We start from the raw sequence: 55,514 nt of genomic DNA on the forward strand, positions 1-55,514 counted from the left end.
CATCCCCCCCCCGCGCCCGGGGACCTCCTCCGGCACCGGCGGCCCCGATGCCCTGAGCCCTCGTGGCTACGAAGCGCCGAGGATCTTGATCGCGAAGATCAGCGAATCGCCCTTCTGGATTCCGGCCGCGGGCTGCCCCTCGGGGTAGCCGTCGGCGGAGCTCATCGCGACCGCGACGGTGGAGCCCACCTTCTGCCCGGAAATGGCCTTCTGGAACCCGGGAACCACGCCGTTGAGCGGGAATTCGGCCGGGGTGCCGCGCTCGTAGCTGCTGTCGAACACCGATCCGTCCCGCCCGTTGACGCCCATGTAGCACACCGAGACTGTCGCGGTGTCCGCGACGACCGGCCCTTCGCCAGCCTGCAGCGTGTGCACCTGGGTCTCGGCCACGCTGAACGGGCCGTCGACCTTCACGGCCGGCGCGGCCGTATCGGTGGATCCGGTGACCGCGGCGCTGCCGGTGGCCCCCGAGACCGTCCATTCGGCCGTGCCGGTGTCCTGCGGCGTCGCCGTGGGGCAGTTGTTGGCCGCGGGAGCCGGGGCGGTGACCGAGGAGGTGGCCACCTCGGCGACGGAGGGACTGCTCAACGACGGCGAGGCCGACGAGGTGTCGGTGTCGGATCCGCAGGCGGCGAGCGCCACGGCGAAGGATGCGGCACAGGCCGCGAGCGCGATTGAGGTAGGCACACGAGAATTCACGGTCGTCAGGCTACCGTCGCGCCATCCGGCCGGGGCCGGTCACCTCAGTCAGGCATCGAAATCAGGTGAACGGAAGGAAATCTCCGTTGATCCAGACGCCCCAGTGCCCACCCGCGGGCAACTGCGCCCACACCATCGGCTGGCCCTGCCAGGATTCGGCGGGCTTCTTCGGCGCCCCCGGTGGCGGAAGCGGATCGGCGCTCGCCGTGGCCGCGCCGAGGCCGACGGCCATGCCGGCGATCGCGGCGGTCGCGACAGCAGCCTTGATCAACATCATGATGGGGCACCTCGGCATTCCAGACTGAACTGCGGACACGTGCCAGCGTATCGAACCGAAGCTGATCTAACGAACGCCCCCGCCGGCCCGGGCTCAACGCAGTCGATCTCCACCCACCCACACCCCTCGCACATCGGCCGGACCGGACAGCGCGAACACCTTGGCCAGGGCGTCATCGGGCCCGGCGGCATGGGCCAGCACCACGTCGAGGGTGGTCCCCGGCGGCGGGCTGATCCAGGCGGCGTCGAACTGTTTGCCCACCGACAGGTCACCGATCTCGGCGTCCATCTCCAGCGCCGCGGCGCCGGCCCCGGTGGCCAGGTAGAGCATGTGCGCCGCGGTGAGGGCCGCGCCGTCGGCGCCGAGCAGCGCCTGCATGAAGGAGGCCTGCAGACCTTCGCGCAGCAACGAGAAACCGGTGCCCGCACCCACATCGGTGCCCAGCGCGACCCGCACACCGCGGTCGACGTGCCTGCGCAACGGGAACAACCCGCTGCCCAGCGCGCTGTTCGAGGACGGGCAGTGCGCCACGCCTGCGCCGGCGGCGGCGAGCTGGTCGAGTTCGGCGTCGGCCGGGTGCACGTTGTGGGCCAGCACGCTGCGCCGACCGAGCAGCCGGTGCCTGCCGTAGGTGTCGACGTAGGAGTCGCACTCCGGGAACAGCCCGCGCACCGTCTCGACCTCGGCGGTGTTCTCGTTGACGTGCGAGGTGAACAGCGCACCGTCGACGTCGCGCAGCAGCGCCGCACACGACTCCAGCATCTCGGAACTGGTCGACAGCGAGAACCGGGGGGTGACGGCATAGCGCAGCCGGTCCTTGCGGTGCCAGCGTCCGGCCAGCGCCAGCCCGTCGGCGTGCGCCTGCTCGGGGGTGGTCAGCAATTCGGGCCGCAGCAGCCGGTCGCTGACCACCAACCCGCCGCAGATCCGCATCCCGCTCGCGGCGGCCTGCTCGAACAGGCAGTCCACCGCGGGTGCGAAATGTGCGCCGAACACCAGCGCGGTGGTGGTGCCGGCCCGGATCAGGCCGTCGATGAATTCGGTGGCCACGACGCGCGCGTAATCGGCGTCGGCCATCCGGGCTTCCTCGGGCAGTGCGCAGCGGTCCAGCCAGTCCAGCAGCGGCATGCCCAGCGCGCCGATCACCCGCAGCTGCGGGAAGTGGACGTGGGTGTCGACCAGGCCGGGCAGCAGCACGCCCTGGGTCAGATCGACCACCTCGGCGTGCGGATACCCGCCGCGGACGGCGGCGAACGGCCCGCGGTCGGCGATCACCCCGTCGGCGACCGCGATTCCGGCGTCGGCCTCGGTGCGCAGCGTCCCGCCGTCGAACGGCGAGGTGGGCGTGTCCAAAACGGTTGCGCGGTAGATCTTCATCGGGTCGCCTCAGCCGGGTCGGCGCTCGTCTCGGTCGTCGCGGGCCGCTCGCGCTGGAACCGCAGCAGCAGATCGGCGGCCACGCTCACCGCGATGGTCGCCGGCTCCTTCCCGGTGAGCTCGGGCAGCCCGATCGGGGTGCCGATCCGGGACAGCGCCGCCGCATCGTGCCCCTCGGCTGTGAGCCGTTTGACGAACCGCTGCCATTTCGCCTCGGACCCGATCAACCCGATCGAGCCGAGGTGCCCACAGCGCAGCGCCGCGTCGCAGAGGGCGGCGTCCTCGGCGTGGTCATGGGTCATCAGCAGCACGTGGCAGCCCGCGGGAAGCTCGCCGAGTACCAGCTCGGGCACCACGGCGTGATGGGTGTGCACCCGGGCCTCGGCGTGGGCGATCAACGGGGCCAACCGATCCGGCTCGACATGATCGGCACGCGAATCGACCAGATGCAGTTCGATGTCGTGGCGGGCCAGGATCCGGGCCAGTTCGGCGCCGACGTGCCCGATCCCGAAGATCGCCACGGCCGGGACCGTGGGCAGCGGCTCGAACAGCACACTGACCTCGCCGCCGCAGCACTGCACACCGTGCCGGGCGGGCGCCCGCTCGGTCAGCCCCCAGGTCCGGGTGGCCGGTTCCCGGCTGCCCGCGGCCAGCAGCTCACGCGCCGCGACCACCGCCGACTGCTCGAGGTTGCCGCCGCCGATGGTGCCCCAGCAGTCACCGGCGGTCACCACCATCTTCGCCCCGGCCTCCCGGGGGGCGTGCCCGCGCACGGTCAGCAGGGTCACCAGCACGCCGGGTTCTCGCCGCTCGCGCAGCCGCTCCAGCACGGTCATCCAGTGCATGTCAGGTGCCTCCCGCGATCGACACCGCCGGGGTCGCGCCGGTCGACGGGGCACCGGCGGCGCGGGCCCGTTGGACGGCCCAGAACACCTGCTCGGGGGTGGACGGGCAGCCGAGGTCGACGCAGTGCCCGGTCGGGCCGAACGCCGCGACGGCCTCCCGCAGCGCCTCACGCACGCTGAAGGCCAACATCAGGGGCGGCTCGCCGACCGCTTTCGACCCGTACACCACACCATCCTCGTGCGCCTTCTCCAGCAGCGTCACGTTGAACACCTCGGGCATCTCCGAGAAGCTGGGCAGCTTGTAGGTGCTGGCCGCCTGGGTGGCCAACCGGCCGCGGGTCGGGCGGTCGCTGCTGTCCCAGCGCAGATCCTCCAGCGTCAGCCAGCCGACCCCCTGGACGAATCCGCCCTCCACCTGGCCGAGATCGACCAGCGGGGACAGGCTGTCGCCGACATCGTGCACGATGTCGACCCGGCGCAGCCGGTAGGCGCCGGTGAACCCGTCGACCTCGACCTCGCTGGCTGCGACTCCGTAGGCGAAATACTTGAACGGCGCCCCCTGCATGGTCTTGGCGTTCCAGTGCAGTCCCTCGGTGCGGTAGAAACCGGCCGCCCAAAGCTGCACCCGCCGGTAATAGGCCAGGTGCACCAGTTCGGCGAAGGTCAGTTCGCGCTCGGCGGATCCCAGCCCGAGCACCCGGCCGTCGATGAACCGGACATCGGACGGGTGCACCCCGAGCTCGCCGCCGGCTACCTCGGCCAGCCGGCCCTTGATCTGCTCGCAGGCGTTCTTCACCGCGCCGCCGTTGAGGTCGGCACCCGAACTGGCCGCGGTGGCCGAGGTGTTGGGCACCTTGTCGGTGCGGGTCGGTGCGAGCCGCACGATCGACAGCGGCACCCCCAGCGCCGTCGCCGCGACCTGCAGCATCTTGGTGTGCAGGCCCTGACCCATCTCGGTGCCGCCATGATTGATCAGCACCGAGCCGTCCTTGTACACGTGCACCAGCGCACCGGCCTGGTTGAAGGCGGTGAGGTTGAACGAGATACCGAATTTGACCGGCGTCATGGCCAGCGCGCGTTTGGCGTGCTCGTGGGTGGCGTTGAACCCTTCGATCTCCACCAGCCGCCGGTCCACATCACCGGACTCGAGGAGCTGATCCCAGGCCCGCACGATGCGTTCGGGGTGACGCACCTCCTGGCCGTAGGGGGTGGTCTGGCCGGCCGAATAGAAGTTGCGCCTGCGCAGTTCGCGGGAGCTGAGGCCGAGCGCGGGCGCGCACCGCCCCAGGATGTTCTCCATCACCAACATGCCCTGCGGCCCGCCGAACCCGCGGAACGCCGTCTGCGAGGTCTTGTTGGTCTTCGAGATGCGACCGCTCACTTCGATGTTCGGAATCCAGTAGGCATTGTCGATATGGCACAGCGCGCGGGCCTGCACCGGCTCGGACAGGTCAAGGCTCCAGCCGCCGTCCGCGGTGAGCGTCGCGGTCAGGGCCTGGATGGTGCCGTCCGCGGCGAAACCGGCTTTCCACACCGCGTGGAACCCGTGCCGCTTGCCCGTGATGGTGATGTCCTGGGTTCGGTTGAACCGCACCCGAACCGGACGGCCCGTGACGACGGCGCCCAGCGCGGCGATCGCCGCGTAGCCGTGCGGCTGCATCTCCTTACCGCCGAATCCGCCGCCCATCCGCAGACATTGGACCGTCACCTCGTGATTGGCCCGGCCCAGCACATGCGACACGATGTCCTGGGTCTCGCTGGGATGCTGCGTCGAGGACTGGACGAAGACCTGCCCGCCCTCGTCGATGGTCGCCAGCGCCGCATTGGTCTCCAGGTAGAAATGTTCCTGGCCGGCGAACTCGAATTCGCCTTCGAAGACGTGCGCGCAGCCGCCGAATGCGGCCTGCGGATCGCCTCGGCGCACGGTGGGCCGCGCGCCCTGGAAACTCTCGGCGGCGATGGCCTCCTCGATGGTGATCAGCGAGGGCAGCGGCTCGTACTCGACGGCGACCCTGGCGGCGCCGATCCGGGCGGCTTCGAGGGTGTCGGCCAGCACCCAGCACACCGGGTGGCCGAAATACATGACCTCGGTGGGGAACAGCGGCTCATCGTGTTTGACGCCGGCATCGTTGACCCCGGGCACGTCGGCGGCGGTCAGCACGTACACCACGCCGGGGCTCGCGAGCGCGGGGGCCGGGTCCAGCGCGCGCACCATGGCGTGCGCGTGCGGCGCCTGCACCGGATAGGCATGCAGCACACCGGGATACCGGCTGACCAGATCGTCGGTGTAGAGCGCCAGCCCGGTGACGTGCAGATCGGCGCTCTCGTGCCGGGTCTGCAGACCCACGACCGGTTGTGCGGGACGGGAACTGAGTTCACTCATGACGACATCGCCTCCTGCAGTCCGGATTCGGCGTGGAACTTGAGCAGCGACTGTCCGAGCATCGCGGTGCGGAACGCCGCGCTGGCCCGGTGATCGTCGATCGGGGTGCCCTCGTGGCCGAGGACGGCCGCGGCCTCGGCCACGGTGTCCGCGGTCCACGGGCGCCCGCGCAGGGCCGCTTCGGTGGCCGTGGCCCGGATCGGGGTGGCTGCCACCCCGCCCAGCCCGATGGTCACCCGGTCGACGACCCCGGACCTGACCTCCACCGCGATCGCGACCGCGACGCTGGAGATGTCGTCGAAGCGGCGTTTGGCGATCTTGTGGAACGCGACGGCCGGCGCAAGCGGCAGCGGAATGCGCACCGCCCGGATCAGTTCGGCCGGACGGCGCACGCTCTGCCGGTAGCCGGTGAAGTACTCGGCCAGTGGCACCTCGCGTTCACCGTCCGGGCCGGCCAGCACCAGCGATGCCTCCAGGGCCAGCAGTGCCGGGGGAGCATCGCCGATCGGGGAGCCGGTGCCCAGGTTGCCGCCCAGGGTGGCGCCGTTGCGGATCAGCCGGGACGCGAACTGCGGCCAGAGCTGGTCCAGCAGCGGGATGCGGCCCTCGAGCAGGCGCTCGGCCTCCGACAGGGTGAGCGCCGCGCCGATCTCGATCCGCTCGGCGCCGACGTCGATGGTGCGCAGTTCGGGCAGCCGGTCGACGGCCACCAGCAGCGGCGCCCGGGTCCCGCGCAGGTTGACCTCGACGCCAAGATCGGTGGACCCGGCGACCACGGTCGCCTCCGGTCGTTCGGCCAGCAGTGCCACCGCGTCGGCGAGGGCGGCGGGCCGGATGAATTCGGTGTCGCCGACCCGCATGTGGGTGCTCGACGGTGCCGGTGCCGGTGCGCCGCAACGCCGGGCCAGCGCATCCTCGGGCGGCGGTGCCCCGAGCGCGTAGGCGGCATCGCGGATCGGCCGGTATCCGGTGCAGCGGCACAGATTGCCGCTGAGCGCATGCAGGTCGAAGCCGTTCGGGCCGTGCTCGTGGTCGGTGCCGGCGTGCCCGTTGCCGCGCGGATCGGCCGCGACGTCGGCGCTGCGGTCCGGGCGGTAGTACTCTGCGGCCATCGAGCAGATGAAACCTGGTGTGCAGTAGCCACATTGGGAACCGCCGCGATGGGCCATCTCGTATTGCACGGGGTGCAGCGCACCCGGCGCGCCGAGCCCCTCGGCGGTCACCACCTCCTGGCCGTCCAGCGCGAGCACCGGTACCAGGCAGGCGTTCAGCGCGGTCCAGCGGGTGCGGTCGGCGCCGTCGGGGCGGGCCACCAGGACCGAGCAGGCGCCGCACTCGCCTTCCGCGCATCCCTCTTTGGCGCCGGTCAAGCCCTGGTCGCGCAGCCAGTCCAGCGCGCTGACGTACGGCGCGACGTCGACCACCTGGTGTTTCTCACCGTTGACGGTAATCCTGGGTGTGGTCATCGGTCGGTTCCTTCCCTGCTGGCGACGGTACCCGCGCGGGCCAGAAGTGTCCTGTGCGCGCGCAGCGCCGATTGCGTGAGTTCGGTTTCGTCGGCGGTGACCACGCGGTCGCGTTCGACGATCGGCCGGCCGCCGACCAGCAGCAGTTCCAGTGGCGGCGCCGCGCCAAGGACGAGCGCCGCGACCGGGTCGGCGATATCGGCGTGCGCGAGCCCGTCGATCCGCCAGACCGCGATATCGGCCTGCTTGCCCGGCTCCAGCGAGCCGATCTGGTCGTCCCACCCGAGTAGCCGGGAACCGCCGATGGTGGCGAGCTCAAGGGCATCGCGAACGGCCAATGCCGCTGGGCCGCCGCGGGCCCTGGCGAACAGCAGGGCGTGGCGGGCCTCCTCGATCAGCGAGCAGGCCTCGTTGCTGGCCGCGCCGTCCACCCCCAGGCCGACCGGTACTCCGGCGGCGCGCAGGTCGGCGGTGCGCGCGATACCGGCGCCGAGGCGCGCATTCGACGACGGGCAGTGCGCGACACCGGTGCCTGCCGCGCCCAGGGTGGCGATCGCCGGATCGTCGAAGTGGATTCCGTGGGCGAGCCAGACGTCATCGCCCAGCCAGCCCAGGGTTTCCAGGTAGTCCACCGGGCTGCGGCCGAACCGCTCCCGGCAGAACTCGTCTTCGTCGAGGGTTTCGGCCAGATGAGTGTGCAGCCGAACCCCCTTGTCGCGGGCCAGGTTTGCGGACTGCTTCAGCAGCTCTCCGGTCACCGAGAAGGGTGAACAGGGCGCCAGCCCGATCCGCAGCATGGAGTCGGGCCCCGGGTCGTGGTGGGCGTCGACGGCGGCGGCGCAGGCCACCAGGATGGTGTCGAGGTCCTCGACCACGTGATCGGGGGGCAGGCCGCCGTCGCGCCGGCCCAGGTCCATCGATCCTCGGGTCGGCATGAACCGCAGGCCGATTCGGCTGGCCGCGTCGATCTCGGCGCCCAGCACGTCGCCGCCGTCGGCCGGGAAGACGTAGTGGTGGTCGGTGGAGGTGGTGCAGCCGGTCCGGGCCAGCCAGGCCAGGCCGGCCGCGGCGGCCGCGCCGACGATGTCCTCGTCGATGCCGCCCCACACCGGGTACAGCGTGGTCAGCCAACCGAACAGCCCGTCGTCGGCGGCCAGCCCCCTGGTCACCCACTGGTAGAGGTGATGATGGGTGTTGACCAGGCCGGGGGTGATCAGGCAGCCGCCGAGACCGAGCCGGGTGCCGTCCAGATCCGGGGGAGCCGAGCCCGCGCCGACCGCGGCGATCCGGCCGTTCTCGATGACGACGTGTCCGGTGGGGTGCTCGGTGCGCGCGCTGTCCATGGTCACCACGGCGGCGCCGTCGAGGATGAGACGTTCAGGTGCCACGGTAGGTCCCGTATCCAAAGGGGTTGAGCAGCAACGGAACGTGATAGTGCTGCGCGGCGTCGGCGATGGTGAACACCACGATCACCTCGGGATAGAAGCAGTCGCGGCCGTCGGCGGCGAAGTAGCTGCCGGTCCGGAAACGCAACGTGTAGTCGCCTGCGTCGAGCCGCTGCGGTCCGATCGAGCCGATCCGGCCGTCGGCGTCGGTCACGCCGTCGCCGATCCGCTCACCGTCGTGTTCGAGCACCACCTCGACGCCCTCGGCGGCCCGGCCCAGGCTGGTGTCCAGGATGTGCGTACTCAGGGTGCCCATTCACACCACCTCCCTCAGCCGGCGCAGCGCGATCTCCCGCAGTTGGGTGACCGTCTCGGCCCGCTCGATATCGTCGTCATTACCCAGCCGGCGGTGCAGCTCGGCCAGGATCTCAGTGGAGCTGCGGCCGGCCGCGCGGATCAGGAACACCCGGTCGAATCGCTTCTCGTACTCCCGGTTTCCCGCGGCCAGCGCGGTCATCACGGCCTCGTCGTCGCGGTCGACCCGGCCCTGTTCCCTGGCCGAGAACTCGGCGTCGTGCCCGGCCCCGGCCCGCTCCCCGATCCGGGGGTGGCGGTCCAGGGCCGCCGACAACTCGTCGTCGGACAACTCGGCCGCGGACCGCTCGGCGTTGTCGACCAGTGCGGCGAAGTCGGCGTAGGGCCGCCCGTCGGCCACCTCGGTGGCCCAGCGGGGCACATTCAGGCAGGTCAACAGCCGCTGCGACGCGTCGGTCCTGGACAGCGCGTTGAATGCGTGGACGGTCATGCGTCGAGATGGCGGGTACGGGTGCGCGACGAGTGGATCGGGTTGGCGTCGGCCACCAGGCGGTCGAACCGGTGCCCGGCGATCTTGGCGATCTCGATCAGCGCGGCCGCATGCTCCTGGGTGGGGGAGTTGTTGAGCCGGTCCCAGCCGTGCCGCAGCAGCTGGTCGATGTTCTCGTGATCGCGCACCGCCAGGATCAGGGTGAAGCCGAACTGCTCACGGTAGGCCTCGGTGAGCTCGGCCAGCTCCTCGCGTTCCTGCTCGGCCAGCCGGGACAGTCCGAGCGCGGACTGGTCGGACTGCGATGCGGCGCCCTCGTCGCCGGTGGCCACCGACATCGCCCCGAGATCGGGGTAGGCGCTGATCAGCTGCGCCTGTTCCGGCTCGGTCGCGGTGAACAGCGCCTCCTGGAACGATCGGCGCAGATCGTGGGTGTCGCTGAACGGGCGCCGGGCGTAGGCCCGTTCGACCATCCAGTCCGGTCCCTGGAACAGGTTGGCGAAGGTCCGCACGAACTCGTCCTTGGACATCTCGTTGACGTTGGCCAGCCGCACCAGATTGGCGCCGGGGGTGCCTGCCACGGCCGGGCCCCGGCCCCGGCCGATGTGGTGGAACACCAGGTTGAGCACGATCGCGGTGATGCTGCCCAGGGTGATCCCGCTGCCCAGGATGATCTGCGCCCACTCCGGCACCGCCTTGGCCACATCGGGCTGGGCGGTGACGTACATGGCCAGGCCCACGCTGGTGGCGACGATCACCACGTTGCGGTGGTCGTGGAAATCCACCCGGCTCAGGGTCTGGAAGCCGACCACGGCCACCGTGGCGAACATCGCCAGCGCGGCCCCGCCGAGCACCGGGTGCGGAATCCCGGCGACCACCGCGGCCGCCTTCGGCAGCAGGCCGAGGATGATCATGATGACGCCGGCGGCGGCCACCACGTACCGGCTCTTCACCCTGGTCAACCGCACCAGCCCGACGTTCTCGGCGAAGCAGGTGTAGGGGAACGAGTTCAGCACCCCGCCGATCGTGGTGGCCAGACCGTCGGCGCGCAGCGCCCGCGCGATGTCATCCCGGACGATGCGCTTGTGCACGATCTCACCGGTCGCGAACACATCGCCGGTGGTCTCGACGGCGGTGATGAGCATGACGACGATCATCGAAATGATCGCTGCCGCGGCGAATTTGGGCCATCCGAAGTAGAACGGCGTGGTCACGCCGAACCAGGACGAGCTCGCCACGTCGACGAAGTGCGCGTCGCCGAGGAACCAGGCCACCCCGGTGCCGACGACCAGACCGATCAGCACCGCGACGGTGGCCATGAACCCCTTGAACACCCGCTGGATCAGCACGATCAGCGCCAGGGTGCCCAGGGCGTAGGCCATGTTCGTGCCGCTGGTCGGGTCCAGCGACGGGCCGGCCCCGCCGACCGCGTCGGCCGCCGCCACGGGAAGCAGGGCGATACCGATGATGGTGATGACCGACCCGGTCACCACGGGCGGGAAGAACCGGATCAGCCGGGAGAAGAACGGCGCGATCAGGAAGGTGAACAGACCGGCGACGATGACGGATCCGTAGATCACCAGCAGCCCGTCGGTGCCGCCGCCCGCGGCGGTTCCGATCGCGATCATCGGAGACACCGCGGTGAACGTCACGCCCTGCAGCAGCGGCAGGCGCACCCCGACCTTCCAGAAGCCCACCGATTGGATGATCGAGGCGATGCCGCAGGTGAACAGGTCGGCGTTGATGAGGTGGATGAGTTGCTCGGTGGTCAGCCCGATCGAGTTCGCCAACAGGATGGGCACGATCACCGCGCCGGCATAGAAGGCCAGCACATGCTGGAACCCGTACACCGCGAGCTTGGGCGGCGAGAGCACCTCGTCGACGGGATGTTTTGTGGTAGGGGGTTTTTCGGCGGTCGCGGAAGCGGATTTGTTCACCGGAGTGCCTTTCCTCAGCAGAAGCCCGGGGTGTGCAGCCATGCCTGGCCGGCGTCGGAACCGTCGTCGCGAAGCACCGACGCCTCGATCAGGCCGTAGGGCCGGTCGGCGGCGATGAACACCTCGTTGTTGTTCTCGACGCCGAACGGCGAGAGGTCGACGGCGAAGTGGTGTTTGTTGGGCGCCGAGAATTTGATCTCGGCCACCTCGGCGCGCGATTCGAGCACCGCCTCACCCATCCGGTACAGCGTCTGCTGCAGCGCGTCGGAGTGGGTACTCGCGAAGACCTCGAGCATGGTGCGCAGGATGGCGTCGTAGGTCTTGTTCCAGTCACCGATCTCGGTGTGTTCGTAGCGCCACCGCGCGGTCAGCGAGGTGGCCATGATCCGGTCGTCGGTCTCCTGCAGCGTCGTGTACTTGTCTTTGAGGAAGCCCTTGAACGCCGACCCGGTCGACTTGAGGATCACCAGGTCCTGTACGCCCGCAACCACCCAGGCCCGGCGTTCGCCCGCGGTGTCGTCGGTGGTGACGACGGCGGTCCGGATCTCGGGGCCGCGCCTCATGAACGAGTGGTCGTGCCCGGTGCCGTCGACTTCGATTCGCTCCCAGGCGTATTCCTCGATCGCGATCCGTGCCGCGTTGGCCTTGGGGGCGGTGTCGAGGAAGTGTGCGCCCAGGGTCAGCCCGAACTGTTCGGGTGAACTGATGCCCTTCTCCTTGGCGAAGGCGAAGGCGGTGTTCTTCTGGGTGTCGGTGGGCAGCACGTCACCTTGGTCGCCGCTCATGTGCGCCTCGGTAAAGTCGCCGCGCAGCGAGGTCGAGACGTTCAGATCGCGGATCTCGTGGCGGGCGGTGTCGCGGTAGATGCGCACGACGCGGTTCTCCGCCTTGCCGTATTGATTGGGTCCGAGGGCGATTCCCATGTCCTGCTCCCTTACCGGGTCTCAATGATTTTCACATTGCGGAAAGTGGTGTCCGTCACACGAAATGATATGCACCCGGCTGGATGTGGTCAAGGTTTGCGGCGTTGTCGGTTCGTCCGGAATATCGGGGCGCGGCGCGATGCCGCAGCGAAGCGTTGCGGGTGGCCATGCGGAACCGCCCAGTTTCGGCCATCACCGCTGGCAGCAGGTCCGCTGACTGGCGGTACCGAGGCGGTTCCGTCGATGGCGGACGGGCGGTCCCGGCGGCGGGTCCGGCCGGATGTTGCGCGGCGGCCCCAGTTGTCCGGCGCGGCCCGGATCGGGGTGGCCACGCCACGGCGTGGTTGTGACGGTGGGCACAGGAAGGTGCCTCGCGGTCAGCGGTCGGGGGCGTCCCCGAACTGGGTGGACAGTTCCTTGGCGATCCGGATGAGCATCGGGACGATGTGGTCGGCGGAGTCGATGGTCACCCGCGCCGCCGGTCCCGAGACGGAGATCGCCGTCGGGGTCGGGGCGTCGGGGACCGGGACGGCGAAGCAGCGCACGCCGATCTCCTGCTCACCCTCGTCGAGGGCGTACCCGCGGTGCCGGCTCACGTTGAGGTCGGCGAGCAGGGCATCGGGGTCGGTCAGGGTGAACTTGGTCTGGGCCGGCATGCCGGCCCGCGCGATCACGTTCCGGACGGCGTCGTCGGGCAACTGCATCAGCAGGGCCTTGCCCACGCCTGTGCAGTGCGTGTAGACCCGCCGGCCCACTTCGGTGAACATCCGCATCGAATGCTCGGACGGGACCTGATAGGTGTAGACCGCCATGGTGTCGTCGAGCAGGGCCATGTTCGCCGTCTCCCCGGTGGTCTTCACCACGTCGGCCAGATAGGGCCGCGACCATGCCCCGAGCAGGCGGGTGGCGCTGTCGCCGAGCCGGATCAGCTTGGGGCCCAGCGAATACTGCCGCGACGGCAACTGGCGCACGTACCCGCGGTTGACCAGGGTCCGGACCAACCGGTGGATGGTCGGTACCGGAAGGCCGGATGCTTCGGAGAGTTGGCTGAGCCCGATCGAGCCACCGGCGGCGGCCATGACTTCGAGCAGGTCGAATGCGCGCTCGACCGACTGCACGCCGCCGCTCGAGGCCTCTGTGCGTGCCATCGTTTGCCAACCCTTCGACTCGACGCCGCTGACACCGCCATAGTAATCCACAAAGTGGAATTAATTATTCGTAGATCGAAGTTCAGTCGGGGTCGCCCCCACCTCAGCGCGGCGGCCAGTTCTTGAACGTCTTGCGGCGCGGCGCGGCGTAGGTGCGGATCTTGGAGGTGCTCAGCCCTAACCGGACCAGTGATTCCGCGATGGTGACCGCGGCGGCGACACCGTCGACGACGGGCGCGCCGGTGCGTCTGCGGATGTTCGCGTCCAGCCCGGCCATCCCCCCGCAGCCGAGCACGATGACCTCGGCTTTGTCCTGGACGACGGCATGTTCGGCCTGTTCGGCGATGGCGGCTACCGCGCGCTCGGGATCCTCCTCGAGTTCCAGGACGGCCAGCCCGCTGGCCCGCACCGAGGCGCACCGGGCGTCGAGGCCGGCGAGCCGCAGCCGGTCTTCGATCATCGGCACCGCCCGGTCCAAGGTGGTGACCACCGAGTATTTGTGCCCGAGAAACATCGCGGTGCTGGCACCGGCCTCGGTGATGTCGACCACCGGCACGTCCAGAAGTTCCTGCAGCCCCTCCCGGCCGTGTTCGCCGTAACCGGCCTGGACGACCGCGTCGAACGGGTCGGGATAGGACCGTACGGTTTCCATGACGGCGATCGCGGCGAGGTAGCTTTCGTAGTTGCCCTCCACCGAGTCGGCACCGAACAGCGGTGTCAGCGGGATGATTTCGGTGCCGGGCGACGCCGCGGCAGCGGCCTGACGCCCGATCGACTCGGTCATCGACTCGGTGGTGTTGACGTTCACGACAAGAATGCGCACGTACCGGCCCTTCGCTGTGACGTGTCGGATGGATATGCGGTCAATGCACGCTGGGGACAGCGATCGGCTCACCCGAGACATCCTCGAACGTCTGGCTGCGGTCGGCCACCATGAGGTAGATGGCCGCACCGATGCCGGCGCCGAAGAACCAGGAGAACGGGGCGGCCGCGTGCAGCGCGGGAATGAAGGCGATCAGCAGGGAGATTATCGCGGCGGGGGTGAAGGCGGCGATGGCGCGCGGGTTGAATCCGTTGCGGTAGAAGTAGACTCCGGCGGAATCCTCGGTGTAGAGGGCCGGAACGTCGATCTTGGTCCGGCGCAGCAACCAGTAGTCGGCGATGATGACGCCGAACAGGGGGCCGAGCAGGGCGCCGAGGCCGCCCAGGAAGTACACGATCACCGCCGGGCTGTTGTACAGATTCCAGGGCAGGATGACCAGGCCGATGACGGCGCTGACCACGCCGGCGCGGGCGAAGTTGAGCCTGCGCGGGAACAGATTGGTCAGCGCGTAGATCGGTGCGACGAAGTTGGCCATCAGGTTGACCGCGATCGTGAGCACCAGCAGGGCCAGGGAGGCGACGATCAACAGGAACGTGTTCGGGATCGCGTGGACGATATCGGCCGGGCTTTCGATGACGACGCCGTCGATCCTGAACTGCGCCCCGGCCATCACGATGACGAACACCCCGAAGAACAGCATGTTGATCGGGATGCCCCAGAAGTTGCCCGCGACGATGGATCTGCGGGTCTTGGAGGCCCGGGTGAAATCGCAGAAGTTCAGCACGAACGTCGCGTAGATCGACACCCAGAGTGCACCGCCGGCGAAGATCTCCCGCCACATGGCGCCCCCGGTGAGCGGCGCGTCGTTCGACCAGGCGATCGCGCCGCCGGCCTTGACGAAGATCCACACCGCCAGCGCGGCCATGGTGGTCAGGATGATCGGTCCGGCGACGGCTTCATATTTCCGGATCATGTCCAACCCGTGCTGGACGATGTAGGTCTGCACGATCCACAGAACCCCGAAGGTCAACCAGCCGAGGGTGGACAGCCCAAGGATCGAATTGTGGTCCCACCGGTCCAGTCCGGGGATCAGCGCGATCAGCAACACCCGCAGTACCAGCGAGGCCAGGTAGGTCTGGATCCCGAACCAGACGATGGCAACCCCGCCGCGGATCATCCCTGGGATCTGAGCGCCACGGACCCCGAACGAGATCCGGCACATCACCGGAAACGGAACGCCCGTCTTGTGTCCCATGAAGCCGGAGAAGGTCAGCAGTCCGAACAGCAGGGCCGCGCCGACGCCGAGCGCGAGCAGGATCTGCCAGCCACCCAACCCGAGGGCGAACAGCCCCAGCGCGAACCCGTAATTGCCCAGGCTGTGCACGTCATTGGCCCACAGCGTGAAGATGTTGTAGCCGCTCCAGCGGCGTCCGGCTGACTTGGTCGGGGCGAGGTCCTGGTTGTAGAGCCGCTCGCTGATCCCGGGCAGACCCGGCACAGCCCTGCGTGCGCTTGACTGGGTGTGTGGCTGTTCTGATATCGCCATCAGGCGCTCCTCGCTACCGGGAAATCCGACCTGGCGTCAGCGGAGCCGAAGACTGGCTCCCGCTGGCATCAAATTCCGTAATGTGAAATTTGACTATCGATATGCGAAATTCTGCCGTGTGGCTCGCGTCACGTCAAGAGTCTGCTCCGATTTGGCGACGACGCATGGGGGAGGTGCCCCGGAACGGGCGGGTCTGATCGCACTCGACGGGGCGTCAACCCTTGACATCGGACCTGCCCGCACGCTTGACTATCTTCACCAAATGAAATTATGATTCCACAATACGAAAAGCTAGACGTGCTGTTCGATACGGACGACGAGGAGTGGGATATGGCCGAGCTGTTCTGCAACGGGGGAGCGATGAGAGGTGGGAACCTCCACCAGAATGTGTCCGCCCATCGTTTCCTCGGCGCGGTCCGCACCGCACCGATGTACCGGTTCTTCTCGGTACGCGACGAGTTCCCCGCGCTGTTGCTCACAGCTACCGGTGGTGCATCGATCGAGGGCGAGCTCTATGACGTTCCGATGGAGAGCATCCGCACCGAGTTTCTGCCGGAAGAGCCCGACGAGCTCGAGCTCACCGTGATCGAACTCGACGATGGCCGTTCGGTTCTCGCGGTCGGGCTCCGGCCCGGCCTGGTGGAGACCAGGGCCGACCAACTCACCGAGATCACCGAGCACGGCGGGTGGCGCCGGTACCGCGGGTTGCCCGACCCCGATACCGCCTCAGCATCCTGACAGATCCAAACCGAAGAAGCGAGAGAACACCGATGGATACCTCTTCCTACACCGTCAACTGCTCGATCCTGCTGACCGACCTGCCGCTGCTGGAGCGCCCGCAGGCGGCGCGTGACGCCGGGTTCGACGCCGTCGAATTCTGGTGGCCGTTCGACACGTCCACACCGCGCGACAGCGACGTGGACGCGTTCGCCACGGCGATCGAGAACGCCGGCGTGCAATTGACCGGCCTCAATTTCGCGGCGGGGGACATGCCCGGCGGGGACCGCGGGCTGCTGTCCGACCCGGCGCAGGTTTCGGCGTTCCGCGACAGCGTCGAGGTCGCGGTCGGCATCGCCGAACGGCTGGGCACCAAGGGGTTCAACGCGCTCTACGGCAACCGGATCGAGGGCGTCGATCCGAAGGCCCAGGATGACATCGCGACCGAGAACCTGGCCCATGCCGGCAAGGCCGCGGATCGCATCGGTGCCGTGGTGCTCATCGAGCCGGTCAGCGGCACACCGGCATACCCGCTCAAACTCGCTTCCGACGCGATCGCGGTGATGGACCGTGTTCAGTCCGATCACGGTGTCGACTCGCTGCGGCTGCTGGCCGATCTGTATCACCTCGCGGTCAACGGCGACGATGTCGCCGCCGCGATCGATGCCTACGCTCCACGCATCGGCCATGTCCAGATCGCCGACGCGCCGGGCCGTGGCGAACCCGGCACCGGAACCCTCGACATCGACGGGTACCTGCGCCAACTCGCCGGGCACGGCTACCGCGGGTACGTCGGCCTGGAATACAAGGCCACCCGCGGCGACACGTTCGACTGGCTGCCCCGCGAGCGGCGCGCATCCCGCGCCGGCATCTGACCCTGACCACACTGGACCGAATCGAGGAGATTCATGAGCACCATCGCATTCATCGGACTCGGAATCATGGGCAGCCCCATGGCCGTTCATCTCGCCAAGGCGGGCCACCAGGTGGTCGGCTACAACCGTTCGCCGGAGAAGACCGCCGCCCTGGTGGAAGCCGGCGGCACCGCGGCGGACTCGATCGCCAAGGCTGTCGCCGGCGCGGACGTCATCGCGGTCATGGTCCCGGACTCACCCGACGTCCAGGCCGTGCTGACCGGTGAGAACGGCGTGTTCGAACACGCTCCGGCCGGAGCGCTGATCATCGACTTCTCCAGCATCCGGCCCGATGTCACCACCGAACTCGCCGCGCGCGCCGCCGAACGCGGGTTCCGGCTCATCGACGCACCGGTATCGGGCGGCGAAGCCGGCGCCGTCAACGCCGCACTGTCGATCATGGTCGGCGGCTCGGCGGAGGACTTCGCGGCGGCCAAGCCGATCCTCGATGTGGTCGGGAAAACGATCGTCCACGTGGGTCCGAGCGGCTCGGGGCAGACGGTCAAGGCCGCCAATCAGCTGATCGTCGCCGGCAACATCGAACTGCTCGCCGAGGCCATCGTGTTCCTCGAGGCCTACGGAGTGGACACCACGGCCGCGGTGGAGGTCCTTGGTGGCGGCCTCGCCGGATCGGCCGTGCTCAACCAGAAGGCACAGAAGATGCTGGACCGTTCCTTCGACCCGGGTTTCCGTATCGAACTGCACCACAAGGATCTCGGCATCGTCACCGCCGCGGCCCGCGAAGCCGGTGTGGTGACTCCGCTGGGTGCCGTCGTCGCCCAGCTCATGGCCTCGGCCCGGGCCAACGGCGACGCCGGCCTCGACCACTCGGCGCTGTTCCGCGGAGTCGGGCGGCTGTCGGGTCGTCCGACCGAGTGACCTTTATCCACTTTTATTGAAAGAGAACCGATTATGCCTCGTATGCGCGCCGTGGATGCGGCAGTGATGATTCTGGAGCTCGAAGGCGCCACGCAGGCCTTCGGTCTCCCCGGAGCGGCGATCAACCCGTTCTATTCCGCGATGCGTGACCATGGCGGAATCAAGCACGTGCTGGCCCGTCACGTCGAGGGCGCCTCGCACATGGCTGAGGGCTACACCCGGGCCAAGGCCGGCAACATCGGGGTGTGCATCGGCACCTCCGGGCCGGCCGGAACCGATATGATCACGGGCCTGTATTCGGCGATGGCGGACTCGATTCCGATCCTGGCGATCACCGGACAGGCCCCGGTCGCGCGGCTGCACAAGGAGGACTTCCAGGCCGTCGACATCTCCGCGATCGCCGAACCGGTCACCAAGATGGCGATGACCGTGCTCGAACCGGCCCAGGTCCCTGGTGCCTTCGCCCAGGCCTTCCACCTGATGCGGTCCGGCCGGCCCGGACCGGTGCTGCTCGACCTGCCCATCGACGTCCAGCTGGCCGAGATCGATTTCGACCCCGACACCTATCAGCCGCTGCCCGTGTATAAGCCGGCCGCGACCCGGGCGCAGGCCGAGAAGGCGCTCGACATGCTGGCGGCGGCCGAGCGGCCGCTGATCGTCGCGGGCGGCGGCATCATCAACGCCGACGCCGCCGACCTGCTGGTCGAGCTGGCCGAACTGCTGGACGTGCCGGTGGTGCCGACGCTGATGGGCTGGGGCGTGATTCCCGATGACCACCGGCTCACCGCGGGCATGGTGGGGTTGCAGACCGCGCACCGCTACGGCAACGCGACGCTGCTCGCCTCGGACTTCGTCCTGGGTATCGGGAACCGGTGGGCCAACCGGCACACCGGTGGGCTCGACACCTACTGCAGGGGACGCACATTCGTGCACGTCGATATCGAGCCCACCCAGATCGGCCGGGTCTTCGCGCCCGACTACGGCATCGTCTCGGATGCCAAGGCCGCGCTCGAGCGGTTCGTCGCCGTGGCCCGCGAACGCAAGGGCGACGGGGCTCTGCCGGACCGGTCGGCATGGGTGGACGAGTGCCTGGTCCGCAGGCGCACCATGCAACGCAAGACCCACTTCGACGAGACTCCGGTGAAACCGCAGCGGGTGTACGAGGAGATGAACCGGGTCTTCGATCGCGAAACCCGCTACGTCAGCACGATCGGGCTCTCCCAGATCGCCGGCGGCCAATTCCTGCACGTGTACAAGCCGCGGAACTGGATCAACTGCGGCCAGGCCGGGCCGCTGGGCTGGACCATCCCGGCCACGCTCGGCGTGGTCACCGCGGACCCGCAGGCCACCGTGGTCGCACTGTCGGGCGACTACGACTTCCAGTTCATGATCGAAGAACTCGCGGTCGGTGCCCAGTTCAACCTGCCCTACGTCCACGTCGTGGTGAACAACTCCTACCTCGGCCTGATCCGGCAGGCGCAGCGCGCATTCGACATGGACTACTGCGTCCAGCTCGGCTTCGACAACATCAACTCCGAGGAGAGCGGCCTGCACGACACCGTGCCCGCCATGCCCAAGGGCTACGGTGTCGACCATGTCAAGGTGGCTGAGGGGCTGGGCTGCAAGGCGATCCGGGTGACCGAACCGGGTGAGATCGCAGGAGCGCTCGAGCGCGCCCGCACCATGGCCCGCGAGCACAAGGTGCCGGTCATCGTCGAGGTGTTCCTGGAGCGGGTGACCAACATCGCGATGGGGACCGAGATCGACAATGTCACCGAGTTCGAGGCGCTCGCCGAGACCCGCGAGCATGCCCCGACGGCCCTCCTGCTGCTGGACTAGGCCATCGTGCCGCGGGTACTCGCGGCACCGGACAAATTACGGTCGGGTTCATCACCACCAGCCGATAAGGAGAATCATGAGCACCGATTTCACCGCGCTATCCGATCTCGCCTCGCGGGCCCTCGGCGGCAGCGTGTCCGCTGCCAATGACGAACTGTTCGCCCAACGGGAGAACCTGATCAAACCCGGAGCCCCGTTCTTCGACCCGCACGAGTTCGGGCACAAGGGCAAGGTCTACGACGGCTGGGAAACCCGCAGGCGCCGCGACGACGGTCACGACTACGCCATCGTGCGGCTCGGCGCCGCCGGGATCATCCACGGAATCATCGTCGACACAGCCTATTTCAAGGGTAACTATCCGCCGTTCATCTCGATCGAGGCCGCCTCGATCGAGGGCTATCCCTCCATCGAAGAGGTCATGAAGGCGGACTGGCAGACGATCGTGGAGAGAGCGCCTGCGTCGGGCGATACCGCCAACGCCTACCCGGTGGCCGACCGCCACCGCTGGACCCATGTGCGGCTGTCGATCTACCCGGACGGCGGGGTGGCCCGACTGCGGGTGCACGGCGAGGTGGTCCCCGATCCGCGGTTCCTCGACGGCACCGTGGACCTGCTGGCCGCCGAAAACGGTGGGCGGCTGGTGGATTGCTCGGATGCGTTCTATGCCTCGCCGGCCAACATCATCCTGCCCGGCCGGGCCAGAAACATGGGGGAGGGCTGGGAGAACGCGCGCCGGCGTGGCGGCGGTAACGACTACGCGGTGTTCGTCCTGGCCGCGGCCGGGCGGCCCCGGCACGTCGAGATCGACACCAGCTACTACGTCGGCAACGCCGCCGGCTGGGTGCGCCTGAGCACGATCGACGCCAGGAACGCCGACATCGACGACGCCGCCGCCTGGACCGAGTTGCTGGCCCGCACCCCCGCGCAACCCGATACCCGGCACCGGTTCGTGCTGGATTCCCCGAGTGCGGCAACCCATCTGCGGCTGGACGTCTACCCGGACGGGGGCCTGTCCCGGCTGCGGTTGTTCGGTGAGCTAGATGACCGGGCCCGCGCCGACGCCCGCCGCACGTGGTGGGATGCCCTTCCTGCCGGCCACCAGGCGCTCATCGCCGATCAGGCTCCCGCGGCCTCCGGACGGTGAATCCGATGCCGGACATGTTGGATCTGGTTTTCCGGGCGCCGCGGGTGATCACCGCGGCCGGTGAGGTGGCCCGCAGCATCGGGGTGCGCGACGGGCGGATCGTCGTCATCGAACCCGTCGACGCCGACCTGGATGCCGAGCAGGTGATCGATCTCGGCGAGGACGAGGTGCTGATTCCCGGCCTGGTCGACACCCACGTACACGTCAACGAGCCGGGGCGGACCGAGTGGGAGGGATTCGCCAGCGCGACCCGTGCGGCCGCGTCCGGCGGCGTCACCACGATCGTCGACATGCCGCTCAACAGCATCCCGCCGACGGTGAATGTCGATGCGCTGGCGGTCAAGCGCGAGGCCGCGGCCGGCCAGGCCTATGTGGACGTCGGGTTCTGGGGTGGCGCGGTCCCGGGTAACGTCCCGGATCTGCGGGCGCTGCACGATGCGGGTGTGTTCGGATTCAAATGCTTTCTGCTGCACTCCGGGGTGGATGAGTTCCCACCGCTGGATCCGGACGGACTGGAGTTGGCGCTCAAGGAGATCGCCTCGTTCGGCGCGATGATGATCGTGCACGCCGAGGATGCGCACGCGATCGACCGGGCGGCCTCACCGCGGGGCGACAACTACGCCGATTTCCTGTCGTCGCGTCCCCGCGGCGCCGAGAACCTGGCGATCGCCGAGGTCATCGAGCTGTCGCGGTGGACGGGGTGCCGGGTGCACATCCTGCATCTGTCCAGTTCCGATGCGCTGCCGATGATCGCGTCCGCTCGCCGCGACGGCGTCAAACTCACCGCCGAGACCTGTCCGCACTATCTCTCGTTCGTCTCCGAGGAGATCCCCGCCGGCGCGACCCAGTTCAAATGCTGCCCACCGATCCGCGAGGCGGGTAACCGGGAACTGTTGTGGCAGGGCCTCGTCGACGGTGTCATCGACTGTGTCGTGACCGATCACTCGCCGTGCACGGCCGACCTCAAGCGCTTCGACATCGGCGACTTCGGGGTCGCGTGGGGCGGCATCGCCTCGCTGCAGGTGTCGCTGCCCGCCGTGTGGTCGGAGGCCAAGCTTCGCGGTCACAGCCTGGGCGATGTGGTCCGCTGGATGGCGGAGAATCCGGCCCGTCAGGTCGGGCTGAACACCAAGGGGCACATCGCCCTTGGGTATGCGGCCGATTTCGCGGTGTTCGCGCCCGACGATGCGTTCATCGTCGATGTGAACCGGCTGCAGCACAAGAACCCGGTCTCGGCCTATGACCGCAGGCCCCTTGCCGGGGTGGTGCGCAGTACCTGGCTGGCTGGCAAGCGGATCGACCTCGATGAGGAGCCGCGCGGGCGGTTGCTCAGCAGGGGGATGGCGTAGCGCTCACGCCGGCCGCAGGAGCGCGACGAGGAAGTCGGAGTCCTCGGTGAACGGTCGCAGATCCCAGGTGGCCAGCAGGAGATCACGGGCGAACCCGGCATGCGCGGTGTCGTCGAGGAACTGGCCGAATTCGTAATCGCGGCCTGCGCCGAAGCCGATCACCGCGCGGCCGTCGGCGGCGAGGTGGGCCCGCAACCGGCTCAGTACCTGCACGCGAGTGCTCGGGGCGAGGAATGTCATGACGTTGCCCGCCGACAGGATCACGTCGAACTTCTCGGTGATGCCGCGCGCGGGCAGGTCGAGTTCGGCGAGATCACCGACGAGCCAGCGCGGCCCCGGATGGTCCTGCTCGGCCGCCTTGATGAGCTCGGGGTCGACGTCGACCCCGACGACGTGGTGACCGGCGGCGGCCAGATACCCGCCGAGCCGGCCGGGACCGCAGCCGGCGTCGAGAATCCGGGCGCCGCGAGGCACCATCGCATCCACCAGGCGAGCCTCGCCGTGCAGGTCCTCACCGGCGCGCGCGAGGGACCGGAAGCGTTCGATGTACCAGTGCGAATGTCCGGGATCGGCCGCGACTTTCTGCATCCAGATGCTCTGCTCAACCATGCCGACATTGTCGCAAGCGGCCCGGTCGGCCTCGTCCCACCCTCAATTTATGCCAGAAGGGGGGCCTTGCGGCAAGGCCCCCGAGGTGCTGCACAATCTTGCGGCCATCACCTACGACGGACGGGGAGTGTTGTGACCGACGGGCCGAAACCCTATGAGATACACGAGTCGGGTGCGTTCCTGCACGGCACCAAGGCCGACCTTGCGGTGGGTGATCTGTTGGTGCCGGGACGAGATTCGAACTTCGAGGCCGGACGCATCTCCAATCACGTCTACATGACCCAGACCCTCGACGCCGCGACGTGGGGTGCCGAGATGGCGAAGGGGGAGGGCCCGGGCCGCATCTACATCGTGGAGCCGCAGGGCCCGGTGGAAGACGATCCGAACGTCACGGACAAGAAGCTGCCGGGAAATCCGACCCGGTCGTATCGCAGCAAGCAGCCGGTCAGGATCATCGGCGAGATCACCGACTGGGTCGGGCACACCCCCGAACAACTCCAGGCCATGCGGGACAACCTGGCCGAGCTGCGGCGCCGTGGGCTCGCGGTCATATACGACTAGATGCATTGTGCCGAAAGGATTCTCGGCAATAGCAGCCGCACCGATGAGTTTCTCGGGCCGGCCCGGTCTACCGGGGTGGACCCGGTAGACGGAAGGCGGGGGCTATGACATCGAGGACATCACACAGCGGTTATCTGCCGATCAACGGACTGAACCTCCATTACGAGGTGTACGGCGGGCTCGACGCGCAGAAGCCGCCGTTGCAGCTGATCCCCGGCGCGTTCATGGGCACCGACTCGGGGGAGTCGGGCGTACTGGCGCCGGTGGTGAGTGCGTTTCTCGACGGCCTCGCACCGCCGGCTCCGGATTTGTTTTAACGTCCCACGCGGATCACGTACGAATCACAATTCACACTAGTCACATGCATAACATTCGTCGCATAAGCCACAGAATTCATATCTATCACTTGCACCGCATAGGAATCGATATTCACTGAATTAGTCAGTTGTCACACGGCTGCGGGCGAGCTCTTAGAACAAGGGCGATCTCACGCCGTCGGCTGCGTGCACTCGGCATAGCGCCTTGACCAGCAGGTATGTCACAGTCACGCGACCACCAATGGCCTCATTGGCAACATAATGCACATAACTATTAAATAAACTCAAAGAAGATAGTTAGACTCTCTAGCACGGCTATTTTACTTTCGCCCCATTGGTAAACTCGGTATCACGACGGGGGTGGAAAAAGTCATTCGCCCTGTCTGTTACCGGCGTGCGCCTTGCTCGGCGCGCGACGTCAGGAGGGGATCGACATGCTCGTGCGCAAGGTCGTCACGGTGCTGGCGATGGTCGGTGTGATCGCCGTGACCCAATTGACCCTGCAAGTGCCGAGTGCCGGCGCGGAACCCAACTGGGATGCCATGGCCCAATGCGAATCGGGCGGAAACTGGGCGGCCGATACCGGCAACGGCTTCTACGGAGGGCTGCAGTTCACGCCGGCCACCTGGGCGGCGAACGGCGGGATGGGTTCGCCCGCCATGGCGCCCCGCGAAGAGCAGATCCGGGTGGCCCGCAATGTGCTGCAAACCCAGGGCCTCGGCGCCTGGCCGGTGTGTGGGGGCCCGGTGGGTCAGGCCAGCGGCTCCTGCCGGCAGGTGATGGCCTGGATCCCGTTCGGTGGACTGTCGCGAATCTGCACGACGTTGCTCAATCCGATATCGTGACAACGTATTTCGCCACTCGCGCCGATCAGGTGGACATCGGCGGTCTTGACGGGTAGGTCAAATACGCGACGTTACGTCGGCACCGCGTCGACCCCCGGTTTCCTGGTCGTCGATGGTCCGGACTTCTGGAAGATGCGGTTTTTCCATGCGGTCGCCCGCTTCTCCACCAGGAACCAACTCGCCGCGGCCACCGGCATGACGGCCACCGTCGAGATACCGAAGAACAGAAACGGATTCAGCGGGGCGAGCCCGAAGGTGGCCAGCAACTGCTGGACCGGGAACGCGTAGATGTAAACCCCGTAGGACAGATCGTTGCGCAGCCGGGCCCTGCGAACCAGAGCGCCCGACACGATGACCGCATAGGCCAGCGGTAGTGCGCCGATCAGGCGGTAGTTCTGGGTGAAGCCGGATGCGACGACGATCGCGGCGCACAGCGCGACCAACGACCACCGGGCCGGCACCTTGTTCTGGTACTGGTAGAACATCGCCCCGGCCAGGAACACCACCGAGAATCGGGCGAGCATCTGCACCATGCTCTGCCCGGTCGGTTGATACGAGACGTAGGCCGCCCAGCAGAGGGCCGCGACGAACAGAATCGGGATCGTCCAGCGCCGCTTCAGCAGGCCGAGAAACCCCAGCACCGAGACCATGACGTCGCACAGCAGCACGAAGAACAGGGTCCAGATGGACCCGTTCCAAATTCCTGGATAGGGGACACCCGTAGGGGTGCCGTCGATGCCGATGTAGGCCACGTTGAGCAGGGCGTTGTTGAGCACGTACCCGAGCTCCGATGACAACGAGACCGAGGTGTTCTCGATCTTGGCGGCGATCGGGGCGGCGACGAAGGCGATCACCACCAGGCAAACCCACAGGCCGGGGAAGATCCGCAACACGCGGGACGCCCAGTACTCCTTGAGGTGCGGGCGACGTATCCACGCTGCCGTGATGAGAAATCCGGAGATGACGAAAAATCCGTCGGCGAACATGTCGCTGAGCAATCGCGCCGCCGGTTCCAAGGTCATCTCACGGCCGGTGAGCGGCCAGGAATGCCAGAACACCACCCCGACGGCGAGGATGAGACGCCACAGGGTCAGAGCGTTGCGCCGTGGGTCGAATACCTGACCGAGCATCAAGACCCCCCCGAGTGTCGATGTTTTAGTTCGCAGACAATATAGTGGCCGGCCTCGATCTGCGCTTGCCGCCGGTCATGGCGAACGTGGTGAGGTTGGGTACCCTCGGCTGTTCCGCTCGGCGCTCCGACGTGCCGAAAGAGCGTGGGCCGTAGCGTTTCTGTGCGGACGTCGGGGAATCACGGGCCGGCCGAACGGCGCACTTTCCAGCGGGCGCCGAGATCGGATCGCAGTGAGTAGATCAGCCGATCATCACGCTGCCGGCATCATTGCGGGCCCGGTCGTAGTCCTTGGCCCGGGCAACGTACAGCGTCGCCTCGCGCAGCGCCCCCATGATCGTCAGGGCGGTTGCCTCCACCGGCTGGGGTGGAATGCTGCCTGCCGCGCACGGGTGGTATGTGTGTTAAGCGAGGACGGAGCGGAGCCAGTCCAGGATCGTCGCGACGCTCTCGGGGTCGAGCCGGCCGCCGGGCTGGTTGTAGTCGCCATCGGGTGCCGCGCGGACATCGGCAGAGCTGCGGGTGTCCTCCTTGAACACATGGTTGGCGTTGGGCGGAAACGCGAAGACCACATTGGTCATCCCCGCGGCGGCCGCCTGCAGGGGCCCGCCGTCGGCGCGGACGTCGATCTGACGGTCCCGTCCGCCGATCAGGACGAGCGTCGGGATCTCGACCCGGCTCAGCGACGTGGTGGCGTCCTCGGCCCACAGCTCGCGGGCGAACGGGAGGTTGGCCGGCGACTCGAACGCCGCCAGTGCCGACTTGACCGGGTCCGGTAGGTCCGGGTCGAGGTCCATCGCCTGCCCGGCCCGGTAGCGTTCGGCGGCCGCGCGCACGGCGGGCATGAAATCGGCGCCGTCGGGCAGCTGGGTGGCCAGCGCCGCCAGCTGCTCGAGCAGGACCGCACCGACCGGGCGGCCGGGCGGAGCCGCCAGCACGATCCCGGCCAGCGATATGTTCTGTGCGCTGGTCGCGTAGTGCAGGACATGCAGGGTCCCCTCGCTGTTGCCGAGGGCGGCGATGCGCGTTGCGTCCACGAAGTCCTGGGCCGCCAATACGCCGACCGCGGACGCCAATTCGTCGAGATGTGACTGCATGCTCATTCTGCCGATGAGCTTCGTGACGTTGTCGACCGCATTCGGCCCGGAGGCACGTTTGTCGTAGCGCAGCGAGGCGATGCCGGCATCGGCAAGGACCTCGGCGAGCAGTCGACCGCTCCCATTGGTGCCGGGTAACAGCGGTGAACACCAGTCTCGATCGGTCGGGCCACTGCCCGCGACGAGGACGACGGCGGGGAAGGGCCCGTCGCCGTCGGGGCGGGCGACGGTGCCGTACATGGCGATCCCGTCGAGTTTCCAGGACGTCTCGGCGGAACTCGTCACGCCCCGATTATCGATGCGCGTCGCGCATGACGCCAACGGCGCAGGCCGCGAGGTTTGGCGCCGAAGCCGTCCTTCGGCGCCAAACCGTCACGTAGTCAGTAGTCCCAGGTGGCCGGTACACACCGGAAGACATCGCCCGCGGCGGCCACATGGCAGACGGAAGGGAACGGCAGGTGGGTGGCCACCAGTGCCTCACCCGTCGCCGCGAGCTCTCGCAGCAGGCGGATCCTGACCCGGGCAGCCTCCTCCGGGTCGTGCTCAAAGCCATTGTGCCACTCAGGATTATCGAATCCGGGCGCGAACACGGCATCGCCGGCGAATGTGAGCTTTTCACCGTGCGATTCCAGCCGGACCACGCTGTGCCCGGGCGTGTGGCCGCCGGTCCGGCTGATGAGCACTCCCGGTGCCACCTCGTACTCGGTCTCGAACGTCTGAAGCTGGCCGCGGTACTCGTCCAGGAACTGCGCAGCGACCCTGCGAAGTACGTCCGGTATCGGCTGGGGCATCGTGGTGTGCGAGAAATCGGGTGCACCCCAGAACTCGGCCTCGGCGGTCGCCGCGTGAACGCGCAGGTCGGGACGCAGCCGGTCCTTGAGCCCCTTGGTGAGCAGGCCGCCGACATGGTCCATGTGCATGTGGGTGAGCACCACGTCGGTCACCGAAGCGAGATCGACACCGGCCGCCTCGAGTCGCTGCACCGTCTGCCCGGCACGCGGAAAGTCCGGGAATTCCAGTCCCAGTCCGGCGTCGACGAGGATGGTGCGCTCGCCGCTACGCACCACGACCACGTTCAGCGGCCAGTCGACCACCTCGGGCGGCAGGAAATTGTCGTCCAACCAGGTTGCCAGCTCGGCCGACTCGACGTTGGTGCCCAGCGTCGAGGCCGTTATGGGCAGCACGCCGTCGCTGATCACCAACACCTCGATGTCGCCGACCTGCACCGCGTAGCGGGACGGAACCAGCTCGTCGAGTCCGGTGCCGAACCGTGTGGCGTTGTCCAAACTCATATGTCTCTCCTCCTGGGGGGCTGCCCGAAGACATCGTCGAAATGACCTGTCTGTGTGGTCGAACGCCGTGCGCCGTCGGGATTCATCCGGCGGGCGGTCACACCTGCCAGCGCTTACGCGCGCTGGCTTTCGGCCCGGCGACGAGGGTGTTCTTCGGTACGTCGTCGGCGACGACCGCGCCCGCACCGACGACCGAGTTTTCCCCGACCGTGACGCCGGGAAGTATGGTGACGGCCGCGCCGATCCACACCTTGGTTTCGAGCACGATCGGTGCGCCGAGAATGTACCGGTGCCGCTCCGCCGGGGGGACTGGGTGACCGGAGGTGATCAGGTGGGTGCTGGGTCCGATCATTGTGCCGTCACCGACGTAAATGCCGCCCTGATCGAAGAATCGGCAGCCCTGGTTGACGAAGACGTGTTCGCCGAACTCGGTGTTGAGCCCGCAATCGGTGAAGAACGGCGGGTAGAGCGTGAGCGTTTCGGGCACGCGCCTGCCGAACACTTCCGCCAGCAGCGCCGCCCGCCCCGTGGTGTCGTCGAACGGGAGCAGGTTGAGCCGCGACGTCAGGGTGGTCACATGGTCGATCCGTTCGGCGACCTGCGACCATTCGGGGGTGTCCACATACAGGCGTCCGGATGTCAGATGAGGCATACGCCGATTTCAGCAATGCTGGCGAACCGTCGCCAAACAACCGACACGCCGGCATGACACAACCAGGAGTGGAGCGGCCGCCGATGGACCTTGACGGTGTCCGGACCTTTCTTCTGGCGGCCGACCTCGGCCGGATGCAAAGTGCTGCCGACGAGTTGGGTCTCACCCCGCAGGCCGTCTCGAAACGCGTCACCGCCTTGGAGCAGACTGTCGGAGCCGCCCTGTTCTCGCGCGGTGCCCACGGGGTCCGGCTGACCCGCGAAGGCCGCACCTTCCTGCCGCATGCCCGGGAGTTGGTCCGCGCCGCCGACCGCGCATGGGATTCGGTCCAGCCGCACCGTCGGGCGCTGCGTATCGACGTCACGCATCGCCGGATCGCGCCCTCGGTGATCGTGCAGGATTTCCACCAGGCGAACCCCGGTCTGGATATCGACGTGGTCACCTTGCCCGACAACAGCCTCCGCGGCGCGCTGGCCGCCGTGCGGGCGGGCGTGGTCGACGCGTCGTTTCGGGCGGTGACGGTCCCGGCCGAAGACCTTCCGAAAGGTGTCGGTGCGGTCCGAGCCATCGACCACGAGCTGGAACTTCTGGTCGGGCCTCGTCATCCCCTTGCCGGTCGAACCACCGTCGCGCCGGCTCAGCTGGGTGGCCACCGGATCTGGATACCCGGAATCGTGCCGGGAACCGAGTGGGCGACGTTCTACGAGGACTTCGCGGCGGCGTTCGACCTCACCGTTGACGGTCGTGGCCCGCACTTCGGTGACGAGGCTCTGCTCGAACAGCTCACTGCGGCCTCCGATCTCGCGACGCTGATCGGCAAGCGTGATCGCTATCTCTGGCCCGCCCACTACGACTTGAGGCGCATCCCGTTGCGCGGGCCGACGCCGCTCTACCCGCACTCGCTGATCTGGCTGTCGGCGAACCCGCATCCCGCCCTTGCCGCGCTGCGGGACTACCTGGCCACGTTGCGCCGGCGACAACCGCCCGGACAGAACATCTGGCTGCCCGGTTGGGCCGCCGACGACCACCTCGAAGGATGAACATGATGAGTCGGAACGCCTTCCACGTTGAGGCCGTCCTCACCGACATCGACGGCACCCTGGTCGATTCCACACCCGCGGTGGAACGCACCTGGCGGGTATGGGCCGCGCACCGCAACCTGGACGCCGAGGAGATTCTGCGGGTCTGCCACGGACGGCGCACCGAAGACACCGTCGCACAATTCCTGGCGCCGGCCGAAGTGGCAGAGGGGGTCGCCGAGCTGGACGCGTTGGAGTTGGCCGACATGGCGGGCGTCGTCGCGCTTCCGGGAACGCAACGCCTGCTCGGCAGCCTGCCGGTGAACCGTTGGGCCGCAGTCACATCCGGGTCGCAGATGTTGATGCGAGCCCGCCTCGCTGCGGCGGGTCTACCGGTCCCGGACGTGCTGATCGCCGCCGAGGATGTGACCGAGGGGAAACCGAGCCCGCAAGGGTACCTGCGGGCCGCCGCCGCGCTCGGCTTTGCCGCGGCGGAGTGTTTGGTGATCGAGGACGCCCCGGCCGGTCTGGCGGCCGGCCGGGCCGCATCGGCCCACACGCTGGCGGTGGGTACCTCCCACGATCTGGCGGAACTCACCGGGTACGACGCCGCCGTGCCCGACCTCGGCCGGATCACGGTCGAGACGACGGCGGCCGGCTCGCTGACGATCGTCTGCGCCGATTCAGGCGTTCGGCGGTAGGGGCACCGTCCGGTCGATCTGCTCGCGCAGGATATCGCCGTGCCCGGCATGCCTGGCGAATTCCTCGACCATGGCGAGCAGGGTCCAGCGCATACTCACCGGTCCCTCACCGGGAATGTCTTTGGTGTCATCGAGTCGAAGCGGGCCGCGATCGCCCGTGACCGTTGGCTGGCACGCTCGAACTCGGCGATGACATCGGCCAGCGACTCGTCGTCGGCGACGGCGAACGTGCCTTCGTCCCGGTTCGAGTATCCATCGCATTCGGAGGCATCGAGCCCGGCCCAGAACCGTTGGAACCAGATCCGTTCCGCGGCCGCGGCATGCTTGATCAACGAGGCCGGGGTGGTCAGCGACGCGACCAGCCGCCGGCGGGCATCGGACTCGGACAGCCCGCGCACGGTGGCGATGAGCGCCTCACGGTTGCGGTCGAGCATGTTCTCGATGATCGTCCGTTCGGATCCGTCGGTAATTCTCTTGGTAATCATAGGGTTTCACTCCGTTCTTCGGTTGACGGCAAGGGCGGGGCCGCGACGTGTGCGGTCGATGGCACCGGGGGAGGCTCCGACGCCTAGGCTGTGGCGGTGGAACGCGCAACCGAGGTGGCCAAAAACGTCACACGCTCCGCGGATCGGGCCCGGGTCAACGATTACGACAGTTTCGCCGAAGCCTACGCGGCCGAGAACGAGAACAGTCTGGCGAATGCGTACTACGAGCGTCCGGCGATGTTGGCGCTCGCCGGAGACGTCGCCGGCCGCCGCATCCTGGATGCCGGGTGCGGTACGGGCGCCTTGGCCGCGGCCCTGTCCGGACGCGGCGCGATCGTCACCGGCATCGACGCCAGCGCCGGAATGCTCGCGGTGGCCAGGCGGCGCCTCGGCGAGGACGCAGCGCTACACGTCGTCGATCTCGGCGATCCACTGCCGTTCGACGCCGATGCGTTCGATGATATCGCCGCCTCGCTGGTACTGCACTACCTGCAGGACTGGGGGCCGACACTGACCGAAATGCGGCGGGTGCTCAAGCCGGGTGGTCGGTTGATCGCCTCGGTGGACCACCCGTTTGTGGCGTACACGCTGCGGGAGCCGCGGCCCGACTACTCCGCGACGACCAGCTATTGCTTCGATTGGACGCTCAACGGCACGTCGGTCCCGATGAGATTCTGGCGTCGGCCGCTGCATGCCATGACCGACGCCATCGCCGACGCCGGTTTCCAACTCTGCTCCATCAGCGAACCGCAGCCCGACCCGGCCGCCGCGGAATTGTTCCCCGACCAGTTCGAGGACTTCGTGACCAAGCCGGTCTTCCTCTTCTTCGTCGCCACGCGGTTGGCCTGATCCGCGTTAGTCCGGAGTGCTCACGAGGCGATTTGGCCCTCCACGAGTTCGGCGAGGGCATCGGTGACCGCGCCCCAGCCGTCGAAGAAGCCGAGTTCCTCGTGACGGGCCCGGTGGACGGGATCGCGGTGGCGCACGATCGCCCGGTAGCTGGTCCCGTCGGGGTGCTCGCCCAGGACGATCTCAGCGGTCATCGACACCGGTTCCGGCGAAGCGGGCCGCCATGCGCTGTCGACCGCATTGGTGAACACCAGCCGGGAGTTCTCCTCGACGACCAGAAACACCCCGTCGGTGTGCGGAACGAAATGCGTGCCGTCATCGCTCATTTGGGTGACGAATCCGCCACCGGGGCGCACCTCGAGCCGATCGATACGACTCTGGGTCGGCGCCGGGGTCCACCACCGGGCCAACAGGGCCGGATCGGTCCACGGCCGCCAGACCGCGTGCCGTGGTGCCCGGATCACGCGCTGCAGAACCAGATCGAGATCGGGATCGATTGCGGTCGTACTCATTTGGTCTCCTCAGTTTCAGTGACGAGTTGTTCGAGCCGGTCCGTGCGGGCCTCCCAGATCGCCCGCTGCTCGGCGAGCCAGTCATCGACCAGGGACAGACGTTCGCGATCGAGCGCACAGATTCGGACTCGGCCACTCTTTTGCGTCCGGATCAAACCGTTCGATTCAAGGACGCGGACATGTTTCATGAACGATGGCAACGCGATCGGGAACGGCTTCTTCAAGTCGCCGACACTCGCCGGCCCGCTGCCGAGCCGTCGAATCACCGCCCGCCGCGTGGGATCCGCCAGCGCCACGAAGAGTCCGTCGAGCCGACCATCATACTTATCCACATGGCTAAGTGTTTCACGGGCACAACGGTTAGCGCAAGGGCTAAGTGTTAGGTCATTCGGGCATTGCGAACCTGACCGTGGCTGAGACCGGGCGGGGGAGTGGAAACAGTTGGACAGGATCTCATTTGGGTTGATAGCTTGCCCGTGGCCGTGACAGTACGAGAGGAGGTGAGACCCATGAACGCTGCAACCCCGTGGGTGCTCCCACTCGTGTGCACGGTCGGGCGATCGAGGTAGGTGTCGCCGGGAGCGCCCGAACAACGGCACTTCCGAAAGGCACCACCATGCAATTCACCTCTGAGACAACGTCGAACGGTGTCATCGAGCGGACGTTCACTCTGGACGACATCACCGGTGTGCTCTGGTCACCGGAATTCCATGCCGGCGGCGCGCCCCTGATTCTCGCCGGTCACCCCGGCGGCCTGGACAAGCGGGCCCCGGGGCACGTGGCCCGGGCCCATACCTCGGTGATCGCACACGGTTTCCACGTCGCCTCTATCGATGCACCGGGGCACGGCGACCGGGTCCGCAGCGCGCACGACCACGACCTGGTCGCCGCGTTCCAGCGAGCCCGCGCGGAAGGCAGCCCGTTATTCGGCCGGCTGCTCGCCGACTACTGCGCATCGGTGGCCGAACGCGCCGTACCCGAATGGCAGGCGACCATCGACGCCCTGCAAGCCCTGCCCGAGATCGGTACGCAGGTACCGATCGGCTACTCCGGCGTATCGCTGGCCGGTGCGATCGGAATACCGCTGGCCGCGGTCGAACCCAGGATCGCCGCTGCGGTCTTCGGTTGGACGTCGGCACACGACGCCCTGCTCGAAGCGGCGAGACGGGTGACCATCCCGATCGAGTACCTGCTGCCCTGGGACGACCAGGAGATACCACGCGAATTCGGCTTCGAGTTGTTCGGCGCCTTCGCCTCGGAAGATAAGGTGCTGCACGCCTTCCCGGGCGGTCATCGCGCGGTGCCCACCGACGGCGGCATCGACACCTGGTTCTTTCTCAGGCATTTGCGGCGGCGGGACATCCCGGCGGTGACGTGAACGGGTCGCGGCAAGCCGGCGATCACCTGCCCGCGCTCGCCAGCTCGGCCAACAGTCGCCGGACTCGTTGGTCGATCTGGTCGCGGATCGGCCGCACGGCGTCGATGCCCTGGCCGGCGGGGTCGGGGAGTTCCCAGTTCTCGTAGCGTTTTCCGGGGAAGATCGGGCAGGCGTCCCCGCAGCCCATGGTGATGACGACATCGGCGGCTTGCACGATTTCGTCGGTCCAGGGCTTGGGGTACTCACCGGTGATATCGATCCCGACCTCGGCCATGGCTTCGACGGCGGTCGGGTTGATGTCTTTGCCGGGTTCGGATCCACCTGACCAGGCGATCGCATTCTCGCCGGCGTAGTGCGTGAAGTATCCCAGCGCCATCTGGGAGCGGCCTGCGTTGTGGGTGCACAGGAATAGCACGGCGGGTTTAGCGTCGGCGTCACGGTGTTGGGAGGTGTGGTGGCGGAACCGTTTACGCAGTGCCAGGGCGACGTAGACCAGGGCCACCAGCACCGGCACCTCGATGAGCGGTCCGACCACCCCGGCCAGGGCTTGGCCGGAGGTGGCGCCGTAGGTGGCGATCGCGACGGCGATGGCCAGTTCGAAGTTGTTGCCGGCGGCGGTGAACGCCAAGGTGGTGGTGCGTTCGTAGCCGAGATCGAGCACGGTGCCGAGCAGGTAGCCGCCGCCCCACATGATGGCGAAGTACGCCAACAGTGGCAGCGCGATGCGGGCGACATCCCACGGCTGGTGGGTGATCCGATCGCCTTGGAGGGCAAAGAGAATCACGATGGTGAACAACAATCCGTAAAGCGCCCAGGGGCCGATCTTGGATAAGAACGTGGTTTCGTACCAGTCGCGGCCCTTAGTGCGTTCTCCGAGACGGCGGGAGAGGTAGCCGGCGGCCAGGGGGATGCCGAGGAAGATGAGCACGGATTTGGCGATCTGCCACGGTGAGGTGTCGATGGTGGTTTGTTGCAGGCCGAGCCAGCCGGGCAGGACTGAGAGGTAGAACCAGCCCAGCACGGCGAACATGATGACCTGGAAGATCGAGTTCAAGGCGACGAGGACGGCGGCGGCTTCGCGGTCGCCGCAGGCGAGGTCGTTCCAGACGATGACCATGGCGATGCAGCGGGCCAGCCCGACGATGATCAGTCCGGTGCGGTATTCGGGGAGGTCGGGCAGTAGCAGCCAGGCCAGGGTGAACATCAATGCCGGACCGGCCACCCAATTCAGGACCAGTGAGGACAGCAGGAGTTTACGGTCGCCGGTGACCGTGTCGAGGCGGTCATAGCGGACCTTCGCCAGCACCGGATACATCATGATCAGCAGGCCCAAGGCGATGGGCAGCGAAATACCGTCGATCTGAACGCTTTCCAGCACGGAATTCAGGCCGGGGATCCAGCGGCCGAGCAGCAGGCCGGCGACCATGGCCGCACCGATCCAGACCGGCAGGAGCCGGTCGAGGGTGGAGAGCTTGCCGACGACCGGCGGCGCCGACGTGGTGGTATCGGTCACGCCGAGGCTCCCGCCGTCGTGCCGAGCAGGACGGTCAGGCTGGCCAGTGCGTCGGGTACCACCGCGTAATACACCCACGACGCCCGCCGCTCCGAGGTCAGCAGCCCGGCATCGCGCAACACCTTGAGGTGGTGGCTGATGGTCGGTTGTGACACCTCGATGTCGGCGGAGATGTCGCAGACGCAAGCCTCGCCGCCGGCGTGGCTGGCGATCGCCGAAAACAACTGCAGCCGCACCGGATCGGCCAGCGCCTTGAGCTTGACCGCCATATCCGCGGCGGCCACGGCCGTGAGGGGTGCACGCAGCAGCGCCCCGGGCGGGCAACACGTGTCCTGATCGGCCAACAACTCCCGCGATTTCGACATACATCGATATTGATGGATATCAAATCCATGGTCAAGTGAACCCGGGGTGAACGGGCCTCGGCTGGGTCGTCTAGTCGTGGCCGCGGTGTGCCGGCTGTGCCGATGTCGGGTCGGGCGGGGCGGGGGTGGCGGTGAGGTGGGCAGGCGTGGCCGCCAGGCTGAACATCGTCGCCAAGATCCCGAGGGCGCCGAGGACGAGGAACATGGGTGCGTAGCCGCCGAGCAGGCTGGCCAGTGTGGCGCCGATCCACGGGCCCAGCGCGGTGGTGAGGGTGACCGGGGCGGCCAGCACAGCGCTGAGGTGACCGTAATGGGTGGTGCCCCACCGGTCGGTGACAGCGGTGGCCTGCAGCAGGGTCAGGATGCCACGGGCGAAACCGGCCAACACGGTGACGATCACCAACGCCAGCAGTGAGGTGAACACCCCGAGCAGGGCGGTGGTGGCTGCGGTCGCCGCCAAGATCAACACGGTCCGAGCCCGGACACTCAGCCGCCGCACCAGCGCGCCATAGCCCAGCCGGCCCAGGACTTGGCCGGCGCCACCCAGGCCCAACGCCAGCGCGGCGGCCTGGGTGCCGATGCCGCGTTCGGCCATCAGCGGTACCAGATTGACGATGATGGCGTAGGAAGCGCAGGCTCCGACCGCGATCGCCGCGGTCAGCGCGATAAACGGCAGGCTGCGGGTGGTGCGCGTCGGCGATTCGAGGTGATGAGGATGCGGAGCCGGTGGCCAGGGGTAGCGCAGCCCGAAGAAATGCGCCGGAATGGTGACCACGGCGAGTGCGGCAGCCAGCACCAGATAGGTGGCACGCCAGTCGAGGTGATCGGCCAGAGTGGCGGTCAGCGGGGCGAACACGGTGCTGGCCAGCCCCGCCACCAGGGTCAACACCGTCAACGCTCGGACGTGGCGCGGCCCGTACCAGCGGGTCAACGCGGCGAACGCCGGCTGATACAGCACCGCAGCCATCGCCACCCCCGCAGCGATCCAGGACGCCACAAACCATCCCAGGCCGGGGGCGAGCGCCACCCCGACCAGCGCCAGCGGGCCCAGAACCGAGCCGGTCGTCATCACCGCATGCGGGCCGTGGCGGTCGATCCAACGGCCCACCCCGATCCCCACCAGCGCCGAGGTCACCAGCGCCGCCGAGAACGCCGCGGTCACCGCCGGTGGCGACCATCGGGTTTGGTCGGTGATGCGCACCGAGAGCACCGTGAACGCGTAATACAGCACCCCCCAGCTGGTGATCTGGGTCAGACACAACGTCGCCAAGATCCGCCGCAGGGCGGCCTGGCTCGGCGTAAAAGCCTGTGGCGCGGTCGAATCCGTCACACCACGACCCGCCGCTGATCAGCCATCATCCCCCTCGTCCGTGCCCGGTGCCGGTTGGGCCGCGCTGATGTCAGCAGCAGGACGCGGCCCTGGCCGGCGCATCGGTTGCGGCGGCCGTGCTGCCGCAACACCCCCTATCCTTGTCGTCGCCGGCCGATTCATCCAGGTGCTGGGGACTGGTGCCGAAGGTCTCGGAGTCGGCGAGCACGGTGTAGACCTCCCACTTCTCGCCGGCCGGACCGATCACCCAGACCTTGTCCTGGGTGGCGAAGCAACACGTGGTGCCGATCTCCTCATCGGTGAACAGGCCTTCGCCGGTCAACCGGGCGATCTCGGCGTGCACCTTCTCACTGGACTCCACCTCCACGCCGAGGTGATTGATGGTGCCGCCCTTGCCGGGGTTCTCCAGCAACACCAGCTTCAACGCCGGGTCGGTGATCGCGAAGTTGGCGTAGCCGGGCTTCACCTTGGCCGGGTCGGTGCCAAACAGTTTGGTGTAGAACGTGATCGCCTCGTCGAGATCGTCGACGTTGAGCGCTAACTGAACACGGGACATGATCCACCTCCACTAGGGATGAGACATATATCGAATTGACGCGTCGACCCCAGGGTGCCACCTTTTCGATATATGTCAAGAGCTGTGGCAAGATGGGCGTATGCCCAAAGCATTGCCCGTGATCGACATGTCCGCCCCGGTGTGCTGCGCCCCGGTGGCCGCCGGGCCCATCAGCGACACCGACGCCCTGCAGGTGGCGATGCGTCTGAAGGCGCTGGCCGATCCGGTGCGGGTCAAGATCATGTCGCTGCTGTTCAGTTCACGGCCGGGGGAGGGGACCAGCGGGGATCTGGCCGCAGTGCTCGACCTGGCTGAATCGACCGTGAGCCATCACCTCGGCCAACTCCGCAAAGCCGGGTTGGTGATCTCCGACCGGCGCGGCATGAATGTCTTTCACCGGGTGAAACCCGAAGCCCTGCAGGCCTTGTGCGTGGTGCTCGATCCGAACTGCTGCCGCTGACCCGATGATCGCTGTGCGGCGGTACCGGTCGCGCAGGCAAGGAAACTACTGTACCGCAAGGGCTTTCGCATAGAAGATGCGGTCGTACCCGTCCTGGCGGCCACGCGCGGTCTCGATGTAGCCGCGACGGGTGTAGAAACTCTGGTTTTCGGTCATCGCGACGTTGGTGACCAGTCGCACCTCGGGTAGCGCGAATTCGCGGGCGTCGTCCTCCGCCCGGGCCAGCAGGCGCGCCCCGTGGCCACACCCCTGTGCGGTGGGAGCGACGGCGATGGTGTCGAGCCGAAGGTGGTCGTGGTGCACTTCGTTGACCAGGAGCCCCTCGATCACACCCCCGGCTTCGAGCACCCATACCCGCATCGACGCGACAGCCAGGGAATAGTCCGCGTCCATCGGTGCCGGCCGCCTACCGATCCGCACGACGTACTTGTCGAATGCATCGCGTACGAGTCGTTCGATGGCAGGCACGTCGGGTTCGACGGCCCGGCGAACCCGACGTGCGCTCATCACGTCGCCAGTCTAACCACGAGTCACAAACCCCAAGAACGGGACAGGTTTTCGGCCAGGTTGTAGAGCATGGCCTCCGAGGACCGCGGGCCGATGAGCTGACAGCTGCTAGGCAGCCCGCCGATCGAAGGGCTCCGGATCGGAACCGCGAGGCTGGGCAGGCCCGCGAGGTTGCTGATCGCGGTCAGCCTGGCCAGATGGGCGCCGACGTTGATCTCGCGGCCGTTCAGTTCGGCGGTATCGGCCAGGAGCGGTGTGGCGTGGAGCGGTGTCGTCGGGGTGAGTATGACGTCAACCCGATCCCACAGCCGGCCGAAAAGTTCATCCGCGGTGGCTCGTTGGGTGAGTGCCTCGGAGTAGGCACCGGACGTGATCGACGCACCGGCCTGCACACGCTCACGTACATACGGGTCGACGTCGGCCGGTCTGTCCCGCACCAAGGAACCGTATTCGGCGAATGCCTCGTAGGAGAGGATGGTTCGCTGCGCCGAGTACAGCTCGGATGCTCCCGGAACACCCACCTCCACGATCGTCATCCCGGCACGCACCAGATGAGGTATCACGCCCAGGACATCGTCGGCGATCACCCTATCGACGTCGTCGAAGTAATAGTTCGCCGGTATCCCGATCCGGGCCGCGGCCGCTGGGCGTCCGCCGGGGATCGACGCGAGTTGCCCGAGGAGGACTCGGTTGTCGTCGATGGTGCGGGAGAGTATCCCGACGTGATCCATGGTCGGCGAGAGCGGCAACACTCCCGTCGTGCTGAGCAGCCCGGCGGTCGGCTTCATCCCGACGGCCCCGCACAGGGCCGCGGGGATCCTGACCGAGCCGCCCGTATCGGTGCCCAATGCGGCCCACACGAGGCCTTCGGCTACGGCGGAGGCCGAGCCTCCCGACGACCCGCCGGTTATCCTGCTCCGGTCCAAGGGATTTCGCGGTGTCCGGTAGGCGCAGCGGTCTCCGGTGCCGCCGTAGGCCAGCTCCTGTGTGGCGGTCTTGCCGAGGACGACCGCCCCGGCAGTCTCCATGCTGGTGACGACCTCGGCGGTGGAATCGGGTACGTAGTCGTCGAATAACCGCGACCCGGCCGTGGTGCGTACGCCACGGGTCAGGAAGACATCTTTCACCGCGACCGGCACGCCGTGCAGCGGGCCGCGACAGTAACCCGACCGCAACTCCCGATCAAGAACGGCGGCCCGTTCGCGGGCCTGCGTGTCGCACACGGTGACGAAGGAGTCCAGAGTGGAGGCTCGGACCCGCTCGAGGCGGTCGTCGACCACTTCGAGAACGCTCAGTGACCGGTTGCGCAGCAGGCCACCGAGGTCGCGGATGGACAGCGACTCCAACGCGGTTGGCGTCATGACGACAGTTTCTCGACCTGCGGTGTCGGATCGGACGTGTCCGCGGTGGTCCTTGACAGTGCCTGGTTGGCGGTCTCGGGGGAGAAGTACGCCGTCACCAGGCTCACCGCACCGGACGCCATGACCAGCGCCGCCACCGGCCACAGGCTGTCGGCCCACCCGAACAACGCTGTGGCGACGAGGGGTGCGGTGCCGTTGAACAGTGCTCCACCGAGTTGATAACCCAGCGATGCGCCCGTGTAGCGCGACCCGGTGGGGAAGAGTTCGGCAAAATATGCCGACACCGTGCCGTACTGACCGTAGTTCGCGATGCCGAGGCCGATCGCCATGGCAAGCCAGAAGAGCGCGGGCACACCGGCGTTGATCAACCACGTCACCGGGAACACCACACACATCGCAAACGTCACGAACGTCATGTACGCGCGGCGCCGCCCGAACTTGTCGGACAACGCCGCGGCGACCGGCAGTACGACGATGCCGACAAGACCGCCGATCACGTTGCCGCTCGTCGCGACCGCGGTCGAGAAGTCAAGGTGCTGAACGGCGTACGTGGCCGCGAAAAACGAATAGATGCTGGATCCGGTGCCGTCGATGCAGCGTAGGAGTGCGACGCGAATGATGTTCCCGGGGTTCTTGACGGCTTCCAGGAGGGGGAACCGCTGGATCTCGCCCTGCGCCTTGTTCGCCTCGAATTCCGGCGATTCGGAGATCCGCATCCGGATGAAGAGGCCGACGAGAAGCAGAGCGGCGCTGAGCAGGAACGGCACCCGCCAGCCCCAGGAGTGGAACTCATCGTCCGGCAACAGTGCGAACAGCGAGAACACGCCGGTGGCCAGGACCAGGCCCGCCGGTGCGCCCGCGTGCGCCGCACTCGCGAACAGCCCGCGCCGGTCCTGCGGAGCGTGCTCGGCCGCCATCAGCACTGCGCCACCCCACTCGCCGCCCACCGCCAGGCCCTGAACCAGGCGCAGGACGATCAGGAGTGCGGGTGCCAGAATCCCGATGCTGTCGTACGTGGGCAGCGCCCCGACCAAGGTCGTCGCCACGCCCATCAGGAGCAGTGTCGAGACCAGGGCTCGTTTGCGTCCGAATCGATCTCCCATGTGGCCGAATACGATTCCGCCGAGCGGTCGGGCGAAGTAGCCGACCGCGAACGTGCCGAAGGCGGCAAGCGTCCCGGTGAGTCCGTCCATGGAGGGGAAGAACAGGACGTTGAAGACCGCGGCTGCCGCGATGCCGTAGAGGAAGAAGTCATACCACTCGATGACGGTGCCGATGAAGCTGGCCATTGCGACTTTGCGGGCAGTGGTGGGGCGGTGCGGCATTGGTGGCTGGCTCTCTGTGTGTCGGGCGACCGCGGTTGGTGCGCACTCCTATTCGAGGAGGTCCGGCACCCTGGCGATGACGTCGTCATACATCGGCTGAATGTGCAACCAGGCCATGAAGGGCGTCGCGAGGTGATTGCGGGAATGCAGCGCCGCCTCGCGGCCGATGATCTGCAATGGCGATCCGGTCGATTCTGCCTTGATCTGGATCTCGCAGGCTCGGTTGGCCGCGATGAACCACCAGAGAGCTTCGTCGAGGGATTCGCGTCCGGCCGCGAACAGACCGTGATTCTGGTGGATGGCGATCTTGGCGTTGCCGAATGCCTCGGCGACCTCTCGTCCGGCGGACTTCTCGACCACCACCGCCCCCGCCTGGGCGGTGATCAGGGCCTGATCCTCGAAGAACCCGCACGCCGTCTGGGTGATCGGATCCAGCTTGCGCCCGAGCGCGGCCCACGCCATGCCGTCGATCGTGTGGGCGTGCACCGAGGCGACGATATCGGGGTTGTGATCGTGGATCGCGGCATGCAGGACGAATCCGGCCCGATTCACCGCGTAGTCACCCTCCACGACGGTGCCCGCATGATCGACGAGAATCATCTGGGATGCCCGGACCTGCCCGAAGCTGACCGCGAAGGGGTTCGTCCAGTACAGGTCGGGGCTCTCGGGGTCCCGGACGGTCAGATGGCCTGCGAAGCCGTATTCGTATCCCAGCTCGTACATGATCCGGCACGACGCCGCCAACCGTTGGCGACGGTGGACCCGCTCCTGGTCGTAGGAATCGAAGACGGGCATGGCGGGAAAACGCAGCCCCTCCTGTTCGGGTGCGTACACCGTCTTGGACCGGGCCGGTTCAGCGTGGCCGGCCCCGGCTACGGACTCGAGTTGTTGCGACAAAGACCCTCCTCCAAGTGGCGACATTATTTTGGATACATTTCTACAAGGTGTCAAGAGTCACTCGATACGAGCGTCCGCTCAGGACTGCTGCTCGCGCCCGATCGTCCGCTTCAACGTCGGCACCGCATGGGCGCGGTGCTGGTCGCTGAGTTTGATGAGGCGCTCGGTATCGCCGGCGCGCGCCGCGTCGAGCATCAGCCGGTGCTCACGCTGGCTGATCTCCCGGTTGGCGACCTCGCCGAAGTGCCGGAAGCGATAGGGGTTGGACTGATCCCACAGCTGCGACACCAGCCGCATCAGTCGGGACAGTCCGCACGGGGTGAGCAAGCGGAAATGAAACCGCCGATTCGCCGCCATCAGTGCCGCGATGTCGTCCCTGGCCATGGCGGAGTCGATCTCGTCGTAGATCGCCTCGAGCGCATCGATATCGTCGGTGTTGAGCAGCGGTGTGGCCAACTCAGTCGCCTTGTTCTCCAACACTTCTCGAAGCAGGTAGATCTCATGCAGCTCGGCCGGGTCGAGATCCGCGACGTAGTACCCGCGCTGGGGAATGTAGGCGACCTGGCCCTCGCCTTTGAGGATCTGCAGCGCCTCGCGGACCGGGTGCCTGCTGACACCCAACCGTTCGGCGAGCGCCTCCTGGTGAATTCGTGACCCGGGCGCAACCTCGCCGGATATCAGCCAGCTTCTGAGCTCTTGAAGTACAAACGATTGCGTCGTCGGCGGTCGACCGAGGTCCTGATCGCCTAGTTCCCGCACCCGGCAATCGTAGCCTCATCTGCGATGCCGGGGACGGGCACGCTCGGCGGTTGTGGCGACCGTAGTCCCTGGCCGGCGACTCCCGTTGTCGGCGTGGCGCTTACATCGGGAGTTTGCTGTGAAAGTCTTGGCCAGAACCGAACCCAATCTCAGCAAACCCTCAGTAGGCCCGTTCACGATATTAGGTGGGCGCCGGCATGGCGCATATATGTCGGTGTCGCAGGGAAGAAGCGGTCGCAATGAATCATTGGTCGGGCAGGTCGTCACAAGGTAGCAACGGCGAGTGGACCACGGGGCGGGTGCCTGATCAGCAGCACCTCAGTCCGTGGAGCCGCGCGGGATATCAGCATCCTCAGCCGCCCTACGGGCCGCGCCCCGAGATGGACCAGACGATGCACCAGGATGTCGAGGGTCCGCAGGCCCACGACAACCCGCAACCGAGGAAGAAAGCCCGAATCGGGGTTCTGGTTGCCGGCACGGCCGTGGTGGCCATGGCGACCGGCGCGGTGACGGCGGTGGCGGTGGTCGACCACTCCGGACCCGCCGCGTCCGCGGCCAGGGCATCGGCGCCGCAGCAGGTCGGAAAGCCGCTGCCGACAACGGGATCGACCCCTGCTCAACCGAAGGGCTCGGCACCGGCCGGATCGGTCGAAGACGTGTCCGCCAAGGTATTGCCCAGCGTGGTGAAGCTGCAGATCGAGACCGGACAGGGACGCGAGGAAGGGTCCGGCATCGTCCTCACCGGCGACGGGCTGATCCTCACCAACAATCACGTGGTGGCATCGGCCGCCGAGGGTGCCGACGATCAGGGGCCGTTGGCCGCCGAGGCCTCACCCGGCGGCCCGTTCCCCGGTCTGCCGCGCGGTCTCTTCCCCGGCGGTCAATTCCCCGGCGGCGACGACTCGACCGGACCGTCGAACAGCCCGTCGGCCCGAGCCGGCGGCGCCATGCAGGCGACGGTGACCATGTCCGACGGGCGCAGCGCGCCGTTCACCGTCGTCGGGACCGACCCCGCCGATGACATCGCGGTCGTGAAGGCCCAGAACGTGTCCGGGCTGACCCCGATCACGATCGGCTCCTCGAAGGACCTCAAAGTGGGGCAGAACGTCGTCGCGATCGGCTCGCCGTTGGGTCTGCAGGGCACGGTCACCACCGGGATCATCAGTGCCTTGGATCGCCCGGTGTCGACCGGCGACGCGCAGACCGGCCAGCACTCGGTGATGAGCGCCATTCAGACCGACGCCGCGATCAATCCGGGCAACTCCGGGGGTGCTCTGGTGGACATGAACGGTGATCTGATCGGAGTGAACTCGGCGATCGCCTCGCTGGGCGGTGGGCAGGACTCGCAGGGCGGCGGTCAGGCCGGATCGATCGGCCTTGGCTTCGCCATCCCGGTGGATCAGGCCAAACGGATTGCCGACGAACTGGTTTCGACCGGTACGGTCCAGCGCGCGTCGTTGGGTGTTCAGCTCGCCGGCAACGGCGAGAATGGCGCAGCCGTGGCGGGCGTCGTCGAAGGTGGCCCGGCAGCTGCCGCAGGCCTGCCCGACGGTGCCGTGATCACCAAGTTCGACGATAAGGTGATCGACGGTCCCGACGCGCTCGTCGCCGCCGTGCATTCCCGGGCGCCGGGGGACACCGTCACGTTGACCTACGACGACCAGTCGGGCGACTCTCAGACCGTGCAGGTCACCCTGGGGCAGCTGCAGTCGTGACCGATGGTTGGGCAACAGTGCCCGGCACCGAACTGCGTCACACGCCTGACCTGCGCACGAACTGTGGGCGAAAAGCATTGGGAACCCCCGTTACTGTAGATACGTGCAGGTGTGGAGTACCCGAGCCGAGCGTCCCGAGGACATCCGTCGTATTCGCGCCGTGAACGCGGCGGCGTTTCCCACGGAGCTGGAAGCCAATCTGGTCGACGCGCTCCGAGACGATCCCGATGCATGGATCGACGGCCTGTCGATCGTCGCCTGCGACCGGGCCGGCGTGATCATGGGATACGCGTTGCTCACCCGGTGCGCAATCGGCGGTGAGCCTGCACTCGCGCTGGGGCCTTGTGCGGTCGTGCCCGACGCTCAGCGCAGTGGGGCTGGCTCGGCAGCGATCCGGATGGGGCTCGAGGAGGCCCGAATTCGGGGCGAGAACCCGGTCGTGGTGCTTGGGCACGCCGAGTACTATCCGCGTTTCGGATTCACCCCGGCGTCCCGGCTCGGCATCGCTGCGCCATTCGCCGTGCCGGACGACACGTTCCTCGCGCTGGCGCTCGATCCTGAGCGAGCCGTCCCATGCGGTGAGGTGGTGTACCCAAAAGCCTTCGGGCTTTCAACTGAATGATCGCGGGAGTCATGGAGTATCGGTTGCTGACGCCGACGGACGCCGCGTGCCGGGGAGCGGGGAATTGAAGTCGGCCGTCGTGACGTTTCACTAGCGATGACTGATGACGGCCCGGCCCACAGGGGCACCCACGAATCGAACGTTCCTCGGATACCGACGTACGCCGAGACAGAGGCGAATCCGCAGCTCCTGACGGACTTCAACGCCGCGGTGGTCGAAGAGTTCCGGTCCAATCACGGGCGAGTCGGTGGTCCGTTCGCCGACTCCGACGTCGTCCTGTTGACGATGACGGGCGCCAAGTCCGGCCGACGACGTCAGACGCCGTTGGAGTACTTCATCGTTGACGGCAGGATTCTCGTTGTGGGCACCAAAGGGGGAGCCCCGCAGCACCCGGCGTGGGTACACAATCTGCGGGCTCACCCCCACGCGCACATCGAGATCGGCGAGGACAGCTACGATGTCGTCGCGCACGAGATCTCGGGCGACGAGCGCGACACCGCATTCGCCAGGATCGTCGAAATCTGTCCGCGGATTGACACCTACCCCAAAACCTGCCGAGTGATTCCGGTTTTCGAACTGTCCCGGACCACGCCCGCCGACCGCTGACCCTCGATCAGGGGAGGCGCCACCAGCCGGTGGTCACCGCGATCTGGCGTCCGAGTTCCTCGGCGAGGGTGCGGACATAGGTGGCGGAGAGATGGTGGGAGTCCCGGTAGATCAACACGTTTCCCTCTACGGCCGGACAGAACTCGACCCCACACATGGCGTCACTCATATCGAGTGTCTGCATCAGCGGAAGTCGTTGTGCCACGTCCGCCGTCGGGTCGCGGTCGGCGAGCGCGTCCGAGCGCTTCACCCCGCAACTGATGGCGTCGCCGCCGCCGGCCAGGCAGTCGGCCGGGTCGACCAGCTCACCGTCGTGCACGACCCAAGGGTTGTCTCGGATCCCGAGGATGCCGATACCGTGCGCCGACAACGTCTTCCAGATCGAGACATAACCCTTGGGGGTGTAGTCACCGCCCCCGTGTTCGTTCGGTCGGGTGGTGGTGGTGAACACGTAGTCGGGGCGGGTGTCGATCAACTTCGGTATCACGTGCTCGACCCACTGGTGGCAGTTGGTGTAGGGCTCGGGCGGGGTGTCCATGGTCGGGAGTTGCTCGGTGGTCAGCAGGCAGCCCATCTTCAAATAGCTGACGATCTTGAAGTGGTGTTGTCGGCCCAGCTGATCCAGGGCCGGAATCCAGTGTTCGGAGTGTGAGGCGCCGACCACCGCCATGACGCGTTCCGCATGGACATCTCCGGACGTGCAGGTCACGAGTGCCGGGTATTCGGCGGCGCTGGTGCAACCCCCGGACGGGGCGGCAGGCAGATCCCGGCGGGCTTCGAGAACCGTGGGCCGCATCGGCAGTTCGGGCACTCTCGCGTTGCTGGTCAGCGCCCGTGCCCCCGGATAGTCGTGCGCCGACAACGTGGTCAGTTGCTCGGTGAGTGGCTGCTTCACGACCACGTGCTGGCGCAAGGCGAACGCCGACGCCGTCAGCACGACGGCGAGCAGCGTGACCGCCGTGCCCAATGCGATCGTCGGCCGCTGGAGCCGCACCCGCAACGGTGCCCGGCCCAGGTCGCGAACCGGCGAAGGCGCGCGCACGGACCGCAGCGGCGTCTCGACAAATCGAGTGGTCAGATAAGCCAACACGCCCGATGCCACCAGCACAGCGGCACCTTCGAGAAAACTGACGCGGCGTTCACCGGTGTGCGCGAGCCAGAAGATCAACAGCGGCCAATGCCACAGGTACAGCGAGTACGACACGCCGCCCAGCGCCACAAACGGCTTCGTCGCCAGCATCCGGTTCGGATACGGCGCCCGGTCGCCGGCATCGGCGTTCAGGTTGGCGGCGGCCAGAACGATCAGTACGGCCGCACCGACCGGGACCAGCGCCCACGGACCGGGGTACTGCATCACCCCGTCGATCAGCGCACCGCAGGAGAACAGGGCCAGCAGGCCCACGCTCGTGGCCGCGGTCCGCAGCCACAGCGGCCAGCGGATATGCGGCGCGAGGTAGGCGAGCAGCACACCGAGGAGGAGTTCCCAGGCGCGGGCGAAACTGTTGTAGTAGGCGGTCATCTGATCGGCCGCATGAGCGAATATCGCGAAGCAAAACGATGCCACGCACAGTGCACTCACGACCGCGAGGAGCACGCTGCGGGTGTGCTTGACCAGCGACCGACGCAGTAGGTACGCGATCCCGAAGACCAGTGTCAGGAACGCCACGTAGAACTGGCCTTGTACCGACATCGACCAGATGTGCTGCAGCGGACTGACCGCTTGGGCGGCTTGCGCATAGTTGGAGGCACTGCCGGCGAGATGCCAGTTCTGGTAATAACCCAGGCTGGCCAGGCTCTGGTCGGCAAACGCTTCCCACCGCGTTTCGGGCTGAATCAGCACGGTGAGAACCGCGCATGCGGCCAGCACCACGACCAGCGCGGGAAGCAATCTCCGGATCAGCCGGCGCAGGTTGGGCAGCGGTACCAGTGACGCGCCCGGAGCGAGTGCGGTGCGTAGCACCGACCCGCCGAAAAAGTACCCCGAGAGCACCAGGAAGACATCGACGCCGCCGGATACTCTGCCGAACCACACGTGAAAAACCGCTACCAGCGCAATGGCAACGCCGCGAAGTCCGTCGAGGTCGTGCCGATACCAATCCGAGAGAAGCGGGGTGGCGCTACGTCCGAATGGCGCGTCGGCCAAACCAGATCACCTCACTGGATCGTCATTTCGATCGGTACGACCATCGCCGCGCAAGAATCGACGGGTAGGGGCGGATGGCGTCGGACTCCATAACTTGAGTCGCCAGTTTAGTTCACCGCACTGGGAAGCTGTCGCCGGGGCTCACCCCCAGCAAACATGAGTGAGCGCTCTACCGTGCGGTCATACCGCCTGCTCGGTGGGTCGGATCAGCATCTCGTTGACCGCGGCATGCGATGGCTGAGTGGCCATGTAGACGACGGCGGCCGCGATGTCGTTGGGGGACAGGGGATTACCGGTGGTCGCGTCGGGTGCGCCCTTGCTGTCGCCCAGTCGCGCCCTCCCAGTCAATGCCGCCGGACGCGCCGGACACCGATGCGGTCGTGCCGTTGAGTCTTCCGTCAGCCATCAAGGTCCCGTTCGGTGTGGGTGTCGACGGATTCAACAACGGTCGACGTCCGCACCGGCATTCCCCGCGCCGACGCCCTGTTGGCAAACGGAATGCCGACCATCGATCGTCCGTTCATGAACGGCTCGCAGCCGGCTTTGTACTGCGGTTTTGCCAGATCCGGGATGTTCGAATACAGTTCGCGGCTAATTACTACATTGCAGTAGTAGCAGGAAAAGTGGCACAGCTCACATCGCGGCAAACTCGGGTCGCAATGCCACGAATGTGACGTGCCGACGGTGGGCCGGCTCACGGGCCGGCCGCGGCCGTGACGCATGCAGCAAACTTTTACCGGCGCACATCTGGTCAGCTCGGTGCTTGGCCACCGGATAGCTCCAGTGCGTGGTCCAACCCTGTTCTCCAGCGTCGAGAGGCGGGGTTGGAGGGGGTGTTCGTGCCCGAAACAGGGAGCCACAAGTTCAAACCCCCACAGAGGAGAGCAAGACTATGCCGAAAGTCGACCACCCGATGGAGACATTCGGAAAACCGAGACTGGTCAGGGCAATCGTCACCACCTGTCTGGTTGTGACCGGCCTCGGCGGTGCGACCCTGCTTTCTCCGCAGATGCATCGGCATGCCGAGGTCGCGGTCGAGCAGCGTCCGGTGGCCGAGGCGGTCCCCAGGGCAACGGCCGCGGCCCCTGCCCCCAGACCGGTGGTCGTGACCAAAGATTCGAGCGCGCAGGACATCGTCAGGGCCATCGTGAGCCAGGGCCAGGCCGCCAGGCTGAGCGAAGACCAGATCAAGACCGTCATCGCCACCGCGAAAATTGAGTCCACGTTCCGCCCGACCGCGTCGGGCGGTGTGCAGGCTTACGGCGGCCCGGGGGGCGCGGCTGATGAGGTCATCGGCCTGTTTCAGGAGAAGGCCAGTTTCGGCACCGTCGCCGAACGCCAAGACCCCAACAAATCGATCGCCCGCTTCATCGTCCGATTCACCGAGGCATTCGCGAAGTACCGCATCACCAGTGACACCGTGCTGGCGGCCACGCTCGCGCAGAACCCCCAATTGCTCAGGTACCACGGCGGGGTCGGTACCCATTACTACAACACGGTCAACGCCGCCATGGGCGCCGCTGCCGACTTGTACGGCCAGGCCGCCCGCACGCTGCAACCGGTCACCTGACCGCTCATCGCCGAATATCTCGTGACGATTCCAGTTCGGCAAAGGTACCGCAGCGTGCCCGCGATGCCCGGCCGGCGTCGCCCGTCCGGCCTTAGTGTTGACTGCTGTGGCCGGCCCGGGCGATTACCTGAAGTGCTGGAGCGCAGCGGTTCACGTGACCTTCGCGGCGCTGCTGATCGCTGTCTCCGGACTGACGATCACCCCGGTAGCCCATGCGGCCGCGGCCGCGGCGAGGTTATCGGTGTCATCGACGTGGCAGACCGGTTTCATCGGCCATTTCACCATCGTGAACGCCGGCACGGTGCCGATGACGGATTGGCGGCTCGAATTCGACTTGCCGGCGGGTGAATCCGTCTCACATACGTGGAGTAGCAACTTCGCGCAGTACGGCACGCACTATGTGCTCACCCCCGCGAATTGGAATCGCATTATCGCGCCGGGTGGTTCGGCCACAGGTGGCATGAGGGGCGTGTTGACCGGTTCCTACTCACCACCGACGAATTGTGTGCTCAACGGGCAGTATCGTTGCAGCTAGAGGCGATTCTGCAGGGCAGAATCTCGCCCGCTGGGCCCGTGGCTCGCCCCGGTGAAGACCGCGATCGTCCGCGCGATCCATGTGGTGTTCGGTTATAGTCCGGCCCGACAAGGGTTCAACCGTAACGTGAACCACAGCGCAGGGAGACTTGAGAGGAAACTCATGAGTTCGGTCGCATACCGCCACACGGCGCTCGTCGGCTTGGCCGCCGCGGCGTTGATCACGGTGGGCTGCAGCAATGGCAACAGCGTCGACACCCCGGCGTCACCTCAGGTCGGGCTGATCGCCACTTCTGAGTCGGCAACCCCGCCGCCCCCCTCTGAGGTGAAGCTCATCGGGGAGAGGGACGTCGAGGTGACGCTGACCGGCCCGATTGCCGCCAAGTACTCGTCGGCGACCGAGGACCAGAAGCAGACACTCGGCAAGCCGCTGACCGGGGACCGTAACGCGGGCACTCGGGACAGTGGCGTGGTGTTCCAGCAGTTCCAGGGCGGCGCGATCGTCGCCAAGAACGACGAAGCGGGCACGCCCGCGTATATCACCGTGGGCAAGATCCGGGAGGCCTGGAACGTCCCGCGTAACCCCGATGGTGTGCCCGCGCCCACCGGCGATAACGGTTCAGCGGGTCCGCTGGGCGTCCCCACCAGCGACGAAACCCCCACCGGTGATCTGCTCGTGTCGACGTTCGAGCACGGTCAGATCGCATACAACTCGAAGACCGGCCAGGCCGAGGTGACGGTCAACGGCAAGGTCGTACCGTCCGGGCTGTAGACGGGGTGATCGTCACGAGATGGAAACCGGCTCCTGGTGGTGCTGCGTCGTTGATTCCTGCCAGCCCGGCGGGCGCAGCAGGTAGCCGACCCGCCCGCGCCAGGTAGCCGCCCGCCAGACGTCACGAACCATCACGGCGAATTCGTGATAGTTGACCTTGATCGGATTGCCGGTGTCGATGTTCTTGGTCAACCCGTAGCGGACCGGTTCGATCTCCTCGGCGTAACTGTTGAACAGCCGATCCCAGATGATCAGGATGCCACCGTAGTTCTTGTCGAGGTAGGGATTGTTGGCGCCGTGGTGCACACGATGATGCGACGGCGTGTTGAAGACGTACTCGATCATCTTGGGCAGCTTGCCGATCCGCTCGGTGTGGATCGGGAACTGGTAGAGCAGCACGATCGCCTGGCACAGGAAGATGACCCACAGCGGTATTCCGATGAGTGCCATCGGAATACCGACGACCGACTTCAGGAACGAGCCGGGGACCAGCCAGGGCAGCCGCAGCGACGTGGACAGGTTGAAGTACTGACTGGAGTGGTGCACGCTGTGCTCGGCCCAGAACATCCGAATGCGGTGTGACATACGGTGTTTGACATAGTAGACCGCATCGGCCAGCACCAGTGCCAACACCCACGTCCACCATTGCCCGGCCGGCAGTGTGATCGGGGCGAATGCCGCGGCCATTGCCACGATGGGTAATTCGATGAACTTCTCCAATGGTGCGACGACCAGCCTGATCGCGTAGGTGGAGACGTTGGTGGCGGTGTCGCGTCCCGATATGCCCCGCTTGATGCCGGGCGGCGGTGGCTGGTTTTCGCGTTTCTCCCGGTAGTAGCCGTAGTACTCGACGGCCATCAGCAGCAGGAAGGCTGGGATGCCGTACACGAAGACCAATTTGACTTGATCCGCGAGTTGATCCATGACGGGTTCCGCTCAGTTGTCGGGGAGTTTGGGCATCCCGGCGAGCTGCCAGGAAAGGACCTGTCCGAAAAGTTCTTCGGACACTCGGGACGGATCGGTTCGGCGTTGGCGTATCAACCCCTGATAGAGCGCAAGCACGCTGACGGCGAAGGTCTCCGGCGGCACGACGCTTTGGTCGACGTGATGCTCGTCGAGCAGTTCGGCGACCACGTCACGCAGCAGGTCAAGCGTCCTGCGGGTGCCCGCGGCCAGAATCTCCATGGTGTCGGGGTTGCGGATTGCGTGCAGCCAGAACTCGGTCTGCAACGCGGCCACCTCGATGTTCTTGTCGGCGGCATCGATCAGCAGCCGCCCCAGCGCACCAAGTGAGCCTCCCGGCTGATCCCTGGCCGAGCGCAGCGCATCGGCAACGGTCCCGACTCGATCGGCCGCGCGCTCGGCCATCAACTCGCAGAACACCTGCTCCTTGCTGGAGAAGTTGGAATACACCGCGCCAACCGAATATCCGGCCGCATCGGCGATCTCGTCGAGCGAGGCGCCCGCATAGCCCTTGCGCGCGAACGTGGCCGCCGCGGCTTCCAGCAGTCGTTGACGCGTTTCCGCCTGCGCTTGCGCACGAGTCTTGCGTCGCCGCGGTGATTCACCCGTCGTCATATTTCAGATAATAGCAACTATCTGGATAGTGGTCATTATTGAGCTGGACGCCACTGCCGAGCGTGAAAAGTCACGCAGGCTGGTCGTCGGCGGGGGAGTCGTGGATGGTGGCCAGGTGGCGCAGGACTCGTTCGTTGAGGGTGGCGAGGGTGTCGAGCTGAGCCGGGGTGAACAGGTCGATGAAGTTCTCCCGGACGTCCTCCACATGCCTGGGTGCCGCCTTCTCGATGGCGGCGCGGCCCGCCGGAAGCAGGCGGACCAGGGTGCTACGGGCATCGTCGGGGTTGGGCTCGCGGCTGAGCAGCCCGTCCTTCTCCATGCGCCGTAGCTGGTGGGAGAGGCGGCTCTTCTCCCAGCTCAGTGCGTCGCACAGGGCGCGGGCGGGCATGCGATCTCCGTCGAGCGCCGAGAGCACCGCCAGGACCTCGTAGTCGGCGCCGGACAAGCCCAATCTCTGAAGGCGCCGGTTCAGGTGGACTTCGATCTGTTGATGCGCGAACACGAAGGCCCGCCAGGCGCGGTCTTCACGGGCGTTCAGCCAGTTCGGTTCCATCGCCCCATCCTACCCCGATTGGTTGACGCGTCATCATTTCCAGGCATATGGTTGAGACATCAACTTTTACGATCGTCAACCAGGACGGGACACCTCATGAGCAGTATCAGCATCGTCGGCGTGGGAAACATGGCCGGCGCCTTGGCCGCCCGGGCGCTCGCGGGCGGCAACGTGGTCGAGATCATCGGCCGCGACCCGGCCAAAGCCAAAGAATTGGCGGCCGCGCTCGGCGGCGCCACGGTCGGGACGGCCGGCACCGTCCCGGCCGGGGACATCGTCGTCCTGGCGGTGCCGTACGCCGGTGCGGCGGCGGTGGTGAAGCAGTATGGGGACGCACTTGACGGCAAGGTCGTCATCGACATCACCAACCCCGTCGCCCCCGATCTCGCGGGCTTTGTCACCCCCGAGGACAGTTCCGGCGCGCAGGAGATCGCCAAGGCGGCCTCGGCGGGCGCGCACGTGATCAAGGCGTTCAACACCCTGTTCGCCAATGTTCTGGACGATGGTCGCGCAGTGGACGTGTTCATCGCCGGCGACGACGCGCAGGCAAAAGAACAGGTGTCGGCGTTCATCGAGAGCCTGGGACTGCGTCCACTGGACGCCGGGCCGCTGCCGATGGCGCGGGCATTGGAGCACGCCGGCCTGCTGGAGATCAGTCTGCTCAACCACTCCATCAAGCACACCGACTTCTTCCTCGGTGTCAACGTTCTCAGCTGAGCTTCAACTACCTCAAAAGGACAGTCGCATGCGCGTTTTCGTCACTGGCGGGACCGGCCATTCCGGTTCGTACATCATCCCCGAGCTGATCGCAGCCGGGCACCAGGTCACCGGTCTGGCCCGGTCGGATACGGCCGCGGCGGCGGTGTCCGCGCTGGGCGCCACGGTGCGTCGCGGCACCCTGGAGGATCTCGACGGCCTCAAGGAGGCGGCCGCGGACTCCGACGGCGTCATCCATGTCGCGCACCGGCAAGACCTGCTTGCGTCCGGCGGGATCGACGCCGTGACCGCCGCGGAGGTCCCGATCATGCTCGCGTACGGCGAGGCGCTCGCCGGAACCGGGAAGCCGTTGGTCGCGGCCGGCAGTATGGCCTCGCCCGGCCGCCTGGGCCGACCTGCCACCGAGGACGACCCGGCCCTTCCGGGCGGGGAGGAGTACACGGGCACCCTGCGGTTCCGTAATGCCGTGGAACTCGCCGTAATCGGCCTCGCCGAGCGGGGAGTCCGATCGTCGATCGTGCGGTTACCCACCATCGCGCACAGCACGACCGACCGTGCCGGCTTCCTTCCGGGGCTGATCGCGATCGCGCAGGAGAAGGGCTTCGCCGGCTACCCCGGAGACGGCGAAAACATCTGGGGCGCCGTGCACATCCACGATGTCGCCTCCCTGTTCCGCCTGGCCCTGGAGAAGGGTCCGGCCGGCAGCTATTGGCACGCAATTGAGGACGGGGGCATCCCGTTCCGCGAGATCGCCGAGGCCATCGGCAGCCGGCTTGGCCTGCCCACCATAAGCGTTCCCGCGGACGTACTCATGCTGCCGGGATACTTTGGGTTCCTCGCGCATCCGGTCACGATGGACCTCCCCGCGACCAACCTCATCACGCGCCAGACCCTCGGATGGGAACCCACTCAGCCCAGCCTGCTCGCCGATCTGGACAACGGCAACTACTTCGCCGACCGGCTGACAGGCTAGGTACACCAACGCAATTCACCTGCAAAGAGGATTAACCATGACCACGTTCGCCCCGCACCGCGACACTTTGGAGTCCTTCGTGGACTGCATTCACGCCGGCGCAGACAAAGACACGCTCACCCGTCTACTCGCCGAGGACGTGGTGCTGTACGGCCCACTCGGCGAGCAAGTCACCGGCCGAGGAGCCGCCGTGGAAACCATAAGGACGGTCAACAGACTCGCGGTCGACGACACCTATCTGGAGGTCCTCAGCGGCGAGACCCACCACGCGGCGCTCTACCGGCTCCAGATCGGAGACGCCGCGGTCGACGGAATGCTCTACGTCCTGCTCGACGCGGACGGCAAGATCGCCGAGGTGACCATATTCTGGCGCACGCTGCCGTCCGGCGTCGCGCTGCAGCGCAACCTTGCCGATGCACTCGGGATGCAGCGCTGGGAGCTGCGCACAGCTGGGAACTCGGTCGACGGCCGGACGCTCAAACCGTTGCAGGGGGACAGAGGAGGCCTGCGCCGCACCAGTTCTGCTGGTTGAGATGGTCGAGCATGGCAGCCTCCGCGGCACCTGGATTGCGTCGCACACCGACCAGGACAGGCTCGGTCAGGGCGGGCAGTAGCGGGCGGGCCAGTTCTTCGAAGCCTTCGGGAATGGCCGAGGCCGGAACCACCGTGACGCCCAGGCCCTGCGCCACCAGCCGCACCGCAGTGGAGATCTGTGACGCTCGGGCGACCGTGTGCGGGCTGAGGCCCGCGTCGGCG

General features: G+C 67.1%; 61 protein-coding genes and 1 pseudogene (1 of these 62 running past the window's edge). 23 read left to right on the plus strand and 39 right to left on the minus strand.

All coding sequences use genetic code 11. The annotated features are described in order from the left end of the window. Positions 1-66: 66 nt before the first annotated feature. The 14 genes from ACWDTP_RS00745 to ACWDTP_RS00810 form a co-directional block, all read right to left on the minus strand. The gene (locus tag ACWDTP_RS00745) at positions 67-687 is read right to left on the minus strand and encodes an FKBP-type peptidyl-prolyl cis-trans isomerase (protein ID WP_450015566.1); all 621 of its coding nucleotides are present in this window, start codon (positions 685-687) and stop codon (positions 67-69) included. A gap of 73 nt (positions 688-760) precedes the next feature. Further along, on the minus strand, positions 761-976 hold the full coding sequence (locus ACWDTP_RS00750) for a hypothetical protein (RefSeq protein ID WP_450015568.1): 216 nt from the start codon (positions 974-976) through the stop codon (positions 761-763). A gap of 93 nt (positions 977-1,069) precedes the next feature. Then, positions 1,070-2,353, minus strand: coding sequence for a guanine deaminase (locus ACWDTP_RS00755; protein ID WP_450015570.1), 1,284 nt, complete (start codon positions 2,351-2,353; stop codon positions 1,070-1,072). Further along, positions 2,350-3,189, minus strand: coding sequence for a xanthine dehydrogenase accessory protein XdhC (gene xdhC / locus ACWDTP_RS00760; RefSeq protein ID WP_450015571.1), 840 nt, complete (start codon positions 3,187-3,189; stop codon positions 2,350-2,352). The genes ACWDTP_RS00755 and xdhC overlap by 4 nt, the downstream gene beginning before the upstream one ends. A 10-nt stretch (positions 3,190-3,199) precedes the next feature. Continuing rightward, the gene (gene xdhB, locus ACWDTP_RS00765; protein ID WP_450015573.1) at positions 3,200-5,581 is read right to left on the minus strand and encodes a xanthine dehydrogenase molybdopterin binding subunit; all 2,382 of its coding nucleotides are present in this window, start codon (positions 5,579-5,581) and stop codon (positions 3,200-3,202) included. Next, entirely contained in the window at positions 5,578-7,047 is a 1,470-nt protein-coding gene (locus ACWDTP_RS00770) for a xanthine dehydrogenase small subunit (RefSeq protein WP_450015575.1), read from the minus strand. The genes xdhB and ACWDTP_RS00770 overlap by 4 nt, the downstream gene beginning before the upstream one ends. Beyond that, entirely contained in the window at positions 7,044-8,435 is a 1,392-nt protein-coding gene (locus ACWDTP_RS00775) for an 8-oxoguanine deaminase (RefSeq protein ID WP_450015576.1), read from the minus strand. The genes ACWDTP_RS00770 and ACWDTP_RS00775 overlap by 4 nt, the downstream gene beginning before the upstream one ends. Then, positions 8,425-8,748: a hydroxyisourate hydrolase gene (gene uraH / locus ACWDTP_RS00780; protein WP_450015578.1), complete on the minus strand. Its 324-nt coding sequence runs from the start codon at positions 8,746-8,748 to the stop codon at positions 8,425-8,427. The genes ACWDTP_RS00775 and uraH overlap by 11 nt, the downstream gene beginning before the upstream one ends. After that, positions 8,749-9,237, minus strand: a complete 489-nt coding sequence (uraD, locus tag ACWDTP_RS00785) for a 2-oxo-4-hydroxy-4-carboxy-5-ureidoimidazoline decarboxylase (protein WP_450015580.1) — start codon at positions 9,235-9,237, stop codon at positions 8,749-8,751. Beyond that, on the minus strand, positions 9,234-11,216 hold the full coding sequence (gene uraD, locus ACWDTP_RS00790; protein ID WP_450015582.1) for a 2-oxo-4-hydroxy-4-carboxy-5-ureidoimidazoline decarboxylase: 1,983 nt from the start codon (positions 11,214-11,216) through the stop codon (positions 9,234-9,236). Before uraD (ACWDTP_RS00790) ends, uraD (ACWDTP_RS00785) begins: the two co-directional genes overlap by 4 nt. After that, positions 11,189-12,097, minus strand: a complete 909-nt coding sequence (pucL, locus tag ACWDTP_RS00795) for a factor-independent urate hydroxylase (RefSeq protein ID WP_450015583.1) — start codon at positions 12,095-12,097, stop codon at positions 11,189-11,191. The genes uraD (ACWDTP_RS00790) and pucL overlap by 28 nt, the downstream gene beginning before the upstream one ends. 377 nt (positions 12,098-12,474) lie before the next feature. Beyond that, complete coding sequence (locus ACWDTP_RS00800) at positions 12,475-13,245, minus strand: IclR family transcriptional regulator (protein ID WP_450015585.1); 771 nt, start codon at positions 13,243-13,245, stop codon at positions 12,475-12,477. 103 nt (positions 13,246-13,348) lie between these two features. Continuing rightward, positions 13,349-14,068: an aspartate/glutamate racemase family protein gene (locus ACWDTP_RS00805; protein ID WP_450015587.1), complete on the minus strand. Its 720-nt coding sequence runs from the start codon at positions 14,066-14,068 to the stop codon at positions 13,349-13,351. A 40-nt stretch (positions 14,069-14,108) separates the two neighbouring features. Next, positions 14,109-15,614 carry an NCS1 family nucleobase:cation symporter-1 gene (locus ACWDTP_RS00810; RefSeq protein WP_450015589.1) on the minus strand — a complete coding sequence of 502 codons (1,506 nt, stop codon included), beginning with the start codon at positions 15,612-15,614 and terminating at the stop codon, positions 14,109-14,111. A 330-nt stretch (positions 15,615-15,944) separates the two neighbouring features. On the opposite strand from ACWDTP_RS00810, the gene ACWDTP_RS00815 reads away from it, so the two are divergent. The 6 genes from ACWDTP_RS00815 to allB all read left to right on the plus strand — a co-directional run bounded on the left by ACWDTP_RS00815 (position 15,945) and on the right by allB (position 22,456). Next, entirely contained in the window at positions 15,945-16,352 is a 408-nt protein-coding gene (locus ACWDTP_RS00815) for an allophanate hydrolase-related protein (RefSeq protein ID WP_450015843.1), read from the plus strand. A 32-nt stretch (positions 16,353-16,384) separates the two neighbouring features. Further along, positions 16,385-17,206, plus strand: a complete 822-nt coding sequence (locus tag ACWDTP_RS00820) for a hydroxypyruvate isomerase family protein (RefSeq protein ID WP_450015591.1) — start codon at positions 16,385-16,387, stop codon at positions 17,204-17,206. A 33-nt stretch (positions 17,207-17,239) separates the two neighbouring features. Next, a complete protein-coding gene (locus tag ACWDTP_RS00825) occupies positions 17,240-18,124 on the plus strand; it encodes a 2-hydroxy-3-oxopropionate reductase (protein ID WP_450015593.1) in 885 nt (294 codons plus the stop codon). Positions 18,125-18,157: 33 nt separating this feature from the next. Continuing rightward, positions 18,158-19,963, plus strand: a complete 1,806-nt coding sequence (gene gcl, locus ACWDTP_RS00830) for a glyoxylate carboligase (RefSeq protein WP_450015595.1) — start codon at positions 18,158-18,160, stop codon at positions 19,961-19,963. A gap of 76 nt (positions 19,964-20,039) precedes the next feature. Beyond that, entirely contained in the window at positions 20,040-21,107 is a 1,068-nt protein-coding gene (gene alc / locus ACWDTP_RS00835; RefSeq protein ID WP_450015597.1) for an allantoicase, read from the plus strand. Between the two features lie 5 nt (positions 21,108-21,112). Further along, a complete protein-coding gene (gene allB / locus ACWDTP_RS00840) occupies positions 21,113-22,456 on the plus strand; it encodes an allantoinase AllB (protein WP_450015599.1) in 1,344 nt (447 codons plus the stop codon). Between the two features lie 3 nt (positions 22,457-22,459). On the opposite strand, the gene ACWDTP_RS00845 is transcribed toward allB, so the two are convergent. Next, the gene (locus ACWDTP_RS00845; protein WP_450015601.1) at positions 22,460-23,065 is read right to left on the minus strand and encodes a class I SAM-dependent methyltransferase; all 606 of its coding nucleotides are present in this window, start codon (positions 23,063-23,065) and stop codon (positions 22,460-22,462) included. 132 nt (positions 23,066-23,197) lie between these two features. On the opposite strand from ACWDTP_RS00845, the gene arr reads away from it, so the two are divergent. From arr to ACWDTP_RS00860, 3 genes are all read left to right on the plus strand, one after another. Then, entirely contained in the window at positions 23,198-23,626 is a 429-nt protein-coding gene (gene arr, locus ACWDTP_RS00850) for an NAD(+)--rifampin ADP-ribosyltransferase (RefSeq protein ID WP_450015603.1), read from the plus strand. 104 nt (positions 23,627-23,730) lie between these two features. Beyond that, positions 23,731-23,943 (plus strand): hypothetical protein, encoded by a 213-nt coding sequence (locus ACWDTP_RS00855; protein ID WP_450015605.1) that lies wholly within the window; start codon positions 23,731-23,733, stop codon positions 23,941-23,943. Between the two features lie 434 nt (positions 23,944-24,377). Then, a complete protein-coding gene (locus ACWDTP_RS00860; protein ID WP_450015607.1) occupies positions 24,378-24,788 on the plus strand; it encodes a transglycosylase family protein in 411 nt (136 codons plus the stop codon). Positions 24,789-24,859: 71 nt separating this feature from the next. On the opposite strand, the gene ACWDTP_RS00865 is transcribed toward ACWDTP_RS00860, so the two are convergent. The 5 genes from ACWDTP_RS00865 to ACWDTP_RS00885 all read right to left on the minus strand — a co-directional run bounded on the left by ACWDTP_RS00865 (position 24,860) and on the right by ACWDTP_RS00885 (position 28,958). Further along, the gene (locus ACWDTP_RS00865; RefSeq protein WP_450015609.1) at positions 24,860-25,921 is read right to left on the minus strand and encodes an acyltransferase family protein; all 1,062 of its coding nucleotides are present in this window, start codon (positions 25,919-25,921) and stop codon (positions 24,860-24,862) included. Positions 25,922-26,159: 238 nt separating this feature from the next. Next, positions 26,160-26,291 carry a hypothetical protein gene (locus ACWDTP_RS00870; protein WP_450015845.1) on the minus strand — a complete coding sequence of 44 codons (132 nt, stop codon included), beginning with the start codon at positions 26,289-26,291 and terminating at the stop codon, positions 26,160-26,162. A gap of 30 nt (positions 26,292-26,321) precedes the next feature. Then, on the minus strand, positions 26,322-27,299 hold the full coding sequence (locus tag ACWDTP_RS00875; protein WP_450015611.1) for an alpha/beta hydrolase family protein: 978 nt from the start codon (positions 27,297-27,299) through the stop codon (positions 26,322-26,324). Positions 27,300-27,394: 95 nt separating this feature from the next. Further along, positions 27,395-28,306 (minus strand): MBL fold metallo-hydrolase, encoded by a 912-nt coding sequence (locus tag ACWDTP_RS00880; protein ID WP_450015613.1) that lies wholly within the window; start codon positions 28,304-28,306, stop codon positions 27,395-27,397. Positions 28,307-28,403: 97 nt separating this feature from the next. Beyond that, a complete protein-coding gene (locus tag ACWDTP_RS00885; protein ID WP_450015615.1) occupies positions 28,404-28,958 on the minus strand; it encodes a sugar O-acetyltransferase in 555 nt (184 codons plus the stop codon). Between the two features lie 53 nt (positions 28,959-29,011). On the opposite strand from ACWDTP_RS00885, the gene ACWDTP_RS00890 reads away from it, so the two are divergent. Both ACWDTP_RS00890 and ACWDTP_RS00895 read left to right on the plus strand, forming a co-directional pair. Next, positions 29,012-29,998, plus strand: coding sequence for a LysR family transcriptional regulator (locus ACWDTP_RS00890; RefSeq protein WP_450015617.1), 987 nt, complete (start codon positions 29,012-29,014; stop codon positions 29,996-29,998). Between the two features lie 5 nt (positions 29,999-30,003). Further along, on the plus strand, positions 30,004-30,678 hold the full coding sequence (locus ACWDTP_RS00895; RefSeq protein WP_450015619.1) for an HAD-IA family hydrolase: 675 nt from the start codon (positions 30,004-30,006) through the stop codon (positions 30,676-30,678). Here ACWDTP_RS00895 and ACWDTP_RS00900 read toward each other — a convergent pair. After that, positions 30,661-31,163 (minus strand): annotated as a pseudogene (locus ACWDTP_RS00900) (DinB family protein). The gene ACWDTP_RS00895 and the pseudogene ACWDTP_RS00900 overlap by 18 nt on opposite strands. A gap of 96 nt (positions 31,164-31,259) precedes the next feature. On the opposite strand from ACWDTP_RS00900, the gene ACWDTP_RS00905 reads away from it, so the two are divergent. Then, on the plus strand, positions 31,260-32,012 hold the full coding sequence (locus ACWDTP_RS00905; RefSeq protein WP_450015621.1) for a class I SAM-dependent methyltransferase: 753 nt from the start codon (positions 31,260-31,262) through the stop codon (positions 32,010-32,012). Positions 32,013-32,032: 20 nt separating this feature from the next. Here the strand turns inward: ACWDTP_RS00905 and ACWDTP_RS00910 are convergent, their stop codons facing one another. Both ACWDTP_RS00910 and ACWDTP_RS00915 read right to left on the minus strand, forming a co-directional pair. Then, complete coding sequence (locus ACWDTP_RS00910) at positions 32,033-32,524, minus strand: SRPBCC domain-containing protein (protein WP_450015623.1); 492 nt, start codon at positions 32,522-32,524, stop codon at positions 32,033-32,035. Continuing rightward, on the minus strand, positions 32,521-32,820 hold the full coding sequence (locus tag ACWDTP_RS00915; RefSeq protein WP_450015625.1) for an ArsR/SmtB family transcription factor: 300 nt from the start codon (positions 32,818-32,820) through the stop codon (positions 32,521-32,523). The genes ACWDTP_RS00910 and ACWDTP_RS00915 overlap by 4 nt, the downstream gene beginning before the upstream one ends. A gap of 320 nt (positions 32,821-33,140) precedes the next feature. Between ACWDTP_RS00915 and ACWDTP_RS00920 the strand changes: the two genes are divergently transcribed. Further along, positions 33,141-33,902, plus strand: coding sequence for an alpha/beta hydrolase (locus ACWDTP_RS00920; RefSeq protein WP_450015627.1), 762 nt, complete (start codon positions 33,141-33,143; stop codon positions 33,900-33,902). Between the two features lie 22 nt (positions 33,903-33,924). Here ACWDTP_RS00920 and arsB read toward each other — a convergent pair whose 3' ends face one another. The 4 genes from arsB to ACWDTP_RS00940 form a co-directional block, all read right to left on the minus strand. Then, positions 33,925-35,415: an ACR3 family arsenite efflux transporter gene (gene arsB / locus ACWDTP_RS00925; RefSeq protein WP_450015629.1), complete on the minus strand. Its 1,491-nt coding sequence runs from the start codon at positions 35,413-35,415 to the stop codon at positions 33,925-33,927. Continuing rightward, the gene (locus ACWDTP_RS00930; protein ID WP_450015630.1) at positions 35,412-35,780 is read right to left on the minus strand and encodes an ArsR/SmtB family transcription factor; all 369 of its coding nucleotides are present in this window, start codon (positions 35,778-35,780) and stop codon (positions 35,412-35,414) included. Before ACWDTP_RS00930 ends, arsB begins: the two co-directional genes overlap by 4 nt. Before the next feature lie 70 nt (positions 35,781-35,850). Next, positions 35,851-37,110, minus strand: coding sequence for an MFS transporter (locus ACWDTP_RS00935; RefSeq protein WP_450015632.1), 1,260 nt, complete (start codon positions 37,108-37,110; stop codon positions 35,851-35,853). A 70-nt stretch (positions 37,111-37,180) separates the two neighbouring features. Then, on the minus strand, positions 37,181-37,666 hold the full coding sequence (locus tag ACWDTP_RS00940) for an ArsI/CadI family heavy metal resistance metalloenzyme (RefSeq protein WP_450015634.1): 486 nt from the start codon (positions 37,664-37,666) through the stop codon (positions 37,181-37,183). Positions 37,667-37,766: 100 nt separating this feature from the next. Between ACWDTP_RS00940 and ACWDTP_RS00945 the strand changes: the two genes are divergently transcribed. Beyond that, positions 37,767-38,126, plus strand: a complete 360-nt coding sequence (locus ACWDTP_RS00945) for an Rv2640c family ArsR-like transcriptional regulator (protein ID WP_450015636.1) — start codon at positions 37,767-37,769, stop codon at positions 38,124-38,126. Between the two features lie 45 nt (positions 38,127-38,171). On the opposite strand, the gene ACWDTP_RS00950 is transcribed toward ACWDTP_RS00945, so the two are convergent. The 5 genes from ACWDTP_RS00950 to ACWDTP_RS00970 form a co-directional block, all read right to left on the minus strand. Then, complete coding sequence (locus tag ACWDTP_RS00950; RefSeq protein WP_450015638.1) at positions 38,172-38,633, minus strand: GNAT family N-acetyltransferase; 462 nt, start codon at positions 38,631-38,633, stop codon at positions 38,172-38,174. Between the two features lie 23 nt (positions 38,634-38,656). Then, complete coding sequence (locus ACWDTP_RS00955) at positions 38,657-39,994, minus strand: amidase (RefSeq protein WP_450015639.1); 1,338 nt, start codon at positions 39,992-39,994, stop codon at positions 38,657-38,659. Continuing rightward, positions 39,991-41,283 carry an MFS transporter gene (locus ACWDTP_RS00960; protein ID WP_450015641.1) on the minus strand — a complete coding sequence of 431 codons (1,293 nt, stop codon included), beginning with the start codon at positions 41,281-41,283 and terminating at the stop codon, positions 39,991-39,993. Before ACWDTP_RS00960 ends, ACWDTP_RS00955 begins: the two co-directional genes overlap by 4 nt. An 84-nt stretch (positions 41,284-41,367) precedes the next feature. Continuing rightward, entirely contained in the window at positions 41,368-42,216 is an 849-nt protein-coding gene (locus ACWDTP_RS00965) for a class II aldolase/adducin family protein (protein WP_450015643.1), read from the minus strand. Between the two features lie 78 nt (positions 42,217-42,294). Beyond that, positions 42,295-42,975, minus strand: coding sequence for a GntR family transcriptional regulator (locus ACWDTP_RS00970; RefSeq protein WP_450015644.1), 681 nt, complete (start codon positions 42,973-42,975; stop codon positions 42,295-42,297). A 464-nt stretch (positions 42,976-43,439) separates the two neighbouring features. Here ACWDTP_RS00970 and ACWDTP_RS00975 point away from each other — a divergent pair, with 464 nt between their 5' ends. The 3 genes from ACWDTP_RS00975 to ACWDTP_RS00985 all read left to right on the plus strand — a co-directional run bounded on the left by ACWDTP_RS00975 (position 43,440) and on the right by ACWDTP_RS00985 (position 45,918). Beyond that, positions 43,440-44,690 (plus strand): S1C family serine protease, encoded by a 1,251-nt coding sequence (locus ACWDTP_RS00975; RefSeq protein ID WP_450015847.1) that lies wholly within the window; start codon positions 43,440-43,442, stop codon positions 44,688-44,690. 160 nt (positions 44,691-44,850) lie between these two features. Then, a complete protein-coding gene (locus tag ACWDTP_RS00980; protein WP_450015646.1) occupies positions 44,851-45,312 on the plus strand; it encodes a GNAT family N-acetyltransferase in 462 nt (153 codons plus the stop codon). A 96-nt stretch (positions 45,313-45,408) separates the two neighbouring features. Then, a complete protein-coding gene (locus ACWDTP_RS00985) occupies positions 45,409-45,918 on the plus strand; it encodes a nitroreductase/quinone reductase family protein (RefSeq protein WP_450015648.1) in 510 nt (169 codons plus the stop codon). 7 nt (positions 45,919-45,925) lie between these two features. Here ACWDTP_RS00985 and ACWDTP_RS00990 read toward each other — a convergent pair whose 3' ends face one another. The 3 genes from ACWDTP_RS00990 to ACWDTP_RS01000 form a co-directional block, all read right to left on the minus strand. Further along, positions 45,926-48,061, minus strand: coding sequence for an acyltransferase family protein (locus ACWDTP_RS00990; RefSeq protein WP_450015650.1), 2,136 nt, complete (start codon positions 48,059-48,061; stop codon positions 45,926-45,928). A 180-nt stretch (positions 48,062-48,241) separates the two neighbouring features. Further along, a complete protein-coding gene (locus ACWDTP_RS00995) occupies positions 48,242-48,409 on the minus strand; it encodes a hypothetical protein (RefSeq protein ID WP_450015652.1) in 168 nt (55 codons plus the stop codon). A gap of 50 nt (positions 48,410-48,459) precedes the next feature. After that, on the minus strand, positions 48,460-48,759 hold the full coding sequence (locus tag ACWDTP_RS01000; RefSeq protein ID WP_450015654.1) for a hypothetical protein: 300 nt from the start codon (positions 48,757-48,759) through the stop codon (positions 48,460-48,462). Positions 48,760-48,953: 194 nt separating this feature from the next. On the opposite strand from ACWDTP_RS01000, the gene ACWDTP_RS01005 reads away from it, so the two are divergent. From ACWDTP_RS01005 to ACWDTP_RS01015, 3 genes are all read left to right on the plus strand, one after another. Beyond that, on the plus strand, positions 48,954-49,631 hold the full coding sequence (locus ACWDTP_RS01005) for a hypothetical protein (RefSeq protein ID WP_450015656.1): 678 nt from the start codon (positions 48,954-48,956) through the stop codon (positions 49,629-49,631). Positions 49,632-49,737: 106 nt separating this feature from the next. Then, a complete protein-coding gene (locus tag ACWDTP_RS01010; protein WP_450015658.1) occupies positions 49,738-50,166 on the plus strand; it encodes a cellulose-binding domain-containing protein in 429 nt (142 codons plus the stop codon). Positions 50,167-50,328: 162 nt separating this feature from the next. Beyond that, positions 50,329-50,937: an LGFP repeat-containing protein gene (locus ACWDTP_RS01015; RefSeq protein WP_450015660.1), complete on the plus strand. Its 609-nt coding sequence runs from the start codon at positions 50,329-50,331 to the stop codon at positions 50,935-50,937. Between the two features lie 12 nt (positions 50,938-50,949). Here the strand turns inward: ACWDTP_RS01015 and ACWDTP_RS01020 are convergent, their stop codons facing one another. The 3 genes from ACWDTP_RS01020 to ACWDTP_RS01030 all read right to left on the minus strand — a co-directional run bounded on the left by ACWDTP_RS01020 (position 50,950) and on the right by ACWDTP_RS01030 (position 53,068). After that, entirely contained in the window at positions 50,950-51,861 is a 912-nt protein-coding gene (locus ACWDTP_RS01020; RefSeq protein WP_450015661.1) for a sterol desaturase family protein, read from the minus strand. 12 nt (positions 51,862-51,873) lie between these two features. Further along, positions 51,874-52,515: a TetR/AcrR family transcriptional regulator gene (locus ACWDTP_RS01025; protein WP_450015662.1), complete on the minus strand. Its 642-nt coding sequence runs from the start codon at positions 52,513-52,515 to the stop codon at positions 51,874-51,876. Between the two features lie 70 nt (positions 52,516-52,585). Beyond that, on the minus strand, positions 52,586-53,068 hold the full coding sequence (locus ACWDTP_RS01030; protein WP_450015664.1) for a MarR family winged helix-turn-helix transcriptional regulator: 483 nt from the start codon (positions 53,066-53,068) through the stop codon (positions 52,586-52,588). 96 nt (positions 53,069-53,164) lie between these two features. On the opposite strand from ACWDTP_RS01030, the gene ACWDTP_RS01035 reads away from it, so the two are divergent. The 3 genes from ACWDTP_RS01035 to ACWDTP_RS01045 are packed head-to-tail and all read left to right on the plus strand — an operon-like array spanning position 53,165 to position 55,290. Continuing rightward, complete coding sequence (locus tag ACWDTP_RS01035; RefSeq protein WP_450015666.1) at positions 53,165-53,785, plus strand: NADPH-dependent F420 reductase; 621 nt, start codon at positions 53,165-53,167, stop codon at positions 53,783-53,785. Positions 53,786-53,813: 28 nt separating this feature from the next. Further along, positions 53,814-54,758, plus strand: coding sequence for an SDR family oxidoreductase (locus tag ACWDTP_RS01040; RefSeq protein WP_450015668.1), 945 nt, complete (start codon positions 53,814-53,816; stop codon positions 54,756-54,758). A 37-nt stretch (positions 54,759-54,795) separates the two neighbouring features. Further along, positions 54,796-55,290 carry a hypothetical protein gene (locus ACWDTP_RS01045; protein WP_450015670.1) on the plus strand — a complete coding sequence of 165 codons (495 nt, stop codon included), beginning with the start codon at positions 54,796-54,798 and terminating at the stop codon, positions 55,288-55,290. On the opposite strand, the gene ACWDTP_RS01050 is transcribed toward ACWDTP_RS01045, so the two are convergent. Next, positions 55,235-55,514 carry the end of a LysR family transcriptional regulator gene (locus ACWDTP_RS01050; RefSeq protein ID WP_450015672.1) on the minus strand. It continues 629 nt past the right edge of the window, so 280 of the gene's 909 nt are visible here — the last part of the coding sequence; its start codon lies off the right edge, out of view — the gene reads right to left on this strand; it ends in the stop codon at positions 55,235-55,237. The genes ACWDTP_RS01045 and ACWDTP_RS01050 overlap by 56 nt on opposite strands.

The sequence above is a fragment of the Mycobacterium sp. NPDC003449 genome, assembly GCF_053588415.1.

Coding starts and splice junctions, on each gene's coding strand:
- ACWDTP_RS01045 (WP_450015670.1), top strand. CDS start 54,796: ATGACCACGTTCGCCCCGCACCGCGACACTTTGGAGTCCTTCGTGGAC.
- ACWDTP_RS00920 (WP_450015627.1), top strand. CDS start 33,141: ATGCAATTCACCTCTGAGACAACGTCGAACGGTGTCATCGAGCGGACG.
- ACWDTP_RS00950 (WP_450015638.1), bottom strand. CDS start 38,633: ATGAGCGCACGTCGGGTTCGCCGGGCCGTCGAACCCGACGTGCCTGCC.
- ACWDTP_RS00845 (WP_450015601.1), bottom strand. CDS start 23,065: ATGGTTGAGCAGAGCATCTGGATGCAGAAAGTCGCGGCCGATCCCGGA.
- ACWDTP_RS00955 (WP_450015639.1), bottom strand. CDS start 39,994: ATGACGCCAACCGCGTTGGAGTCGCTGTCCATCCGCGACCTCGGTGGC.
- ACWDTP_RS01005 (WP_450015656.1), top strand. CDS start 48,954: ATGCCGAAAGTCGACCACCCGATGGAGACATTCGGAAAACCGAGACTG.
- ACWDTP_RS01030 (WP_450015664.1), bottom strand. CDS start 53,068: ATGGAACCGAACTGGCTGAACGCCCGTGAAGACCGCGCCTGGCGGGCC.
- ACWDTP_RS00910 (WP_450015623.1), bottom strand. CDS start 32,524: ATGAGTACGACCGCAATCGATCCCGATCTCGATCTGGTTCTGCAGCGC.
- ACWDTP_RS00770 (WP_450015575.1), bottom strand. CDS start 7,047: ATGACCACACCCAGGATTACCGTCAACGGTGAGAAACACCAGGTGGTC.
- xdhC (WP_450015571.1), bottom strand. CDS start 3,189: ATGACCGTGCTGGAGCGGCTGCGCGAGCGGCGAGAACCCGGCGTGCTG.
- gcl (WP_450015595.1), top strand. CDS start 18,158: ATGCCTCGTATGCGCGCCGTGGATGCGGCAGTGATGATTCTGGAGCTC.
- ACWDTP_RS00880 (WP_450015613.1), bottom strand. CDS start 28,306: ATGAGTTTGGACAACGCCACACGGTTCGGCACCGGACTCGACGAGCTG.
- ACWDTP_RS00755 (WP_450015570.1), bottom strand. CDS start 2,353: ATGAAGATCTACCGCGCAACCGTTTTGGACACGCCCACCTCGCCGTTC.
- ACWDTP_RS00890 (WP_450015617.1), top strand. CDS start 29,012: ATGACACAACCAGGAGTGGAGCGGCCGCCGATGGACCTTGACGGTGTC.
- ACWDTP_RS00945 (WP_450015636.1), top strand. CDS start 37,767: ATGCCCAAAGCATTGCCCGTGATCGACATGTCCGCCCCGGTGTGCTGC.
- ACWDTP_RS01035 (WP_450015666.1), top strand. CDS start 53,165: ATGAGCAGTATCAGCATCGTCGGCGTGGGAAACATGGCCGGCGCCTTG.
- ACWDTP_RS00960 (WP_450015641.1), bottom strand. CDS start 41,283: ATGGCCAGCTTCATCGGCACCGTCATCGAGTGGTATGACTTCTTCCTC.
- ACWDTP_RS00930 (WP_450015630.1), bottom strand. CDS start 35,780: ATGTCGAAATCGCGGGAGTTGTTGGCCGATCAGGACACGTGTTGCCCG.
- ACWDTP_RS00800 (WP_450015585.1), bottom strand. CDS start 13,245: ATGGCACGCACAGAGGCCTCGAGCGGCGGCGTGCAGTCGGTCGAGCGC.
- allB (WP_450015599.1), top strand. CDS start 21,113: ATGCCGGACATGTTGGATCTGGTTTTCCGGGCGCCGCGGGTGATCACC.
- ACWDTP_RS01015 (WP_450015660.1), top strand. CDS start 50,329: ATGAGTTCGGTCGCATACCGCCACACGGCGCTCGTCGGCTTGGCCGCC.
- ACWDTP_RS01020 (WP_450015661.1), bottom strand. CDS start 51,861: ATGGATCAACTCGCGGATCAAGTCAAATTGGTCTTCGTGTACGGCATC.
- ACWDTP_RS00820 (WP_450015591.1), top strand. CDS start 16,385: ATGGATACCTCTTCCTACACCGTCAACTGCTCGATCCTGCTGACCGAC.
- ACWDTP_RS00750 (WP_450015568.1), bottom strand. CDS start 976: ATGATGTTGATCAAGGCTGCTGTCGCGACCGCCGCGATCGCCGGCATG.
- ACWDTP_RS00885 (WP_450015615.1), bottom strand. CDS start 28,958: ATGCCTCATCTGACATCCGGACGCCTGTATGTGGACACCCCCGAATGG.
- ACWDTP_RS00810 (WP_450015589.1), bottom strand. CDS start 15,614: ATGGCGATATCAGAACAGCCACACACCCAGTCAAGCGCACGCAGGGCT.
- ACWDTP_RS00895 (WP_450015619.1), top strand. CDS start 30,004: ATGAGTCGGAACGCCTTCCACGTTGAGGCCGTCCTCACCGACATCGAC.
- ACWDTP_RS00940 (WP_450015634.1), bottom strand. CDS start 37,666: ATGTCCCGTGTTCAGTTAGCGCTCAACGTCGACGATCTCGACGAGGCG.
- pucL (WP_450015583.1), bottom strand. CDS start 12,097: ATGGGAATCGCCCTCGGACCCAATCAATACGGCAAGGCGGAGAACCGC.
- uraD (WP_450015580.1), bottom strand. CDS start 9,237: ATGACCGTCCACGCATTCAACGCGCTGTCCAGGACCGACGCGTCGCAG.
- ACWDTP_RS00985 (WP_450015648.1), top strand. CDS start 45,409: ATGACTGATGACGGCCCGGCCCACAGGGGCACCCACGAATCGAACGTT.
- alc (WP_450015597.1), top strand. CDS start 20,040: ATGAGCACCGATTTCACCGCGCTATCCGATCTCGCCTCGCGGGCCCTC.
- uraD (WP_450015582.1), bottom strand. CDS start 11,216: ATGGCTGCACACCCCGGGCTTCTGCTGAGGAAAGGCACTCCGGTGAAC.
- ACWDTP_RS00815 (WP_450015843.1), top strand. CDS start 15,945: ATGGCCGAGCTGTTCTGCAACGGGGGAGCGATGAGAGGTGGGAACCTC.
- xdhB (WP_450015573.1), bottom strand. CDS start 5,581: ATGAGTGAACTCAGTTCCCGTCCCGCACAACCGGTCGTGGGTCTGCAG.
- ACWDTP_RS01040 (WP_450015668.1), top strand. CDS start 53,814: ATGCGCGTTTTCGTCACTGGCGGGACCGGCCATTCCGGTTCGTACATC.
- ACWDTP_RS00855 (WP_450015605.1), top strand. CDS start 23,731: ATGACATCGAGGACATCACACAGCGGTTATCTGCCGATCAACGGACTG.
- ACWDTP_RS00825 (WP_450015593.1), top strand. CDS start 17,240: ATGAGCACCATCGCATTCATCGGACTCGGAATCATGGGCAGCCCCATG.
- uraH (WP_450015578.1), bottom strand. CDS start 8,748: ATGGGCACCCTGAGTACGCACATCCTGGACACCAGCCTGGGCCGGGCC.
- ACWDTP_RS00860 (WP_450015607.1), top strand. CDS start 24,378: ATGCTCGTGCGCAAGGTCGTCACGGTGCTGGCGATGGTCGGTGTGATC.
- ACWDTP_RS01025 (WP_450015662.1), bottom strand. CDS start 52,515: ATGACGACGGGTGAATCACCGCGGCGACGCAAGACTCGTGCGCAAGCG.